We start from the raw sequence: 45247 nt of genomic DNA, 5'->3' as shown, positions 1-45247 counted from the left end.
CTTCTGGTTTTTCTTGGCCAAATTGTACATGAACAACCTTTTCGGTCGGTTTTGGAGTTTGTGTCTCCATGCGCGATACAAAATCAGAACCAACATTTCGCCAAACCGGTTCGCTCAGACGGTAAATTTCCGTGTAGTTGAGTCGGTACGCTGCGACGCGGCCTCTAACCCCAGGCCTAAGCTGGAGAAGTATACTTGAATCCGTCAATCGCTTAATTTCTCTCTTGACGGTTCGTTCGTCCACAGACCAGAGGCGGGCCATTTCTTTTTGTCCGACCGTCAGCTCATCAGTGCGCCAGTTGTATCGGGCCGTTATCAACGCAATGAGCCGCATCATCGAACATTGAAAACCGGGTGTGCCATTCAATCCCGCAACAGAGATTGCAGTCAAAAGATCGTACTTCTGAGAACCGGCCTGAAATCCTGTAAATCGTTTTATTTCCATTTTGATACTGCCACTGTGCCTCGAGCGGATCGGTTTCGCTGACCGATTCCATCAATTGGGTTCAGTGTGATGAAATCCCGTAGTTTGTCAACGGGCTTTGAAAAACAGGATGACCGCCTCTTTCTTCAAAATCAAAAGAAAATTCGGTTAATAGGTTATAGGTGACACTATGCTGTCACCATATTGGGGGTCGAGTGTCACCATATATCTGGTAATTGGTCGCTGCCTGTCACCAAAACATAGCTTCGCTTTCGAAATACCTCCCGTTTTTACCGAGTCGGAGGCGAAAAAGCGGAAATTCCATTCTTTACGTTTTGCAGTTTTCCAAAATCGCGTTATTAGAAGACATCCGTGATATAACAAGAGCAGCACCATGCGTGACCACACCGACCTTCAAGCTATGAACGAACGAAGCCTGGCCCAACAGGCTGCCGTCCGCCGCGCTACTTTCTCGCCCGCTGACGAGAAAGTGCTTCGACCATTCTCGATCTGGGAAATTAGCCAGTTCATGTTTGATGTCCCGGCGGACACCTTGAGAAAGAAGTTGGCCGAAGATCCGTCTCTTCCGCAAGGGGCGACTGAAGATGATGGGCGGCAAAGATGGTTTTCTCTGGCTGAGATAAATGAGTTGAGACGGCGCCTGAGATTTAGAGGTAAAAGCCTTCTGCCTCAAAGGCCGGCAGGCCGGGCTATGAGAGTAGCGGTTTCGAACTTTAAGGGTGGTGTCGGCAAAACTGTCGTTGCCCAGCACTTGGCGAATGCGGCCGCGCTTGATGGTTACCGTGTTCTGGTGGTGGATTTCGACCCCCAGGCGACACTCACGCATTCGATGGGTCTGGCTGAAGTTAGAGAGTGGAATACTGTCTGGGGCATTATGTGCCGCGATCTCTGCCGTGAGGCGAACCGGATCGCGGACGAATATGATGATCCCGCAGATTGCCCCTACCCTACTGCCGACGAATTGCCTGAAGATGTTCAGTCGATTGGCGCGCAACGTGTACAAGACTTCATTCAAAGAACTTCTTGGTCGACGATCGACATCATCCCGAGCTGTGCGAACGCGGCCTTCGTTGAATTTGCGTCCGCTCAGTACAGGTCCATTCATAAGGCATGGAGTTTTTTTGGATGCGTAGCAAGATATCTCGATGAGTTGCCTGACGACCAATATGATTTGATTGTTTTCGATTGCCCGCCGGCAATTGGATACCAGTCTTTGAATGCGGCCTTTGCTGCTGACATCCTCTATATTCCGTCTGGTCCTGGTTATTGGGAGTATGACAGCACAACGAGTTATCTTGGTCAGCTTGGCGATGCCTTGGAAGACATAACCAGCGGGTTCGAACGTATTGCACAGGATGCTGGTATCACGCTTCCTAAAAGGTTCGATGACATACGTGTTCTCATGACTCGCTTCGAGGCTAGCAACTCTTTGCACGTCGCGATGATGGATGCTTTCAAAAATGTCTTCGGCGCCGATGTCTGTCAAAATCCCATCGAAATGACACGTGCGGTCGAGCAATCTGGTAGGTTCCAGATGTCTGTTTACGAGCAGGACTACAGACAGATGACTCGGGACACATGGAAACGGGCGCGTCAGTCATTTGATAATGCATACAGCGAATTTAGGGATGTCGTCCTAAGGGCTTGGGAGGCACGTACTAAAATTGAGGAGCGGGTAGAATGAGCGGGAATAAATTTGGCTTCACTCCAATTGATGAAGATGACCTCAAGAAAACACGCCGCCGCGAAGTGGGGCCGATGGGGGCTGCGGTTCGCGAGACAGCAAACAGCCTAAATGAAAGCACTGAGAACCGTGTCGAACAGCGACGGCAAAATGCCTCCGATGCTAAGGAGTATCGTAAAGCTCGTGATGAGGGGCGAGTCTTGGTTGCGGTTGGCATCAATGAAATTCATACGACAGATCTGCCACGAGATCGCTTGGATCTTTCGGCTGTCGCAAGTTCCGACGAGATGGATGAACTCAAGGCTTCAATTCAGGAACGCGGCCAGAAGGAGCCCATAGAGCTTTATAAGGATTCAGATGGACGCTTCCAACTCAAAAAAGGTTGGAGACGAGTAACTGCTCTTAAGCAGCTTTATGAAGAGACCGGTGATGAACGCTTTTCCAGTGTTACGGCGCGAGTTGCCAAATCCCAGAGTGATCGCATCGACCTCTATATTGACATGGTTGAAGAGAACGTTGTTCGGGAAGACTTGACGTTTGCTGAGATGGCGCAAGTGGCAATTCTTGCTTCTAAAGATTCAGAGTTGGGGGCAGGGGATGCAGAAGCTTTGGTCGGAAGGCTGTACTCATCCCTGCACAAGATGAAACGCTCCTATATTCGTAGCTTTGTTTACCTGCTCAGTGAACTTGAGGGTGCGTTGCCGTTTCCAAAGAGTGTTTCCAGAAACCTTGGCGTTGAGGTTGCGCGGAAACTTCGAGCGTCATCGGCTTCAGCTGCTGCATTAAGAGATGTGTTAGTGCGCGCATCCACAGCCGGTGAGCAAAACGAAATACTTGATGCTTTCGTGGCAAGTTCTGATGCTGAACCAGCTAGCGGCAAGCGGCGTGAGAAGGTTGAGAGCGTGAAGTATGAGTTCCACGTGGGCGCTTCAAAAATCACTGCGCGCAAGGGAGAGTGCAGGATATTGTCTGGTCAGGACTTTAGTTCGATTGACCGGTCAAAGCTCCAGAGAGCGGTTGAGGCTTTCGAAGCTGTTTTGAACGAGTAGTAACCCGCGGGTTACCCATGCTCAGATTTCTTAATTTTAATGGCGGTAACCCACGGGTTACCGCTTTCTTCGTTTAGCACCAGCTTACCCCAACAGGTCTGCGGCCGGGTTTTCGGCGATATCGACGTCATCGTAGTATTTCTGCGCCTGTGCCATGGAGCGGTGTAGGGACAGGCGCATGGCGGCCTGGATCGGGGCACCGTCCAGTGCGGCCTGGGTCAGAAAACCCGAGCGCAGCCCGTGGGGCGAGGCGAAGCCTTCGGGCAGCCTCGCCAGTTTCAACCGGTGCCGAACAATCTGGTAGATCGCATCCGGGCTGAGGCGGCGCTTGAGCACCCGGTCAGCCTTGGAGATGGGTCGGAAGAGCGGCCCATCCCTGATCTGGCCCACCTCGATCCAATGCACCAGCGCCTGTGCCGCGCGGGTCTTGAGCACCAGCCGCGGGGTTTCCCTCTTTTGGGTGGTCTTGGTTTCCAGCAGCGAGATCCACACCAGACCCTTGGCCTCGAACTCTTTCAAGGACACATCTTCCCGCATCAATCCGGTGATCTCGGACCTTCGCCGCCCGCCCGAAGCCCAACCCAGCATCAGGATCGCCCGGTCGCGGCAATCGCGCCGCGACCCCCGGCAGGTGGTCAGCAACTGCTCGAGAACATCGCGGGTAATCGGGTGCTGCGATTTTGGGGCAGGGGGCCGGGCTGTAGCCCGGCGCGCCTTGGCACGGGCCTGCTTCACCTGCGGCGCACCGAAAGGACTGGTCAGGTTCTTCATTCGATGAAAGGCAAGCCAGGAGGCGATGCGCCGGTCCAGCGTCGAAGGGGCAGGACAGGCGAGGGACTTCCGCAGCCCCTGAGTAATCAGCGCTTCTGCGGTTTCGCGCGCCACATCCGTTTCTGGTGCGTCATTCAGATCGCGAGCGTGATCGAGAATGAAGGTGAGAGCGGTGGCCTCAGATTCCGGCCAGTCCAGCGTCGCTGCGAACCGCGCGGACTTCCAGGCGGTGATATAGAGCAGGTCGCGCTCATAAGCGCGCAGCGTATTGGCTGGCGTGCCGCGCACATAAAGATCGGTGAGCGCCTCCTGATCTTCTGCGGAGAGGGCTGGGGAGGGGCTGGGGAGGTAAGGCGCAAGGGGCTTCATGAGGCACATTCTGCGCGCATTTTCCGGCGAAATCAATCAGTCATGATAAGGGATACTTATCGAGTGTAACTTGAAACTGATAGCGCAACAAAAGTAACGAGCAAAAGTAACAGATTTTGCGCGTAAAGTAGGTAGAGGGCTTGCGGAATAATAAAATCGGAGGTTCTGTCGCAGGTCTGTAAACCAATTGGCATCGACATTGCGCTGGAACCGTTGGCAAACTAAATGAAATGAACAGATATTTTGCCACTGAATTGCCTTTCTGGAAGTTTGCCAGAAACACGCTGATCGTCAGTTGCCTTGCGTTGTTTCCGCTGTTGGCCATCTTCGTTTTGCGCACGCCGGGCTTTGCGACGCACCTCCTGAACAGTGGTCCCGCGTTTGTTCGGTTTTTGCGTCAGGTGGTGACGAATGGGTTGCCGGTCGTTTTCCTTTTAAATTATCTCAGCTTTTTTCTTTTCGCCGTTGGGGTAAGGGCGCGGGGCAGGGGGGCCATCCCGGCCCGGTATCTGCTAATTGACCTGCTGCTACGGGCCGTCCTGTTCATCGCGCTGCACGCGCTGATCTACGCGCTTTCGGCAGACTGGTTCGGGTCTTTCGGCGGTGATCCCGTAGTGGCGTTGCGGGTAGTCGGTCCGACGCTGGTACGCTCCGCCTACTTCGAGAACATCTCAGGCGTTTACCTGTACGCCACGCTGGTCGGAGCGCTGCCGCTATACCTATCCGTCGTTCAGAGCCAGATCGCCCACGGTACTGGATTTGCAGCCCAACTGGCACGTCGCGTACCTGGGCGCGGCGGACCTGTGACATTGGCCCTGCTACTGATGGCGGTGTCAGTGGTCGTTCTGACCACCGCGGCGGCGCTGATTGTCCGTTTACAGTCGGTTTGGGGCTGAAGGGTCAGAACGCCCTGCGTATCGCGAAGGAGACTGCGTAATCGCGTTCAAGCTGGGGCCCATCCAGATCTTGATACACAGGGATCACGCCCTCGATACCCAGGCGCGTGCCCGCCAAAACGCCCGACCCCGGCACAAGGTAATTCACTCCGATTCCGATACTCAGAAACTGGCCGCCGCGCAGGGTCGGATCAGCGGTGGGCACCATGCCTGGGTTCAGGCGCGCATCCGACCCGTCAATGTTTTCCACGATGTCGCCGACCACCCGCAACGAGGAGCTGAACTGGTCATTCCAGCGCCGTGCACCCCAAACTGTTGCTGAATAGACGTCACCCAAGGTGTAACCGGCATCATTCTCACCCATCCGGATCACGGCGGCCAGCTGGGCGCCCCAAGACCAATCCGCGTTCTGGCCCGTATAGGTGACGCCCGGCAGCAGGTCGTAGGTGCCTGAACCCAGTTGCATGGGGTAGGGCAGCAGCTGGTCCGGCCCAGCTGGCGTGGTGTCGGTCTCGTCTATCGAGCCAGTCGGCAGACTGAGGCCAAGAGATAGTTCCAGCACCTGCCCGTCGGATTTGTAGATATCATATCCGCCGATGATCTTCAGATCGCCAAACCCCTGTGCCCTGGTCTTAAAGGTCTGGCCCATGCGGGTCTGGTGCTTCATCGTCTTGCGGGTATAGGGCAGCATCGCCATCACCGAGATCTCGTCGGTCACACCGTACATCAGGCCGACCATCGCCATGTTCATGCTCATGCTGAGCGGCGCGATCGGATACTGCGACAGAACGTTCGAGGTAGACAGCGACTGCGTTCCGGTACGATTTCCGTCCATCTCCATGTTCATGTAAGAGAACACAGGCATCAAAACACCCTCGGGTGGATGCATACCGCCAACGACACCCGTTGGCGGCACCGCGTCGGGGCGCATCATCCTGGACATGCTTCCCATACCTGACATGTTGCTGGAGGCTTGCGGGTTCATCGCCACGTTGTCAGCCGGACGGGTTTCCGGTTGGGCCATGGCAGTTGACCCAAGGCTCAGCCCCCCAGCCAGTATTACAGCCTGGAGGCGTTGCCAGACGCACGTAATCTTGCTGTTGCTCCGTGTCATGATGCCCTCGTGTTCGTTTGTTTCCTGAGTCCCTGCCCTGAAAACAAAGTGTTCGGTACGTCCATCGGTGAAGTCGAAATGGTGGGGGTCTCCAGCGCTGGAAGGTCAAGGCCGCCGGCCAGATTTGCGCTCGTCAAGCATGCATCAGCCGAAGGGGGTGCGGCAATAATGCGCTTGACCCTCCAGCGCTGGATTGTCGGACAAGGCCGCAAAACCGGAAATCCGGAGGGATTGGAATGATACCGGAAATCGGGCAGTTCGCCCTGGCGCTTGCCCTGGCCGTGTCCTTGGTGCAAAGCGTATTTCCCTTGATTGGAGCAGCACGGAACAATGTCATGTGGATGCGATCGGCATCTGCGACCTCGGTCCTACTGACAGCGCTGGTTGCTATCGCCTTCGCCGCTCTGATGTGGTCCTTCGTGGTCAGCGATTTCACTGTGCTAAATGTGGCCAGCAATTCTCATTCGCTGAAACCGATGCTTTTCAAGGTGGCTGCGACCTGGGGTAGCCACGAAGGGTCGCTGCTGTTGTGGATTCTGATATTGGTGATTTTCGGGCTGGGTGTGTCTCTGTTGGCTCGGAACATCCCACTGAAACTCAAGGCGCGCACTCTGGCAGTGCAGGCCTGGATCAGCGCGGGGTTCCTGTCATTCATGCTGTTCACCTCGAACCCGTTTGACCGGGTGTTTCCGGCACCGCTGGATGGTCAGGATTTAAATCCGCTGTTGCAGGATGTCGGCCTGGCTATGCACCCGCCGTTCCTATACCTGGGTTACGTCGGCTTCTCTATCGTATTTTCTTTCGCCGTGGCTGCCCTGATTGAGGGGCGGGTCGATCCGGCATGGGCGCGGTGGGTCCGACCCTGGACATTGGCGGCCTGGGTGTTTCTGACACTTGGTATCGTTCTGGGCAGCTGGTGGGCCTATTACGAACTGGGTTGGGGCGGCTGGTGGTTCTGGGATCCGGTCGAGAATGTCTCGTTTATGCCCTGGCTTGCTGGCACAGCGCTGTTCCATTCGGCCATTGTGACCGAAAAGCGCGGCAGCTTCAAAAGTTGGACGATCCTACTGGCCGTTTTGACCTTCTCGTTGTCCTTGTTGGGGACATTCATTGTCCGCTCAGGCTTGCTTACATCGGTCCATGCGTTTTCGGTCGATCCCGAACGCGGCATTTACATCTTGGCGCTGTTGGCTGTCGCGATCGGTGGTTCATTGACGCTGTTTGCCATACGCGCACCGGAGATGGAGGGCGGCGGTCTTTTTGCCCCGATCAGCCGCGAGGCCGGTTTGCTTATTAACAACCTGCTGCTGGCCACCGCAACGGCGACGGTTCTATTCGGTACGCTTTATCCGCTTTTGCTTGAGGCTGTGACAGGTGAAAAGATTTCGGTTGGACCACCTTATTACAACGCCAGTTTCGTGCCGATCATGCTGGTTCTAGTCGTTGTAATGGGGATTGGGCCGCTGTTGTCATGGAAGCGGGCGGATTTGCGCGGTGTTCTGTCCCGGCTCAAATGGGTGGCCGGGGTTAGCCTGCTCGTAGCGTTGCTTGTGTGGTATCTGGATACCGGCGGCCCAGCCTTGGCGGTAGTGTCGATCGGCCTTGCGGTTTGGTTGCTGGGCGCTGTGCTGACAGAGTGGGCCAGCCGAATTAAGCTGGGTGAGGCACCGTTGGCCGAGTCCCTGCGTCGGGCCCGCAGCCTACCGCGTTCTCATTACGGCATGGTCGTGGCCCATGCGGGGTTGGCTGTCTGTATGATCGGCTTTATCGGGTCCAGCGCTTGGAAATCCGAGGTCGTGACTTTTGCCGAGCCCGGAACACAGATTGAGATAGCAGGGTTCGACGTGCGTTTTGACGGTGTGGAACAGCTTCGCGGTCCGAACTATCTGTCTCGCGCGGCCACACTGACGGTATTTCGCGATGGCGCTTATGTCACCACGCTTCAACCCGAGCGCAGGGCCTATCTCGTGGCGGGTACCAGTACGACCGAGTCAGCAATTCGAACGACGTTGGCAGGGGACCTTTACGCCTCAATATCGGAACCGGCGGCGGAATCAGAACAGAGCAAATGGACCCTGCGTATCTTGTATGAGCCATTGGTGGTCTGGATCTGGATAGGTTCAGGATTGTTAGCATTTGGTGGTGTCTTGTCACTCTCCGATCGGCGTCTACGCGTCGGTGCACCACGAAAACGGACTGGGCAGAGCTCCGTTGCGGTGGCGGCGGAGTAGGGCAATGAAACGTCTATTTGCACTGTTCCCAATTACGATTGCCGGCATCCTGGGTGCCTTCCTGCTATGGGGACTGAATCCCGATCGCGATCCAAACGAAATCCCGTCTGTTTTGATCTCGCAGCCGGTGCCTGAGTTCGACTTGCCGCCGGTCGAAGGGCTGGATACCCACGGGCTGTCCAGTACCGATCTGGTGGAAAATGACGGGTCAGCTCCGATCGTGGTCAACGTGTTTGCGTCCTGGTGCGTGCCCTGCCGGGCCGAACATGCGGTGCTGACGCGTATGGTACGCGATGAGGGCATTCGCCTGATGGGCATTAACTACAAAGACAAGCCGCAGGACGCGCGGAAATGGCTCGACGATCTGGGCAACCCTTATGAGCGCATCGGTTCCGACCTGGACGGCCGAGCCGGGATCGAATGGGGGATTTCCGGCGTGCCGGAGACCTTTGTGATTGATGGCGCGGGCAAGGTCGTATTCCGTTTTGTCGGCCCGGTGCTGGGCGACGAGGCAATTTCAAAGATGCGCACCGCGCTGGATCAGGCGCGGGCGGCCGGAGGAGAGGCGTCATGATACGTCGCATTGTAATTACCGCGGTCACTCTGGCGATGCTGGTGTCGCAGCCGGCATTCGCGGTTGAGCCCGACGAGATACTTGCAGATCCGGTATTGGAAGAGCGGGCCCGGGCGATTTCGAAACAGGTGCGATGCGTGGTGTGCCAGAACCAAGACATCGACAGTTCTAACGCTGGCGTGGCGCGCGACCTTCGTCTGCTTGTGCGCGAACGGCTGGTGGCAGGCGACACGGACCAGCAGGTTATGGACTTTCTGGTTGCGCGTTATGGCGACTATGTTCTGTTCAACCCGCCATGGAAGCCATCAACTTACATTCTGTGGGTTGCGCCTATCGTCATCCTGGGGCTGGGTGGTATCGCGACTGCAGCGGTATTGACCCAAAATGCGCGCCGATATCGGAAGTCGCGAAAACAAGAGACGGAACGCGGCGCGAGCGAAGAACGGAATCCCGAAAACCATTCACTCACGGAGCCGCACGCATGATCTGGATTATCTTTTCATTCATGGCCGTGGCGGTGTTTCTGACGCTCGCCCTCTCCGGCCTGGGGCGCAAGACCTCGGACTTGTCGAGACGCGAAAGCGCCTCTGCCATCTTTTCCGACCAGATCGGCGAAGTGGAGAAGGACCTGGAACGAGGAATTATCTCAGCCGAAGAGGCCAAGGCCGCCAGAGCCGAGATAGAACGTCGCCTGAAGGCGATTGACCGGCAATCGGACGACAAAGCGATAATGGGCCATTCCGGGCGTGCGCTGATTTTACTTGCCGCGCTGGTAGTTCCAGCGCTCGGAGCCGGTCTTTATTGGCAACTGGGTAGTCCCTACATCCCCAGCCAGCCATTTGCCCAACGCGAGGGGGAGCAGGCCGAAGCCCGTGAAATCGCCGACCTTGCCGTGCGCCTGAAGTCGCGGCTTGAGGCGGATGAAACCGGCGGGCCAACCGAGGGATGGGTGTTGTTGGCTCAGACCTATATGCGTATGGGACGCTTTGGAGATGCCGCAGACGCGTTCGAGGGGTTGCTGGACCGACCCAATGCGAATTCAGCGCTGGTGTCGCAATATGGCGAGGCGTTGGTCTATGCCGATGACGGTGTCGTTACGCCCAAGGCCGATCGGGCGTTTGAACGAGCCTTGGAACTGGACCCATCGAACCCAGCAGCGACATTCTACAAAGCCATTGGTCTGGAGCAGGCTGGATCGCCTGATAAGGCCTATGACCTACTGAAGACGCGGATGGACGCCGAAGAGGAGTTCCGGCCATGGATGGAGAGTTTTGTGGCCCAGCTTAACCGCATCGCCCCGTCGATCGGACGGGCTCCGGTGAATCTGGCGGCTTTTGCCCCTTCCATGCCCGGCCCAACTGCCGATCAGGTGGCGGCGGCCGAGGAGATGTCAGACGAAGACCGGCAGGCCTTCATCCGCTCGATGGTCGAACGGCTTGCGAGCCGGATGCAGGAAAACCCAGGCGATCTGGACGGCTGGATGCGGCTGGGCAACGCCTATTCGGTGCTGGGCGAGACCGACGGCGCCCGGAACGCCTATGGCAGGGCAAGGGATCTGGCGGATGACCTGCCGCAGGGGGATCCGCGCAAGGTGGCAATCGACCGGGCATTGCTGGAACTGGGGGGTTGATTCCCGCAGCCCGGCGTGGATCGGGCCGGCGCCGACTTCGCGCTGATGCCCAGTGAGCCATCTGGAAAATTCCGGTTTAGGCTATCGCATGCCGATCTTTAGGAGGTTGAGACCATGAAAGTTGAAACGTTTTCTGATCTAATTGTCTGGACGCGGGAAATGCATCATTGGCTCGCCGAATGTTTGGCCCACTGTTCGACACAGTCAGAGCAGGAGCTGGCCAGGATGTTGCTTACCTACCTCGCCGATCATGAGGCTGCTCTGGAGAAAATCGTCGATGGTTTCGTGAAACGAGCCGATCCCAAAGCGCTCAACACCTGGGTATATGACTATTTGGGCAATGAGCCGATCGACCCACATCGCGCCTGCGACAGGCCGTTCGCACAGATGAGCGTCGATGAGATCTGCGAAGCGGTCTTCGATCTTCACAATCAGGTGATCGACTTATATCGGTATTTGCACGGGCGTGCCGAGATACCCGAGGCACGCGAACTCTTTCAGGCGATACTGGATATGGAAGAGCACGAGACCATGCGTTTAGCGCAGCAGAGCAACCGCGTCCGGGATATGTGAACTCCGGGGTCAGGATCCGCTTTCCACGGCTCCGCCCGCAATCGGCGCGGCCTGTTCCATCGCGTCGAGAATGGCGTTCGTGGTCAAGATCTCTGGCAGGGCGATGCCTTCGGGGGCCGACGGGCCGTAGACGATGTTGAAGGGGATCCCGAACCGTCCATTGTCCTCAAGGAAACGGGCGATCACATCGTCGGGGCGGGTCCAGTCGGCCTGCATCGGAATTGCTTTGTCCGATTGCAGTGTTGCCAGAACCTCGCCGCGTTCCAGCACCAGCGCTTTGTTGGCCTTGCAGGTCAGACACCAGTCGGCTGTGACATCGACGAAAACCACCTCGCCGCGCGACACAAGGCGGGCGATTTCGGGGCGGCTGAAGGTAATCCAAGGGATCTCTCCGGCTGGTTCAAGCAGCCTGGACCGGTCTTTGCCGGCAATCGCAACCGGTGCGGCAAACGCTGCGGTCAGCGTCAGCAACAGGGCTGTCCAGCGCAAAACGGGTGGCATCATCGTACTTTTCCAGATCAACAGGACCAGAACAGTTGCAGCCAGCACGGTAGCAGTTGCAGCAGTGTCTCCGGCCACCCCGACCATCACCCAGACCAACCAGCCGATCGTGGTCAGCAGTGCCGCCGACAGGGCCCATTTTAATCCCACCATCCAACGCCCCGGTTTAGGCAGAGCGGCGGTAAGTTTCGGGTGCACTGCAACCAGCAGGTAAGGAATGGCCAGCCCGACCCCCATTGCGGTGAAGATCGCCACGATATCCACCGGTCGGCCGGTCAGGGCAAAGGCCACCGCCGTGCCGAGGAAGGGGGCCGAGCAGGGCGTCGCCAGAACTGCTGAGAAGGCTCCGGTCAGGAAATCCCCGACCAGCGACACGCGGCCCTTTTCGACATGGGCAAGCCGGGTGTTCAGCGACTGCGGCAGCGTGATCTCGAACAAGCCCGCGAGGCTGGTTGCAAAAACCGCCAGCACCACGATCATCACCGCAAGGAAAAGCGGATTCTGGAACTGGATGCCCCAGCCGACGGAATAGCCCAGCGACCGCGCCGCAATGGTGATAGCCGCCAACAGCCACATGAATGTCAGGATTCCGGCTGCCGAAGCCAGGAACCCGGCGCGAATCTGAGCCGCAGAGCGGTCGCGAGCCTTTACCGCCGAGGAAAGCTTGATCGAAAGCACTGGCAGTACGCAGGGCATGACATTCAGAATCAACCCGCCGCCCACCGCCAGCAAAATGATCCAGACCAGCGCGCTGGCTGAAGTTTCGGCGGCCGCGATCTCATATGGTGGCGGGGTAGGGGGAGCGTCGGTACGGGGCGAAAACTCGGCCACGCGGTTGGTGTCGGTAACCGTGACGGACAAGGCGGGGGGGTCCTGTGCCAGAGCGAGGACCGGGAACTGCACCCATAGCTGACGCCTGTCGCCAGCGAGCCGGATGTCGGGTGCACCAAACGCGGTGTCACGTCCCATGTCGGGAAAGACATCAGGCGCATCAAAGGGCAGGTCGCTGGTGAAATTCAGCGTCAGCATCTCGGACTCGGTATCCAGGGTCGCGGCGTCGGACTTCATTCCGCTTGTGTTTCCCGTGGTTGGCACCCGCGACAGAAAGGCATTTATAAGCCGGGCCGAGTCCTGATCCCGACCCGTTCCCTGAGTCAGCGACAAGTCCAGCGAAAACTCGACCGGCACACAGATATCGGAACAGATCAGCGTTGTCACAGCGGCCTTCAAGTCAACTGGCGCTCCGGGGTTCTCGAGTGTGACGGTCAGCGGAAAGACCACTTCGTCCTTGTACCCGAAATTCTCGATCCCGAAGGCGCGAAAACGGATCGGCGCGGGCCAGTGAAACTGTACGTCGCTGACGTTTTGCGAGCCGTTCCAAGTGATCTTGGGCGGAATTCCCACCTCACCAGGCGACTTCCAGTAGGTTTTCCAATCTTCGCCCAGTTTCAGATGCAGTCCTGCAGTGATCGTCTTGACGTCAGGCGCGATCCCGTCCTGCGCGGTAATTATGTGTGCGACCAGGGGCTCTGATTCATACGCTTGGGATGTAGCTGCAAGGCTTGTCCCGGCGGAAGTCTGGCCAAAGATTAACCCCAAGATCATAATACATAAATTTAGGAGTGTTCTTGCCATTGCGCGTTGCCATCGGTTGTTTTGCACCCGTCTCTGCCAGATTCCAGCGCTGGAGGGTCAACGAGCCGGAATGTCACATCCCCACGATCAGCTCACGAAACCTTCGCGCCCGTCTTCGCAGATGAAATAGGCCCCGCCATCCGCGCCCTCCCATTGAACCCGGCAACCTTGGGGCAGGGCGTATTCAGGCTGCGGCGGTTGCAGCGGGCATAGTTTAGGGCGTGGTGCGCAAGCCGCCAGCGAAAGAGCGGCCAGCGACATGGCGGCCAACCTTGAGCACCAAAGCTTCATGATTGAAGATTATTGCCGGTGTACTGGGTTCGGTCCGACCGCGGCGTCTGTTGCCTTTGGTCTTTCCGATTCAGATTTGTTCGAATGACAGGATTTTTCCATCGCCTTGTGCATAAAGAAATGGGCTCCGAGGCACAGGATCAACGGTGCGAAAAGACCCAAGGAGTCAGAAAGCCCACCAACCGTCCCGCCGGCGATCAAGTAGAGAGCGATCGGCGTTATCATGGCAATGCAACATACCATCATGCCCCATTTCATTATCTTGCCGCCGCTAACCGGTACTGACGCCTGCGGCGCGTTTGCAGTCTGTTTTTCTTTCACATTCAACTCCAAAATTTGGATTGGAGACCTCTGCTAACGCCTTCCCACGATGGAAGGTCAAGCTGTTTTGGCGCGAAGCGAATTTGACGCTGTCAAACCAGTCCAGCATTTGCTTGGGCCTTACTTGGTGCATAGACACGGCCGGAACAGGGAAGTTTTTAGGGGTATGAACAGCAGGCATTGTCGTCCCGACGCCTGGTGAAGTTTCAGGTTAAACACGAAGCTGCCTAGGTCACTTTAAGCCTTGAAAACTCGCGGGTGGGTCGAAGCGATATCGAACGAATAATTGAATGGACAAATCTTCCCCCGTCGCGGATTGTCTAATCCCCTGGGTACTAACTCCAGACACCAACCAGCCAATAGGAGCGCTATCAATGCTGACCAGACGACATTTTGTTGCAGCCTCGCTCGCCATTTTCTCTCAGCCGGTTTTTGGAGTGACGTCGGCGGCGGCCTCGCAATGGTCGGAGTGGGATGCGCAAGTAACTCCAGCCAATTTTGATCCCGCAACATCCAATCCCTGGGGTTTACACCCACGTTTCCTGCCTCAGCGTGTGCAAACCAATCGACCACTTACTCCGGGTGACATTCATGTCGACGCGGTGGCACGATATCTGTATTTCATCGAAGACGGTGGCACAGCAATGCGTTACGGCGTAGCCATTGCCCGAGGCAATCTTTACGAGCCCGGAGTCTACACGATCAAGCGAAAGGCCAAATGGCCGCGTTGGACTCCTACAGCCGAAATGATTGAGCGCGACCCTGATGAATATGCGCAATTCGCAGATGGTGTGCCCGGTGGGCCGACAAACCCATTGGGATCAAGGGCGTTTTATCTGTTCGAAGGTGGTCGCGACACATACCTGCGAATTCACGGAACGCCTTATCCAAGATCTATCGGAGGTCGCGCAAGTTCTGGCTGCGTAAGGATGGCGATGCCACATATCATCGGGCTTTATGATCGTGTCAGGCCAGGGTCCACGGCTCATCTCTACCCTCCCGAGCGGCTTCTGACCGCGACCAGCTGACAGGCGCTTGTCAGGCGCGCGTACAGATTGGGCGCCCTTCAATAGTCCTAAGTGGTAGGTAGGTTGTTTCAACTGGCCCAACATAGCGATACCAATAGCAACCGTCCTCAGGCATGATTTTCACTGCGTTCAGGTCCTGGCCCGGAGCAGCAATCTGGGCTACGGCGTCAGGAACTTGGGAAAGCGTTCCGGGCTCGCTATCTGCAGATATTGACGTTGTTTCGGTACAAGCGCCGATGAACAAAAGTGCGGCCAGTGCTTGGAAAGCTTTCCTGAAGGACATGGTGTTTAGTCCACTGTGATTGTCATTTGTAGTGCCTGCTACCCTCGCATCGACGGGTGATCACATCAATTCACCAAGAACTAAGCAATTGTTAGCGTTGCTTTTTTGTGTTCGGTTGATTCAAGAAAGTCAGGTTTTGCTTAAAGCAGCCTGGAGTTACGTCCAAGAAAAATTGCTTTTCCACAATGACTTGATGATTTGGGTCCGCCTTCTAAGGAAATATCCCTGCGCCAACGGCAACGACAATTCAGACGAGACATCCCATATGAAATGTCATTTGCGTGTTGACCTTCCAGCGCAGGAACCGGGCATACGAGTTATTTGAGTCGGAAAAAAAGAATAAACTTTGGGATGGCAGGCATGAAACGGAGCAAAGAAGGAAAGGTTGTTACGCGACGTGGAGTGATTGCCGCGTTTGCTGCGACGACGCTTTTTCCAGCACCGGCCGTTTGGGCCCAATCAACGGCAACTGAGGGGACGCGCCGCAATGTTTCCTCATTCCGCGTTGCTAAATGGCAGGACCACTTTGATACGCTTAAGAATGGTGTGATCCTGTCCGATACACAGTCCAAGGTCCTGCAATATTGGTCGGAAGACGAAAGCGTCTACCGAATGTATCCAACCAGCGTACCGCTGACGGAAGACCTTACAAGGCTGGGCTACACCACAGTTACTCGCAAGGTCGAAGGGCCGTCTTGGCGACCGACACCAGCAATGAAAAAGCGCAACCCCGCTTGGCCCGATTATGTGGGCCCGGGTCCGGAGAATCCTCTGGGGACACATGCACTTTATTTGAGCTGGCAATACTACCGGATCCACGGCACCAACGACACGCGCAAGATCGGGAGAAGATCCTCCAACGGCTGCATTGGCTTGTACAACGAGCAGATTGCGGAATTGTTCGAACTGGCCACTGTGGGCACTCAGGTAAAACTGATCTGACCTTGGTCAGGCCGATTTTTTTTGCGCGCGTTGAACCTAAGAACTGACAATCATGTGAAGAACAGAGATGGATAAACTTACACTCTTGATCGGCGGAGTAGTGATCGCAGGCGCCGCCGCGTTCGTCTACAACTTAAATCAGCAACCAACAGGTCACTCGATGACGCCGCCCGATACGTCAGCACTGGAGCAAGGAGACCCAATCGAAAACGTCACTCTGCCGGACCAGCTAAGCGAATTTGCGGCCGTCGGCAAAGTGGCATTCGACGCCAAATGCTCGGCGTGCCATGGCGCGAATGCAACAGGTCTGGAAGGCCTTGCACCACCTTTGGTGCATAAAATCTATGAACCAAGCCACCATTCGGACGAGTCATTTTATGTGGCAGTCCAGAATGGAGTTCGGGCACACCATTGGAAGTTCGGCAATATGCCGCCGGTCGATGGCTTGACCCGTGCGGATGTGAAGGGCATCGTGGCGTATATCAGAGAGCTGCAGCAGGAAAACGGGATTTTCTGAAGGTGACGAGCCGAATGGGCAGTGCAATTCGTTACATCATACTGTCAATGGTGCTGACCATTGGCGGGCTGCTTGTGACGGCCGATTCTGCTCATGCACATGGCAGTGGTTCTCAGCACGTGATTGACCAAACGGACTCCGCGGACGTTGAGCATGTCAAGCAGGGTCATCCCGGACATTGTCATGGCGGAACGATTTGCAACGCTGTTGGTCTATTTTCGATGGGTCCACCACCGCCTGGCCCCCAAGATACTGAACAAAGATACTCGATCCCTCGAGCCCAATACCGGGTTCTCGGTATCGCGGCGTTTGACCCACCACCGCCGCGTGTCCTGATCTGACCAGTCGAATTGCGCTCAACCTGGGCGCGTCGAAGCAGACGACAAGGACAAAACAATGAACATTCTGAAAATGACCACAGGCGTTGCCCTGGTTTCTCTGTTTGCAGCCGCCGCCCTGGCGCATGGTGGCGCAACCGGCATCGTCAAAGAACGCATGGATGGTATGTCCGCGATGAAGGACAGCATGAAGATCCTTACGCCGATGATGCAGGGGAAAACGCCCTACAATGCGCAAACGGTACGAAGCGAGGCCAAGAAAATCGGGCGTCACGCTGGCGAGAGCATGACAAAGCTGTTTCCAGAGGGATCTGATGGCAAACCCTCGGAGGCCAAATCGGAGATCTGGCAGGATTGGGGTTCATTTGCAGAGTTAGCCAGGCAGTTGGAATCCTACTCTGAAGGCCTTGTGCTTGCGGCGGACAACGGGTTGATGATGTCCGGGTCGGGCCATGGTTCGGGCATGATGGGCGGCGCATCCATGATGGGTGGCGGTTCTATGATGGGTGCCGGAATGATGGGCGGCAGTCCAAACCAGGCACAACTTTCTGAAATGCCGGCAGATGGTGTGTTCATGATGCTGAGCCAGACATGCTCGGCGTGTCACACGCAATTTCGGTCGGAATAGGAATGCGTCATGAGACCGATATTCCGATTGGGCCTTGCTGCCGCCGTAGCGGCGTCAGCGGGACTTGTTGCTGTGATGGCTTGGCCGATTGGCCAGCCCTTACAAGCTCTCGACATTCAGGGTGACGTTAACCGCGGGGCGTATCTGGCAAGGGCAAGTGGTTGTATCGCTTGCCACACAGATTTTGCCAAAGGGGGCGCGGCCTTGGCCGGTGGGGTGGAGTTGGATACCCCGTTCGGCACGCTCTTTTCGCCGAACCTGACCACAGATCCCGATCACGGGATCGGTGATTGGACAATCGAGGAGTTCGCCCGCGCGGTGCGTCAAGGCGTATCACCCGGCGGACAACCCTATTACCCGGCCTTTCCTTATCCATTCTATGCCAATTTCACGGATCAGGACATCGCCGATCTCTGGGCCGCATGGCAAACAGTTCCACCGGTAGCGGAACCGTCAAAAGAACAGGAAATGGCGTTCCCCTTCAATCAGAGATGGGGCCTGAAGCTGTGGCGCGCGGCTTTTCTGGAACCACCCCGCACTGATCCCGTGCCGGGCAATGACGAAGTGTGGAACCGGGGCCGGCTACTGGTCGAAGGTGCCACACATTGTGCGGCCTGCCACACCGGGAGGAACCTGGCTGGCGCAAGAAATTCGGACACGGAACACTTCAAGGGAAGTGACTCTCTGCCGGGCGGTGACAAGGCACCGGCCATCGACTTTGAGACCCTGCAAAAGCGTGGTTGGACGGTAGATGATTTGGCCTACGCGTTGCGCACCGGCGTCATGCCTGATGGCGATGTCTTCGGCGGCGCCATGGGAGAGGTCGTAAACTATGGCACCAGCTTTCTGACAGACGAAGACCGGAAGGCAATGGCGACCTATCTGCTGGATGTGCACGACGGGGGGTAATCGAGTGAGAGATCAAATTTTCTTTGGAGGGAAGTCCTCATGAAGCTCAATCGCAGGCAATTCGTTGCAGGCACGTCGGCACTAATCGCAGTGCCGACTATCGGGAGGGCGGCTACCGCCCCCCGAATAATCGAGGCGCGTTCAGGATTGGCACGTGTTGCCCCCGACAGCTATCCTGAAACCGAGATATGGGGATATGATGGCGGTGTTCCGGGCCCCGAAATTCGTGCCCGGCAGGGCGAAACGGTTCGCCGGACACTCCTGAACTCACTGCCTCAGCCTACGGCAATCCATTGGCATGGACTGCGGGTTCCAAACAACATGGATGGGGTGCCGGGTCTTACACAGGAGGCTGTACCAACAAGCGGCGAGTTTCAGTATGACTTGCCTCTGAAGGATGCAGGAACCTTCTGGTACCACTCTCATAACCAGTCAACGGAACAAGTGGCCAGGGGCCTTTACGGCGCGTTCATCGTCGACGAAATGGACCCGCCGGACACGGATCATGACATTACGATCCTGCTGGATGACTGGAGGTTGGGTCAGGACGCCCAAATCGTCGATGATTTCGGCGCGATGCATGACTGGACGCATGCAGGCCGAATGGGAAACTACGTTCACGCACACATATCGCCCATGACAGAAGTTCTGACAAACCAGCGTTTGCGACTTCGAATGGTCAACGTGGCAACTGATCGGATCATGTATGTCTCAGTAGGTGGCGCAAACGGGAAACTGGTCGCTTATGATGGCATGCCTGTAAGGCAGCCAGAGGATTTTGAAACCCTTGTTTTTGGGCCTGCACAGCGAGCAGACTTAATTGTTGATGTCACAGCGGAATCGAACGAAGCCGTTCAAATAACTCTTCACGAACGCGATGAATCGTTTGTCATTGCTGAAATCCCGGTTTCGGGAAGCGGTGCATCCGCAAACCGCGGTGCAATAGAAGCCCTGCCACCCAACCCTGTTTCCTTTCTCGAAGATGTTTCTGACGCTTTGACAATCCCATTAGTGATGGAAGGCGGGGCGATGGGCGGACTGCGTCAAGGCACTTTTAACGGCCAGGTCATGAGCACCAATGAATTGGTTCAGGAAGGGCAGATCTGGACATTCAACGGTGTCGCCGGGTTACCTGAAAACCCCCTTGCTGCCGTTTCGCGTGGCGACATAGTCCGGATTCAGATGCAGAACGACACCGTCTTTCCGCACGCTATGCACTTGCACGGGACGCACTTTCAGGAAGTTCTGCCAAACGGCAACCTAGGGCCGCTGCGGGACACAATCCTGGTTGACCGGATAGAAAAGCGGGAGATTGCGTTCGTTGCGGATAACCCGGGGGATTGGCTGTTTCATTGCCATATGCTGTCGCATCAGGCCGCTGGTATGAAGACCTGGCTGAGCGTGGCATGATGAACAAGAGTTCGGCGAAATGGGTGTCACTGGCTGCTGTAGTGATCATTGTCGCGGTCGCTGGCTGGGGCCTGAGTGGGCGTGCGCAGAACAGTGCATCAGCGGATTCGGCACGTGGTGCAGTTTTGTACGCCGAAAACTGCGCGTCATGCCACGGGGCAAATTTGGAGGGTCAGCAGGATTGGCAAACACCTGATCCGGATGGCGTCTTGCGGGCGCCCCCGCATGACCGAACCGGGCATACCTGGCATCACGGCGACAAGCTGTTGTTCGACTATACAAAGTTTGGCGGGGACCAAACTTTGAAACAGATGGGTGTCGCTGACGTCAAAAGCGGCATGCCAGGCTTCGGGGACACTCTGTCGGATCAGGATATCTGGGACATCCTCGCCTTCATCAAGGAGAGTTGGCCGGATCGGGAACGCAAGCTGCAAGAGCAACGCACCGAAGCAGAACAAACGGAAGGAAACTGATGTGAAACGAATACTTGCAGGCTTAGTCGCTATCGCCATGTCGATTGGCATTCCTATGGCACGCGCCGACGAGCTGTCTGACTCCGATGTAAAACGGCTGGCTCTCGAAGCCATTTTGGAAAACCCTGAGATCATCATGCAGGCGATTCAATTGCTTCAACAGCGCGAGGATCAGGCAAAAGCCGAAGCAATTGGAAGCGTCTTGGAAAATCAGCGTGAATTGCTGGAACAGGATCCGAATGCGCCTGTAATCGGAAACCCGGAAGGCGATGTAACCGTGGTCGAGTTTTTCGACTATAACTGCCCATATTGCAAACGCGCTGCCCCGGTCGTGAAGAACGTAATCGCGGGCGATTCCGATGTGCGAATTGTTTATCGAGAATGGCCCATACTTGGAGAAGGTTCCGACTTCGCGGCACGCGCTGCGCTGGCCTCACGAAACCAGGGAAAATACGAAGAATTTCATTGGGCGCTTATGGCTCTGAACGGTCGTGCCACTGAGGCCAGTGTACTGAAAGTTGTTCGGGAACTTGGCCTGGACGAGGATCAATTGCGCGCAGATATGGAAGCGCCGGAAGTCGACGCGCATATTCAGATTTCCATGGAATTGGCCCGACAGCTTGGCTTCAGTGGCACTCCTTCGTTTGTGATTGGAGATGCGCTTGCCCCGGGTCTGATCACCGAAGATGAAATGACCCGGTTAATCGTGGCAGTCAGAGACGCAAGATAGAACCAAGGGGGCGACAGCATGTGCGCTCCTAAGTTTATCATGCGATCGTGGCTTCGTATCCCTCGGACTTCAGCGCTGCAAGGATATGATCAAGTGAATTGGTGCTTAAGACACGTACCCTGCGGTTTTCCATGTCAAAGTCCAACTGTGCGGAGGAATCCACCGTGGCAACGGCTTTTTCGATAGCTGACTTGCAGTGCCCGCAGCTCATATCCGGGATATTTAGGGTCGTCATGGATGTTTGCTCCTGTGTTCCGTCGTCCCGGCTAAAGTATTCCAGCACAGGAAGGTCAAGTCGTGATTATTGGATCGTCAAAATTAGTGGCAAAGAAAGTCAGCCCCATCCCTTGACCTTCCACTTGCTGGAACCCTTATGTTTCCCGTCAGCAGAACATTGGTGGTGACAATATGACTGAAATTTCACATGCAAGGTTTCAAGTTCAGGGTATGAGCTGTGCGTCCTGCGTAGGGCGGGTTGAGCGCGCGTTGAAAGATGTGCCAGGGGTAGATGCCGCTTCGGTTAATCTCGCCAGCGAAAGCGTTCAGGTCGATTTCCGCGATCCAGCCGATAAAGCGGCCATTGCTGATGCGTTAAACAGCGCCGGATATCTGGCACGGACGGAAGAGGTAACGCTGGATATTCAGAACATGTCCTGCGCATCGTGCGTGGGGCGCGTTGAACGGGCATTGCAAGCAGATGATGGCGTCTTGTCCGCGTCGGTCAATCTGGCCACCGAAAGTGCAACTGTACGTTATGCTGAGGGAGTCACAACACCCGAAGCCATCGCGGCGCTTGCGGCATCTGCTGGCTATCCGGCGAGCCTGCGATCCGCGACGCAGACCGAACCACAAGACCGCAAAGCCAAAGAGATTCGCCAATTGGCCCGGCGAACAAGCTTTGCCGCCTTGCTCGCTTTGCCGGTCTTTATCCTTGAAATGGGCTCGCATGTTATTCCGGGCATGCACCACCTGATAGCGAGCACGATCGGCATCCAGAACAGCTATTACCTGCAATTCCTTCTAACCACGATCGTTCTTTTTGGGCCAGGTTTGCAGTTCTATACTAAGGGATTCCCTTCCTTGTTCAAAGGCGCGCCGGACATGAATTCTCTGGTGGCTCTGGGCACTTCGGCGGCTTATGGGTTCTCGCTTGTTTCCACCTTTGCGCCGGGTGTTCTTCCCGCCGGAACCGCAAACGTCTACTACGAGGCCGCAGCGGTGATCGTGGTTCTCATATTGCTGGGGAGGTTCCTCGAGGCGCGCGCCAAGGGGCGAACTGGTGAAGCGATCCGAAAACTGGTCGGTCTGCAGGCAAAAACAGCGCGCGTTGAGCGCGACGGATCGGTTGTCGAGCTACCGATCGAGCAGATCGTTGTAGGGGATATTGTGCACGTTCGACCGGGCGAAAAAATCGCGGTGGATGGTGCCGTAGTGACCGGCGCGTCATATGTCGATGAAAGCATGATCACCGGCGAGCCGGTTCCTGCCGAAAAGACCGAGGGCGCAACTGTGGTCGGCGGAACAGTTAATGGCGCGGGCGCATTGACGTACCGGGCTGAAAAGATCGGCGCAGACACTATGTTGGCCCAGATCATTCAAATGGTCGAACAAGCACAGGGTGCCAAGCTTCCGATTCAAGGCTTGGTTGACCGCATCACGCTGTGGTTCGTGCCGGTAGTGATCGCTGTGGCCGTAATGACTGTGCTGGTTTGGATGTTGTTCGGACCCGATCCTGCGCTCAGCTTGGCGTTGGTAGCCGGGGTTGCGGTACTGATCATTGCTTGCCCCTGCGCCATGGGGTTGGCCACACCCACCTCAATCATGGTCGGCACCGGCCGCGCGGCCGAGATGGGTGTCCTGTTTCGAAAGGGCGACGCCTTGCAAATGCTGCAGGAAACCACCGTTGTTGCGGTGGACAAGACGGGGACCTTGACCGAAGGGCGTCCGGAGCTGACCGACCTGATTGTGGCCGAAGGATTGGCCGAGGATGAGGTTCTGCGCCTTGTTGCTGCCGTTGAGGTCACATCCGAACATCCGATCGCCACGGCCATCGTGCGCGCGGCTGAAACCCGTGGTCTGGAGCTTTCGAAGCCAGAAGACTTCACGTCGATCACCGGTTACGGGGTAAGCGCCTCAGTCGAAGGCCATACAATCCTGATCGGGGCCGACCGCCTGATGAGTCGCGAAGGGGTTGAAATGGGCGCGTTGTCTGATCGGGGCGCTGAACTCGCAATCAACGGAAAGACTCCACTTTATGCCTCCGTAGACGGAGTTATCGCAGCCGTCATCGCCGTGGCGGACCCAATCAAGACCACCACGCCAGACGCAATTGAAGCTTTGCACGGACTGGGGCTGAAAGTAGCGATGATTACCGGCGACAATACCGCTACAGCCAAATCCATCGCGGCGCAGCTTGGCATCGATCATGTCGTGGCCGAGGTTCTGCCAGAGGGTAAAGTATCCGCGTTGCAAGATCTGCGCTCAAATGGCGGAAAACTGGCCTTTGTGGGTGATGGCATCAATGATGCCCCCGCTCTGGCGGCGGCTGACGTAGGAATTGCGATCGGGACAGGCACTGACATCGCCATCGAGGCGGCTGACGTCGTTCTGATGTCAGGCGACCTGACAGGCGTGGTCAACGCCTTCGATATTAGTCAGCGCACCATGCGTAACATCCGCCAAAACCTGTTCTGGGCTTTCAGCTACAACACGCTGCTCATACCGGTTGCAGCGGGGGTGCTCTATCCGTTTGGCGGCCCGTTGCTGTCGCCGGTTTTGGCTGCAGGTGCCATGGCGCTGTCCAGTGTATTTGTCCTGACCAACGCGCTGCGGTTGCGCTGGGTTAAGCCGATCAAAGTTGGGCGAGAACAGATCTCGCAGAATGAAGAGCAGGCGCTGCGATCAGCGCCTGCTGAATAGAATAGGAGAACCGCTGTGAATATCGGAGATGTAGCAGAACGTTCGGGTCTGCCTGCCAAAACCATCCGTTATTACGAGGATATCGGATTCATCAAACCCAGGCGCAGTCTGAACGGGTATCGACATTTCGACGAAAAGGAACTGCACAAACTGGCCTTCATCGGGCGGGCCCGCTCATTGGGCTTTACCATTGAGGATTGCCGTTCACTACTGGCGTTGTACGAGGACAAAGAACGCGCAAGCGCGGACGTGAAGGATATCGCCAAACAGAACCTAAAAGAAATAGATGCCAAGATCGCGGACCTGAAGGCCATGCATGCTACACTGTCTCATTTAATCGATGAATGTGCCGGAGACCACCGTCCCGACTGCCCGATCCTGAAGAACCTCGGCCAAACTTAGATGCGCTCATCGTATGAACTGCCTCCTATTTTGGCAGTTTGTTACGTGTATTCGCGGGAATCCGCTTCATTTCGATACAGCGCACCAACTCACCTGTTTTTTCCTCCGACTGGCTTGAACACTCGTTACGTTCGTCCTAACTGCACGGGATGAAGTGGAAGTTTTTCTCAGTGTTGCGAATGACGTTTCTGACATGCGTCTGCTTGGCGATGACCTTCGTCGGCACTGTTGTGGTCGCGAGCAGTGACGTCAAAAACAGTAGCACCTCTGAGCCTCACGGCGTTTCAATGGCTGCAAAGTCATCAGACTTCAAACACGACCATAGCGGTTTGCATCCGACGACTGGCCAAATCCACACGGATAGCCACGTAAATCACAGCGGAGAATGTCATTCCGGTATCTGTTGTGTTGGCGAATATCCGACCCACGTAGGACTTGCGGTTTTGGCTGAAGCTTTTGGCCAGAAAAACCGTAACATGGATTCCGACATCCACAACTCTCAAGCGCCTCTGACGCCCGATCGTCCTCCACAAATCTCCTAACATCCACAGGCCCGTCAGCGCGGGTTTTCATGTTGTTTCGGTTCGAGCATGCACTGCGACCGTCAGGAGATTATTATGCGTGGAAGATATGCGGCACTATCAGTACTTGCCTTGGCGATTGGCCTGGGTGGAGGTGTCTTTCTTGAAAGACTGTACCTGAATCCAATTGATCAGGGCCAGTCGAACGAACCAGAGGTCCTTTATTGGGTAGCACCGATGGATCCGAATTTTCGGCAGCCTGGACCTGGAAAATCGCCGATGGGTATGGACTTGATCCCGGTTTATTCTGGGCAGGAACCTACCGGCGACCCTGAAGAAGTCACCCTGAGCGCTGCGGAAATCAACGCAATTGGTGTGCGAACTGCGGTTGCACGCATGACTGATATCGAACCTCGCATCGAAACGGTGGGTTTCGTCGGCTTTGACGAACACCTGACCAATCACGTTCATACGCGTGTTGAAGGTTGGATTGAGCAACTGAAAGTTCGAGCGGTCGGTGATCGCGTTGAGAAGGGGCAAGTTTTATTTGAACTCTTTTCACCACTGATCGCAGCTGCGACCGGCGATCTTGTACGCGCAGTCGAAGCTGGTGACCCGCGGATTTTGGACGCGGCGCGCAATAAGTTGATCAGCCACGGTATGTCCGCTCGTCAGGTTGCTGAGATTGAGGCGGGCGGTGAGTTGGTTCGAAATGTGGAAATTGAGGCACCTCAAAACGGTGTCGTCATAGCTCTGAATGCCGCCGATGGCATGTACCTGCAGCCAGGCACGCTTGCTTTTTCGGTAACCGATCTTTCTGAAGTATGGCTGATCGTTGATGTATTTGAACGAGATATTGCACGTTTGTCGGAAGATATGCGCGCGATAGCAAGGTTCGAGCACCTACCCGGTCGCACCTTCGAAGGCGACATCGACTATGTTTACCCTGAGCTTGATCCGCAAACCCGAACTCTTCCCGTAAGGCTTAGTTTCGATAACACCGACGGCGTGCTGCGGCCGGGCATGTTTGGCAGTGTTAGCCTTATACCGGATGAAAGCCGAAATGTTCTCACTGTTCCATCAGAGGCGTTAATTCGTACCGGTTCGGCGGAACGCGTCATCTTAAAAACAGGCGATGGTACTTTTCGCCCGAGACTGGTGACTACAGGTCTTCGAGACAGTTTCGGCGAGGGGGGTCGAACAGAAGTTCTGCAAGGGCTTGAACCTGGTGAGGAAGTTGTCGCATCCGCACAGTTTCTAATCGACAGTGAAAGTGCTTTGAGCGCCGGTTTCACCCGAATGGCACCAACGGATACCGAACCAGCACGCGGGGCAGGCACCCTGGTTTCACTCGATGCCCAAAATCGTATGGCAACTGTTCGTCACGATGTTCTCGAAAGCCTCGATTGGCCCGCAATGACTTCGCAGTTTCCGGTGAGGTCTGGTGTTTCGCTCGACAGCTTGAGTGCAGGCGACGCAGTCGCTTTCGTGATCGCACGGGGTGCGGATGGGCTTCTGAGCCTGATGGAGCTTGCACCAGACGATGGTATTGCCGGAACTGGTGCCGGAATCGCGCGCGCCGTCACTTCAGACGGCAAATTGACGCTTGAGCACGGACCGATCCCCGAGCTCGGTTGGGCCGCCATGACAATGGATTTGCCTGTTGTAGGAGTAGATCTCACTACCGTGCCAATCGACATGCCAATTGAGTTTGATCTGGCTGAGGGAGAAGGGGGGATGTTCTCGATTGTGGCAATTCGCGAAGAGGGCTCGCCGCCGACGGATTCCGTTGAACCCGAAGAAACCGACACGCCTTCTGCTCCACCGATTGTAGTCACCGGCACGATCAACCTCGTTAATGCTGAGGCGGGAACGGCAACCATCACTCACGGGCCGATGACTGAGATTGGCATGCCCGGAATGACCATGGATTTCCCATTAGAACCTACATTGGACACAAGCATGCTCGAAGTCGGTTCTGAAATGACTCTGACTTTCGCGCGTGCAGATGGCATGACAATGGTGTTGGCTGCGGCAACGCCTATTGCACCGCCACTTCAGGTTTCTGGCCGGATTAACAGTATCGACCCGAACGCGCGTACCGCGAACGTAACACACGGTCCGATGACTGAGATCGGCATGCCGGGCATGACCATGGATTTCCCGGTTGCGGAGGGGATTGAGGTTTCTAACTTGCCTGTAGGGATTGATGTTTCTTTGATCCTTCGCCGCAATCCCGACTTTTCGATGACGCTGTTAGAGGTCGCGCTTGATGGGAGTGTTACGCAGTGATCACGGCCATCATTCGTTCTTCGCTCGCCAACAGGTTCGTCATCTTGGCCCTCGCATTCATGATAGGAGTTGCGGGTATTTGGGCCATTCGTGAGACGCCGGTTGATGCAATCCCGGATCTGTCGGATGTCCAGGTAATTGTTCGCACGCCATATCCCGGGCAAGCGCCTCAAGTTGTCGAAAACCAAATCACATATCCACTTGCGACAGCCCTATTGGCCGTACCCGGTGCAAAAGACGTTCGCGGGTTCTCGTTCTTTGGAGACAGCTTTGTATATGTTGTCTTTGAGGACGGGACGGACCTCTACTGGGCTCGGTCGCGTGTGCTCGAATACTTGGGCCAGATTACCGGCAGCTTACCTGAGGGCGTGTCACCACAACTTGGCCCTGATGCGACTGGGGTCGGGTGGATTTATCAGTATGCGCTGGTTGACAGAACCGGAAATCATGATCTGGCTCAGCTCAGGACTCTGCAGGATTGGTTTCTGAAATACGAATTACAAGCCGTGGAAGGCGTCTCAGAAGTCGCCACCATCGGCGGAATGGTCAAACAGTACCAGGTCGTCGTCGACCCAAACAAACTACGTGCCTATGACATAACACTTGCACAATTGAGGACGGCTATTCAGGCGGCCAACCGCGAGACGGGCGGCAGCGTCATTGAGATGGGGGAAGCCGAATTCATGGTCAGGTCCTCGGGCTACATTGACGAATTGTCAGACCTTGCAAGCGCGCCGTTGATGGTCAACGACCGTGGCGCCGCTCTGACGCTTGGAGACGTCGCTGAAATCCGTCTGGGGCCGGAAATGCGGCGCGGTGTCGGAGAACTCGACGGGCAAGGAGACGCGGTTGGTGGAGTAGTCATTCTGCGATGGGGTGGGAATGCGTTGGCAACGATCAAAGCGGTGGAGGCGCGCATCGAAGAGTTGCGCTCAAACCTGCCGGAGGGGGTCGAAATCATAACGACCTACGACCGATCTGGTGTGATCGAGCGTGCTATCGATAACCTCCAGAAGAAACTGACGCAGGAATTCATTGTCGTTGTTCTTGTGTGCGCGGCTTTTCTACTTCATCTGCGGTCATCCCTCGTAATTCTTCTGTCGCTCCCTCTGGGAATCTTTGCCGCATTTATTCTGATGAAGGCGCAAGGAGTAAACGCAAACATCATGTCGCTCGGCGGCATAGCCATCGCTATTGGTGCGATGGTCGACGCATCGATTGTGATGATCGAGGCGATGCACAGGCGGTTGGAAAAAGAAAAGCTCACAGCAGAGAACCGATGGCGGATTGTGCAAGAGTGCGCTTCTGAGGTGGGACCAGCCCTTTTTTATTCTCTGGCGATTATCACGGTTAGTTTTTTGCCTGTTTTCGTTCTGGAAAATCAGGAAGGTAGGCTCTTCTCGCCACTCGCTTATACCAAAACCTACGCCATGGCTGCAGCCGCCATCCTTTCGATAACGCTGGTTCCGGTCTTGATGGGTTACTTTGTAAGGGGGCGTATTCTACCGGAGCGAAAAAATCCGCTAAATCGCTTGGTTGTGTTCGTGTACCGCCCATTTCTGGACGCGGCAATTGCCTGGCCATGGGCAACAACACTGTTGGCCGGCGTTCTGGTGACGTCCATGTGGTACCCGTACCAGAGAATTGGCTCTGAATTCATGCCCGAGTTGAACGAAGGTGATTTTCTCTACATGCCGAGCTTCTACCCCGGGATCTCGACGGGAAAAGCCCGTGAGGTACTGCAGCAGACCAACCGCCTGATCGCGACCGTGCCAGAAGTCGAAACTGTTCACGGTAAAGTTGGGCGTGCGGAGACTGCAACCGATCCAGCACCTCTAACGATGGTGGAGACCACAATCCAACTCAAGCCGGAAGAAGAATGGCGCCCCGGCATGACAATGGAGAAAATCCGGAATGAGCTCGATCGTATCGTTCAGGTTCCGGGCGTTACAAATGTTTGGATCCAACCTATCAAGAACCGCATCGATATGCTTGCGACAGGTATCCGTACTCCTGTCGGTGTCAAAATATCCGGCACCGACTTGGAGGTCATTACAGATATAGGGATCGAAGTAGAGCGTGCGGTCGCTGATATTGATGGAACGGCTTCCGCCTACGCAGAGCGACCTGTTGGCGGGCGTTTCATCGAAATCGACGTCAAACGAGATGCCGCCTCCCGATACATGATGAGTGTTCGAGAAGTTCAGGACGTAGTGCAGACCGCAATTGGCGGTATGCAAGTGTCGGAATCTGTGGAGGGGCTGGAGAGGTTTCCTATAAACCTTCGGTACCCTCAGGCATGGCGAGACAGCCCGGAACGGCTCGAAAATCTTCCTGTCGTCACGCCGTCGGGTGCTCATGTGCCACTGTCCGCTCTCGCCGATATTCGAATAGTTGACGGGCCGGGAATGATACGATCAGAGAACGCTCGACGAACTGGGTTCGTGTTCATCGACATCGCGGGGCGCGACCTGGGCGGCTATGTGGCCGAAGCACAAGAGGTGGTTACAGAAAAGGTCGACCTGCCTCCAGGTTACTCGCTGACTTGGTCAGGGCAGTATGAGTACATAGAGAGAATGCAGGACAGGTTGACGATCGTTGCTCCTGCAACCCTGCTAATTATCACGCTCATGCTTTTCTTGGCGTTCAATCGGGTGATTGAGGTCGGGATAATTCTTGCGGCGCTCCCGGTCGCATTGGCAGGTGGGGTTTGGTTCTTATGGTATCTTAACTTCGATATCTCAATTGCTGTGCTCGTGGGCTTCATCGCGCTGGCGGGAGTTGCCGTGGAAACAGCGATTGTCATGTTGTTGTACCTCAATCTTGCTTGGGAGAAACGTCGAGGGCTGGCGCAATCGGAACAGCGAAAGCTGACACGTGACGATATCGAAGACGCGGTGTTCGAAGGAGCCGTTCTTCGGGTTCGGCCGAAGGTAATGACTGTAGCCACGATCTTTGCAGCACTGATACCCATCATGTACGGCACCGGTACAGGCTCTGAAATCATGCAGCGGATCGCTGCGCCGATGATTGGGGGCATGGTGACAGCGACCCTTCTTACGCTTTTTGTCATTCCCGCAATATTCGTGATTTGGAAACGGCTCGCGCTCAATCGCGTGAACCGAGAGATCTCCCACACGATCCAGGAAGTGCCCCCTGCGCTTCCGGCAGAATAATACCCACAACCTTGAAACAGGAGCATCTGATGAAAACTTTGACTGCAATTTTGGCCCTATTGGCCGTGTCTACAACATCCGGCATCGCGCAAACGAACCACGGCATGGACCATTCCAACATGCCCATGTCTTCCGAACAGATGGAAGGTGCGGTCCACGCAAAGGCTTTGGTGAACTCAATTGGCGACGAAACCGCTAACGTCAGCCATGATCCGATCCCCGAGATCGGGTGGCCCGCGATGACGATGGATTTGCAGCTTCTTGAGAATGCCCAGATGATGGGTGAGATCAGCGCAGGTGACGAAGTCACACTGATGTTGGTCAAAAGCGATGATGGTATGTATGCGATCGGCGCGATCATGAAAAACTGAGTCTGTTGATGCGGCAGCTATTCACCAATGATGTGATTGTTCGCCGTTTCAACGACTGTAGGAAATTCTATGAACTAAGAGAAATGGAGTAGGAGCCACTCAAGAACCAAATCGTATTTCAACGATCTGTGGCTCTGCTCATAAGTTATCAGTCCATTGTCGGTTAAAGGCGCTTTAAGCAATTCGTTGACTGATTGAAGCTCCAAAGCTCAGAAAATCTTCCGGCTATACTGATTGAACAGAGCAATCCAGGCAAGCAGTACACAAACTGCCAACGCTTCGGTATCTCCGGCCCGCGCCACTGCAGTTAAACTGCGCAAAATTCTGGAGCTACTTGCGCAGCCCAGTGGAAATCTGACCGACAAGCAAATCCCACCTAAAACATTTCACAATTGGAATGTGTGTACTACATTGTCGCCGAGATGACTTCACGCGGCCATTCAACGGACCAGCGTCGAATTGTCTGGGGCGTTGCCTTGTTGGTTTTTGCTTCAGTCGAAAACGCAGCGCGGAGCGGTCAAAATGAGGATATCTCCAGGGCGACGACTTGGGAAAACGATACGACATGACAGCTAACACAAGAGAGCACTGGGACGATGTCTATGGCGAGAAGTTTGACACCCAATTGAGTTGGCACGAGGATGATCCAGAGATATCGCTTGAACTCATCGAGTTGATCAGAGTGTCTAAGCCTTCATCCGTCATCGACATTGGTGGAGGTACATCTCGTCTTGCTGGAGCGTTGCTTGCGAAGGGGCTCCATGACGTGACAGTTCTCGATCTATCGCAGGTCGCGTTGGACACGGCCCGGGAAAGGTTGGGGCGCGCCGCTGAAACAGTCACTTGGATTTCTGCAGATATAACTTCTTGGGTCCCCGATCGCAGATATGACGTCTGGCATGATAGGGCGGTTTTTCACTTTCTCGTGGATACATCGCAACGCGCGGCCTATCTGGAAAGCGTGAAGAAAGGGGTAAAAATTGGCGGCCATGTGATCATTGCTACGTTTGCACTTGATGGGCCGGAGACTTGCAGTGGTCTCCCTGTCGCCCGCTATAGTCCGAGCGATATCGCCGTGCTTTTTGAGGAACACTTTGAACTCGTCGCGCATCGCCATCACCTGCACCAAACCTCTTGGGGGGAAAGTCAGTCTTTCCAGTTCAGTGTTCTCCGCCGCTGCGTTTGAGCCCACACCTGAAACTGGCCCAAAGCGGTACGCTTCCAATAAGCTTTCGGGGCATGCCGATTGTGTTCACAAGTTACGTTTGGCCCTCAAAAACTGGCAGAACCACCTTAGCGCACAAGCCGCCAGTTTCCCCGTTTAGCAATTCTATCGTGCCACCGTGCGACTGGATGATCGTACGTGCGATCGACAGCCCCAAGCCGGTTCCGCCAGTCTCTCGCGAGCGGGATGTTTCAAGCCGCACGAATGGGTCGAATACCGCATCGAGCATATGCTCGGGGATGCCGGGCCCCTGATCCTGGATCAATATTTTTGCCTCATTCCCCTCTTGCATGACTGAGACGTTGGCCCGGGCACCATACCGGCAGGCGTTTTCAATGATATTGCGCAGAGCTCGCTTCATCAGCATCGGCCGAAGCGTGACGGCCGGATTGTCTGCGACCGATACTTCAACCGTGTCACCGGCTTGCACAATGTCTTCGGTCGTTTTGGTTACGAATTCACCAATTGGGACGGTACTGGAAGGTTCGCGCGTGGCCACGCCCTTGGCAAATGACAGGGTGGAGTCCACCATCTCCTGCATTTCCTCGATGGTCTCGATCAGATGGTCACGGGTCTCCTCTTCCTCCACCAGTTCGGCGCGAACCCGCAATCCCGTCAGTGGCGACCGCAAATCGTGACCCAGCGCCCCCAATAGTCTGGTCCGATCGGCAACATAGCGAGTCAGCCTATCACGCATATGGTTGAACGCCTGCGTCAAATCTCGCACCTCGGTCGGACCAGAAACCGTCAGTTCCTGGACGTCTTCACCGCGACCAAACTGGTCTGCAGCCAGTGACAGGCGGCGCAACGGGCCGGTCAGCCGTGTCAGTAGAAACCAAATGGCTGCTCCAAGAATTAAAGTTGCAGTGAAACCGAAGCTGACGAAGGACTGCAAAGGCCATTGCAGAGGAGGGTTATGGAACCGGGTATCCACGTTGAGCCATTGATCGGTCGTCAGAGCGATCGACAGCTGCATTTCAATTGCGGAAACGTGATCACGCATCATTGCCATGTGCATTTCAGCCATTGTAGACGGAACACCTTCAACCGGCAGCATATCGGGAGAGAACTCATGCAACTCTACCCGGATGGGACGGTTTTCATAGCCTGGCAGAATTCTGCGGATTGTGTTTTCGACCGTCCCACCAGCGCTATGTCCGGTGTGATCGACTGCGGGCGTATCTGTAAGGCTGAAACGCACCAGTGGAGAACTTGCCGCCCGCAGGATCGCGTCGTGCATCTCGGGTGGAGCTTCTTCAATCAGCCGCGCGATGTTTGCGGCGCGTCCGGCGGTTTCCAGGCCAAGGGCCATGTGCACTGCCATTGAGCGTTCGTCGACGAACAGCCACAGGCTGACCAGTTGCGCGGCAGCCAGCGCGGCGATGATCAAAAGGATAAGCTGACCGCGCAGACTTTGGGCAAAGGCTTTCATCCCGTAAGCTCGCTCACGTCGGTCGACAGGCAATAACCGCCACCTCTTATCGTGGTGATGAGCTTCGGCCGCGTTGGGTCAGCTTCGATCTTGCGACGCAAGCGGCTGACCTGGTTGTCGATCGTACGGTCGAACAAGTGCGGGCTGCGGCCGGCGGTCAAATCCAGCAGTTCGTCTCGCGACAGGAGTTTGCGGGGCCGCTGCAGGAATACGGCCAGCAGCCGGACATCGGCGGTGGTCAGACTTTCTTCGGCCCCTTCGGCGGATATCAAGGTGCGACTGTCGGCATCCAGAACCCAGCTTCCAAAGGCGATCCGTTTGCCGCTCAGATCGCCAGCCGGGGGGACGGTGGTTTCGGAACGCCGCAGGATCGCCTTGATCCGGGCCAGCAATTCACGTGGGTTGAATGGTTTGGGCAGGTAGTCATCGGCGCCGATCTCTAAACCCACGATACGGTCGGTGTCATCGCTGAGGGCTGTCAGCATCAGGATCGGCGGGCCACCGGCCGCGGACAGGCGGCGACAGACCGACAATCCGTTTTCGCCCGGCATCATGATGTCGAGTACGATAAGATCAATCCGACCGGCCGCCAGTCGTGCGTCCATCTCGGTTGCGTCGCGCGCGGTACTGGCGCGCAACCCATTCTTTTCCAGATAGCGGCTGACAGCATCACGGATTTCGCGGTGGTCGTCGACAATCAAGATATGTGGTGCTTCAGTCATGGCGCAATCATAAGCCCCGGCGCGGTACAAATCCCGGCTTTTTTGTATCCCTTTGTATCAGTTGGGCGGGCTGCGACACAACGATACAAACCGGGTTGAGCAGGGGGGTGGTGGCGCGACCGAGGGCGGCCATATGCTTTGTGTAGAAACAAAAACCCGAGAGGTGAAAGTCATGAAACGTACCTTCACGCTGGCCGCTGGAGCCATTGCCGCGACTTTGATGGCGCTGCCCGCGCTTGCCGCCGGTCAGCATGGCAGCAGCGCGCAGATGCAGGGCCATGAGGGCGGCATGATGCAGGGTGCGCCCGGCGGCATGATGGGCGATCACGCAGGCATGATGCAAATGATGGTGAAAATGCATGGCCAGATGATGGGCGGCAACTGGCTGGCGGTTCTGGACATGGACGAGGACGGTCGCCCGAGCGAATCTGAGATCGCCGAAGGTCTGAAGGCCCGGATGCAGGCGCATGACGTCAATGGAGATGGCAACCTGTCGATTGATGAGTTCGAAGCGCTGCATTCCGGGATGATCCGCGAAACCATGGTGGACCGATTTCAGCATCTTGATGCCAATGGCGATGGCGTTGTGACCACAGGGGAAATCGAGAAAGGCGCAAAGACGATGTCGCCGAAACACGGCATGAAGGCCTCGAAACCTGTGACAAAGGCTTCTGAAACCAACAACTGAAACGCAACCGTGTAGCCGGGTCATCGCACTCGGCACAAACCACTGAGGAACAAAGCGATGATGGGCTATGGCGCTGGAATGGGGTTTGGAATGATCTGGATGTTGCTGATCGCAGTGTTGATCGTTCTGGCGATCGTAGCGCTGATCAAATACATCGCTAAGTGACCTCGGAATCCGTCACTCCCGTTTAGGGGTGGAGGGCTATGTCATAGGAGGAACGAAAGCTGGAGGGCCTGCACAGCAATAGCCGTTTGGTTTTCATCGCGGTTTTGATCGCGTTGCTGATCGCCACCATCTGGTTGTGGCTGTCTGGCGCGTTGGACGCAGGACTATCGCGCGAAGTCATTACTGCGTGGGTGGATTGGGCCGGCCCGTTCGGACCCGTTGTCATCATCGGCTTCATGACAGCCGCAGTGGTTGCCAGCCCAATCCCCAGCGCTCCGATCGCTGTCGCTGCCGGGGTGGCATATGGGCATGGGCTGGGAACCGCATTGGTTGCTATCGGAGCGGAGTTGGGGGCGCTGCTGGCGTTCCTGATAGCCCGTTGGTTGGGGCGCGACGCGCTGCGCCAGTGGTTCGGCGACAAGCTGGACTTGGGGTTGCTTGGATCGCAGAATGCCCTGATGTTGACCGTGTTCACCAGCCGCCTGATGCCTTTCGTTTCTTTCGACATGGTCAGCTATGCCGCCGGTCTGACCCGACTTCAATTTTGGCGGTTCGCACTGGCCACCTTGGCTGGACTCCTGCCGGCCAGTTTCGTTCTGGCCCATCTGGGCAGCCAGATTACCGAAACCGCGACAGGCGGCACCAGCCTTGCGGTTATCGGGCTTGGGCTGTTGACGGGGGCGCCACTTATCTGGTTGGCTTGGAAACGCAAGATGCCTGTTGGCTCTTCAGACCACGAATTGAGCCAGATCAATGCGACCGGTCCAAGCGGCCCTAAACTGTTGGAGAATGGAGGAAACCCTAAGTGATCCGCGCACAATGGATATCAACTGCGACACGGACGGCCCGAGCCATGGGCCGGCTGCAGGTCCTGTTGATCTGTGCGTTGGTGGTTTCGATGCTGATCTCTGTTGTGCCGTCCCATGCCGGGCATGACATCGCGAAGGCCGCCACCCAGGCCGAGCTTGTGATCGATGACAGCGGTGGGTATCCCGCGTCTCATCCATCAGAAGAATTAGACTGCTCAGTGCACCCGGGCTGCTATGCGATGGCAGTTATGGCGGCACCTGAATTGCTCTCGATGCGTATTGCTACGCCCGTGGCGCCAGAACGGTTCCGGCCACGCGCAAGCCTGCCGGTCGCACCACTACCACATCCGCCAAACCTGTCCTGAACGTGACCGGCAATGGCTCCGGAATCGCTCCGGGGTCTTGCCCAAGCCGTTGATTGCGGCCCAACTCAGTTCAGGACACTTACCATGCTTACCATTCTGTACTTTTTCGTCACGGGCGTGGTGCTATTCGCACTGTTGCGCCTGACCTGTGGCCCCTGTGTGATGGGGACACAAGAACATCATCCCGGTGTTCCGGTGACAACCCTTGGCTGGGCGCTCAGCCTGTTTCTGGCCGCAACCTACCTGCTGTGCGTGGCCTTTGACCTGATCTTTCCAAGTTTTGCCATGTACCGGGCTTGGATCGGCCTGATGCCCGGAATGACTTGGCTCAGCCTGCCCTCATTCCTGTTGGGACTGTTATGGGCGTTTCTCTACGGCTGGTACGCCGCGTTGCTGTTCGGCGGACTGTTCAATGTCTTTGCGGCTCGCACAAAACTCAACTGATTGAAAGGACAAAGCCATGAAGGCCATCGCTCTGACCCTGCTTTTGACGCCCTTCCTGATGGCCGTCATCTACCGGATTTTTCTGCACGTGCCCGCCAATGCGCGCGTTTCAGTTGACGAAAGGAAACCTAAATGACCCTGTTCAATCTGGCCGCAGGCCTGTCCGTCGCAGCTTTGACTGCGCCTTCGCTCACGCTGGCGGCAACCGTGTTCATTCCCGAAGGCAGCGCGGACTCGGTTCTGGTGATCGACTCCGAAACCGGCAAGACCGTCGAGCGGCTGCCGAGGCTCGTGGCGGTCCATGGGCTGGCCGGCGCGCCCGGCTTTAAGTACCTGGTCGCGGGCAGCTACGCAGAAACCGAGGCCACAACGCCACCAAAACCCGAAGGTATGTCCAAGGATGAACACGCTGCGCACCACGCCAAGCGCGATGTCACTGCGTTGCCCAAAGACAAGGGGCGGAGCCTGCTGACGATCCTTGATGCGGAAACACGCGAGGTCGTCCGCCAGATCGAGGTTCCAGGTGCGGTGCATCACACTGCGGTGTCGCCCGACGGGCGGTTCGCGGTGGCGACCCATCCGGGCGGTGACGGTATTTCGATCGTCGATCTCGATAAGCTCAGCTTCCTTGGTTTCGTAGCAACCGGGCCAATGCCCAACTATGCGGTATTCGCGCCTGACGGCGACAGGGTCTATGTCACCAATACCGGCAATGGTACACTTAGCGAAGTGGATGTCGTCAAAGGCTTCGTCGTACGCAACATGCCCGTCGGCGAAGGCCCTGAGCATCTTGTACTTAACGCCACCGGCAGCGCCGCCTTCGTAGCCGACAGTGATGGTGGCAAGGCCTTCCGCGTAGATCTTGCCAGCGGTTCTGTCACCGAAACCTATGACATTGGAGGCGAGTTGCACGGGATCGGCCTGTCCGACCGCGAGGGCGTACTGTTCGTGGCCGCCAAAGGCACCGACCGGTTGTTGTCGATTGATCTTGCTACGGGCAAACAGCGCTCGACCAACCTGTCACCGGCACCTTATCACCTGACGACCATACCGAACTCAGGCAAAGTGATGGTATCAAGCCGAACCGAACCGAAGGTCTGGATCGTCGATCAAGTCAGCCTGACGGCTATTACCGAAATGCCGATACTGGGTGAGGGCCACCAGATGGTTGTTCTGCCCTGAAGGACTGTGCCCGGCATTGCGTAATTAAACGGCTCTACGACCAAAGCTTAAACCAGGGAGCAGAACATGACAGAAGACCACGACATCAGAATCCACGCGAACGGCCCGACCGAGGTCGCTTACGTCTGCCCCATGCATTCTGACGTGCGTCAATCTGGGCCCGGCGACTGTCCCAAATGCGGGATGCACCTTGTGCCCGAGGGCGAGGTGGATGCGCATGCGCATCACCACCATTCCGCGCATCATGGCGCGACGGACGAGAACGGTGAATATGACATCGTTCCGACAGGCTATGACGGACCCGTATATACCTGCCCGATGCATCCGCAGGTGCGGCAAACCCATCCCGGGTCCTGTCCACTCTGCGGCATGGGGTTGGAGCTGGAAAGCGCGGCGATGGTGGACGAGGGGCCGAACCCGGAACTGGTGGATTTCACTCGGCGCCTATGGGTAGGTGCGATTCTGACGCTTCCACTTTTGGTTTTCACGATGGGCCCCTACGTTGGGCTGTCTGGTGTGCGAGAGATTTTTGGTGAGCGAACAACCCTATGGATTGAACTGATACTTGGCACTCCGGTTGTTCTTTGGTGCGGTTGGCCATTTCTGGAACGAGGGTGGAATTCGTTTCGCACCATGAACCTGAACATGTTCTCGTTGATTGCCATGGGGGTTTCGGCCGCGTGGCTGTTCAGCGTTGTCGCCGTATTGATGCCCCACATATTTCCGGACGGTTTTCGAGATTCAGAAGGCCATGTTGGGGTCTATTTCGAAGCGGCCGCAGTTATCGTTACACTTGTTCTGCTCGGGCAGGTGATGGAACTGCGGGCACGCGAAGGCACAGGAAAGGCAATCCGCGCTTTGCTGGACATGGCCGCAAAGACCGCCCGCATTATCCGCCCTGACAGCAGTGAAGAGGAAATTCCGCTTGAAGAAGTACAGGTAGGTGACCGCCTTCGCGTACGCCCCGGCGACAAGGTGCCAGTAGACGGCATTGTACTCGAAGGGCGCTCATCTGTTGACGAAAGCATGATCTCTGGCGAACCGGTTCCGGTCGAAAAGGTACAAGGCGAGCCGGTCACAGGGGCCACAATCAACGGCACCGGTAGCCTTGTGATCGAAGCAACCCGAGTGGGCTCTGACACAATGCTGTCCCAGATTGTCGAAATGGTGGCCAACGCGCAACGCTCGCGCGCACCAATTCAGAAATACGCTGACAAAGTGGCGGGCTGGTTTGTACCGGCGGTCATAAGTATAGCTGCGCTGGCCTTTATTGCATGGGCAATTTGGGGACCGGCTCCGGCGCTCTCCTACGCCTTGATCGCAGCGGTGTCGGTACTGATCATAGCTTGCCCGTGCGCGCTTGGCCTGGCCACTCCGATGTCGATCATGACGGCCACGGGGCGCGGGGCGCAGGCCGGAGTGCTGATCAAAAATGCCGAAGCGCTGGAGCGGTTCGAGAAGATCGATACTTTGATCGTCGACAAAACTGGCACGCTGACCATGGGCAAGCCAAAGCTTGTGGCTGTATTACCCGAACCTGGCCATGACGAGGTCGAGGTGCTGCGGCTGGCCGCAACGCTGGAGAAGGGCTCGGAGCACCCGTTAGCTGAGGCAATCGTCACAGGAGCCGAGGAACGTGGCGTAGCCCTGTCCGACGCCAGTGACTTCGAGGCGGTGACTGGTAAAGGCGTGAAAGGCACGGTGGATGGCCGCCCCGTCGCGCTCGGCAATCTGAAACTGGTCACCGATCTCGGACTCGAGGCGGCCGAACTGACGGCCAAGGCCAATGCGCGTCGGGATGACGGCGAAACGGTGATGTTCGTGATGCTTGATGGTTCAGTGGCGGGGTTGGTCTGCGTCGCCGACCCGGTCAAGGAAACAACACCAGCCGCACTCAAGGCGCTGCACGAACTGGGTTTCCGGATCATCATGGCGACTGGCGACAACGAACGCACTGCAAAGGCGGTGGCCGAACGTCTGGGTATCGATGAGATTCGAGCCGACGTACTGCCCGAGGACAAGGCCCGCATAATTCGCGAACTGCAGGAGAAAGGCGCAAAGGTCGCCATGGCGGGTGACGGAGTGAACGACGCACCCGCGTTAGCGCAGTCCGATGTGGGCATCGCCATGGGGACCGGTGCCGACGTGGCGATCGAAAGTGCAGGCTTCACGCTGGTCAACGGAAGCCTTGATGGCATCGTGCGCGCCCGTAGGCTGGCCCGCGCTACCATGCGCAATATCCGGCAAAACCTATTCTTTGCCCTGATCTACAACGCCTCGGGCGTTCCGGTGGCGGCGGGTCTTCTGTTCCCGCTTTTCGGCATCCTGATCAGCCCGATGTTTGCGGCCTTCGCTATGAGTGCTTCATCGATTTCAGTGGTGTTGAATGCGCTGCGATTGCGGGGGGCGAAGATTTGAGCACGCACGAGCATAGTACCCACGGCGCCAGTGGCGCGCTGAAGCCCGGATCAATCTCGCTGACCGGAGCCGTCGCCATGGGGACCGGCGTGATGATTGGCGCTGGGATCTTTGCACTTACCGGACAGATCGCCGGGCTGGCGGGGCCATGGTTTCCGCTGTCCTTCGTGGTCGGGGCCGTGGTGACGGTTTTCAGCGCCTATACCTATATCGCCATGTCCAACGCCTGGCCCTCATCAGGCGGCATCGCCATGATCCTGACCAAGGCATATGGGCCCGGGGCGGTTGCGGCGGCGGCCTCGCTGCTGATGGCACTGTCGATGGTGATCAACGAAAGCCTCGTCGCGCGTACTTTCGCGACCTATGCGCTCCGCCCGTTCAACATCGAGAGCGGACCGCTGGTGTCTTTGGTCGCTGTTGCGCTGATCGTCTTTGCCTATGCGGTGAACCGGTCGGGCAACCGGTCGGTGGGGTTGTGGTCGATCATCATGTCGGCGCTCAAGATAGGCGGGATCGCAATATTCGGCATCGCCGCACTTTGGGCTGCGGGCGGAACCTGGCAGGTTCAGGGCTCGGAACCGGCCGCGCCGCTGGGGTTCGTCGCCTCGGTAGCCCTGTCGATCCTCGCCTTCAAGGGCTTTACCACCATCACCAACAGCGGGGCCGAGATCGTCGACCCGCACCGCAATGTCGGGCGCACCATCATGATCTCGATCGCGATCTGCGCGGTGGTCTACCTGCTGGTCGCCCTTGCCGTCGGTGTCAGCCTGCCGCCCGAGCAAATCCGCGCGGCGCAGGACTATGCCCTGGCCGAGGCTGCCAGGCCGGTGCTGGGGCAGGGCGGGTTCTACCTGACCGTGGCGCTGGCGATGGTGGCGACGGCCTCGGGGCTGATCGCCAGCGTTTTCGCTGTGTCCCGGATGCTGGCGATGCTGACCGACATGAAGATGATCCCGCACAGCCATTTCGGCATGACGGGCAGCATCCAGTCTCACACGCTGATCTACACGGTCGTGATTGCGGGCCTGCTTGCGGTGTTGTTCGACCTGTCTCGCATCGCCTCGTTGGGGGCGTTCTTTTACCTGGTGATGGACATGGCGGTGCATTGGGGTGTCTGGCGACGCTTGCGCGGTCAGATCAAAGCCCGTGGATGGGTCTTGCTGACCGCCCTGGCGCTGGACTGCGTAGTCCTGACCGCGTTCACAATACTCAAGCTGCGCTCCGACCCGATGATCGTAGTATATGCCGTTGCTGGCATCGGCTTGGTCTTCGTCTATGAGCGCATCTTTCTCAAACAATGGATCATCGAAAAGGAGACAAATCAGCTATGACCCAATCAAATTTCGACGAAACCCGCGCCACACAGGAGACGACCGAAAGGGTCAGCTCTGACGTAACGGCCGAAGCGCCCAAAACCGAAGATCAGACGGCCAACGGTGCCAAGCGTAATTGGCTCCCGGTTGTCATTGCGATCGCGTTGGGCGCCGCTGTTCTGGGCTGGGAATACCGCGAGACACTCTATCCTTTGCTCAGTTCTCCGTTGCTGTTCTTGCTGGTCTGCGTGGGCATGCATTTCTTAATGCATCGCGGCCACGGCAAACACTGAGAACGGCGCCCTGTATGGCTGGCGGCTTTGCGGCAAGAACACTGCGCAACAAGGAGCAGCAACGGCCAACTGATCAGAACAAATTTGTAACCCAATAAGGAAGGGAAATTGCCATGTTAGCAAATCCAATTCGGAGAGCAGCAACTGAACTGCACCTGACGGCCGGTGCACTAACTGTAAAGGCATTGCACGGTGACACCGACGAAGATCACTCTGATGAATAGGGAATGGGGCATCGCGGTGAAGAAGAGGACCAAGGCGACTGATCCACCTCGTCCGAGTCCTATAATTCGATGAACCCGTCCTGACGCACAGGAGGAACAATATGTCTGAATTTTCTGAAAGACAGGCACCTTCAGAGCCTGAAACTCGGCGCGATTTCTTATACTTCGTCACCGGCGGTGCCGCCATCGTGGCCACGGGCGCGGCGGTCTGGCCACTTGTTAACAGCATGAACCCCAGTGCAGACATCTCCGCCCAAGCCGTTGTCGACATAGATCTTGAAGGTGTCGGACCAGGAACGAGGATCACTGTTAAATGGAAAGGCAAGCCGATCTTTATCGACCACCGGACTAAAGAGCGGATCGCGCTGGCGATAGCAGAAGACGATGCACCAATGATCGACCCGCAACCTGACGCCGAGCGCGTACAGCGACCGGAATGGCTGGTAGTTATTGGCGTTTGCACCCATCTGGGATGCATACCACTCGGGCAGGGCGGCAGCGAACCCACCGGAGACTGGGACGGTTGGTTCTGTCCGTGTCACGGTTCACATTACGACACGTCTGGCAGAATTCGGAAAGGCCCCGCGCCCCGCAACCTCGATCTGCCCCCTTACGAGTTCGTCACCGACACACGGGTCAAAATTGGGTGACGGCGCGGTGAACTTTGTTCAGAGGCGCGTGCCTCACCAAGTTCGTTTGTCAGTCCTCGAATATCCCTCGATCAGCGCCGCGATGCTATGTGGCGGAATTCGACATGTACCCCGCTTTCTGGAGTTTTCGAGAAGAGACCTCGCCGTCATGTTCTGAACGGAACAATTCTAATCGCTGCGCTCAACGTTTTCTGCTTCGCCCATGTTTAGACATGCCATCTTGCCTTTTGACAGGATCGCATCTGAATTGCGGGTTGAGAGGAAACGCTTTGGTCCTGAACAAGGTGCTATTTCAACCCCGTGTCAGCCGCGCGGCGATCGCGACCTGTCCCAGCGCGGCCAGGATCGCAGCGATGAACACGGCTTCGATGGCGATCATGCTGACCACCACACCGCCCACAAGCGGCGCCAGCGCCGCCGGGGCCGCAAAGCTGTTGAACCACGCGGAATAGGCCGGGCGGCGGTCGTCGGGCGAGATCTCCAGCAAATAGCCGAGATAGCCGATGGTCACCCCGTTCATCATCGCGCCGATCAGGAAGAACAGCACCGCGAAACCGGTCAGCCCCGAACCCGTGACCACAAGCAGCAAAACCAGCACCGGAGGTCCGAGACGCACCAGTGCCACTATCCCCAGCAGGCGCAATTTGCCCGCCTGGTCTCCGATGTGGCCCCAGAGCGGATTCGAGGCCAGCGCGCCGACAGTCTGCGCCGCCAACAGCGTTCCGACATCCGCCGCCCCGAGGCCGCTGCGGCTGGCGGCAACGACATAGAACGGCAACGCCATCAGCGTCGCTGCACCAAGCCATTGGAAGATCAGGAACAGCCGGAACCGGTGGTCCTGCCGCAGCGTCGAGAAACCTTCGCGCAGAAATCCAGACAGATTGGCAGGACGGTCCCGTGGCGCCCTTGCAGCGGTAGCGGGCTCACCCGCGGAGACAAAAAGCGTCGCAGAGACGATCATCAGCACCGCGCCGAGCCAGAAGATCAGCGCATAGGCCCTGAGCGGCGGCATCACGTCGAGCGCGTGTCGCAGAAAGCCCGCCACCAGAACCGCCAGAACACCGCCGCCGAAAAAGCGCCAGGCCAACATCCGGCTGCGGCGCTCGGACGGGATCGCCCGGCCGACGATGTCGTTGTAGGGCACCGCGACCACGCCGCTGACAAAGGCATAGACCGTCCACAATCCCAGCATCCCGAGCGCCAGCGGAACCGGAGGCCAATCGACCTGAGGCCAGTCGGCCCCCCACCACAGAAGAATACCGATCATCGCGACCGTGATCGCCCGCCCATAGGCACCAAGGGCGTAGAACGGCATCCGCCGATCGGTGCGCTCGGCGAGGTAGCCCACCGCGAACTGGGGCAGCAGCCAGCCAAGACGCAGGACCGTGCTGGCATAGCCCACGGCCAGCGCGCTACCGGTCAGCATATGCACCAGACTGGCCACCACCGTCGCGCTGTCCACCGCCGCCGACCCGCCCTGAAACACCGCACCAGCACCGGCGATGCGCCAAAATCTCGTGTCTTCGGGATTACGCCTTGCCATTCGCCGCCTCTGCCTCCGCCCGGGCGCGGCGGATGTCGATGCCGCTCTGCCACAACACCGTCAGGCCGATCCCGACCACCAGAAGGATCGTCAGCACATAGTTGAACAGGATCATCAGAAGGGCGGTTTCGTCCGGAACGCCAAGCACCTTGAGCGCGAACCCCGCCCCAAAGACAAAGCTCGCCGGGATGCGCACGAAACGACCCAGAACCATGGCGAACCCGGCAAACACCATCAGGAACAGGTAATCCCACGCGCTCAGCACCACGCCAACCGCCAGCCCGGCCCACAGGAAATGGGTTGTCGCCACCAGCTTACCCGCAATGGCTGCGGCAATGGCGGCGACGCGGCGGGCCCGTGCCTGTGGCCAGACGATCCCTTCACCGAGCGCGGTGCGCAGATACGCGCCATCGGCCCCGATGCGGGCGGCAGCCCAGTCGAAGAGTCGGCAGACCAGAGGGTCCTCGCTCAGAAGTGACGCGCGGAACCGGAACAGAACCCAAAGCAGGCTGCCGAAAAGCATCAGGTTCAACAGGCCCGCAACGCTCAATCCCAGCCGCAGGTCACCCTCGATCTGTGGAATCTGGCCGGCGGCGGCCACCGCTCCGGCAAAAAGGGCGAAAACGACGCCGTCGAGGAACCGGGCGATGATCGCGGTTGCAAGCACGGTCGCCATCTTCAAGCGGTCGAGCCGGGCAACCAGCCAGGCCCGGACCAGCGGGCTGATGCCGAGCGGGACAAGGACATTTGC

At 56.9% G+C, this 45247-nt stretch carries 43 protein-coding genes and 1 pseudogene (1 of these 44 running past the window's edge); 32 read left to right on the top strand and 12 right to left on the bottom strand.

Features of this window, described 5'->3' with window-relative positions; translation table 11 throughout:
• Window positions 1–445 (bottom strand): annotated as a pseudogene (locus ACR0KG_RS20240) (DnaA N-terminal domain-containing protein); the annotation flags it as partial.
• Between the two features lie 373 nt (window positions 446–818).
• Between ACR0KG_RS20240 and ACR0KG_RS20235 the strand changes: the two are divergent.
• Window positions 819–2129 (top strand): AAA family ATPase, encoded by a 1311-nt coding sequence (locus ACR0KG_RS20235; RefSeq protein WP_170702626.1) that lies wholly within the window; start codon window positions 819–821, stop codon window positions 2127–2129.
• Window positions 2126–3178 carry a ParB N-terminal domain-containing protein gene (locus ACR0KG_RS20230; RefSeq protein WP_170702625.1) on the top strand — a complete coding sequence of 351 codons (1053 nt, stop codon included), beginning with the start codon at window positions 2126–2128 and terminating at the stop codon, window positions 3176–3178. The genes ACR0KG_RS20235 and ACR0KG_RS20230 overlap by 4 nt, the downstream gene beginning before the upstream one ends.
• Before the next feature lie 84 nt (window positions 3179–3262).
• On the opposite strand, the gene ACR0KG_RS20225 is transcribed toward ACR0KG_RS20230, so the two are convergent.
• On the bottom strand, window positions 3263–4318 hold the full coding sequence (locus ACR0KG_RS20225; RefSeq protein WP_170702624.1) for a tyrosine-type recombinase/integrase: 1056 nt from the start codon (window positions 4316–4318) through the stop codon (window positions 3263–3265).
• Window positions 4319–4548: 230 nt separating this feature from the next.
• On the opposite strand from ACR0KG_RS20225, the gene ACR0KG_RS20220 reads away from it, so the two are divergent.
• The gene (locus ACR0KG_RS20220; protein WP_050605729.1) at window positions 4549–5214 is read left to right on the top strand and encodes a hypothetical protein; all 666 of its coding nucleotides are present in this window, start codon (window positions 4549–4551) and stop codon (window positions 5212–5214) included.
• 4 nt (window positions 5215–5218) lie between these two features.
• Here ACR0KG_RS20220 and ACR0KG_RS20215 read toward each other — a convergent pair whose 3' ends face one another.
• The gene (locus ACR0KG_RS20215) at window positions 5219–6328 is read right to left on the bottom strand and encodes a transporter (RefSeq protein WP_170417865.1); all 1110 of its coding nucleotides are present in this window, start codon (window positions 6326–6328) and stop codon (window positions 5219–5221) included.
• Between the two features lie 236 nt (window positions 6329–6564).
• Between ACR0KG_RS20215 and ACR0KG_RS20210 the strand changes: the two genes are divergently transcribed.
• The 5 genes from ACR0KG_RS20210 to ACR0KG_RS20190 all read left to right on the top strand — a co-directional run bounded on the left by ACR0KG_RS20210 (window position 6565) and on the right by ACR0KG_RS20190 (window position 11336).
• Window positions 6565–8559 carry a heme lyase CcmF/NrfE family subunit gene (locus tag ACR0KG_RS20210; RefSeq protein WP_170417870.1) on the top strand — a complete coding sequence of 665 codons (1995 nt, stop codon included), beginning with the start codon at window positions 6565–6567 and terminating at the stop codon, window positions 8557–8559.
• Between the two features lie 4 nt (window positions 8560–8563).
• Window positions 8564–9133: a DsbE family thiol:disulfide interchange protein gene (locus ACR0KG_RS20205; protein WP_170417873.1), complete on the top strand. Its 570-nt coding sequence runs from the start codon at window positions 8564–8566 to the stop codon at window positions 9131–9133.
• Window positions 9130–9618 carry a cytochrome c-type biogenesis protein gene (locus ACR0KG_RS20200; RefSeq protein ID WP_170417876.1) on the top strand — a complete coding sequence of 163 codons (489 nt, stop codon included), beginning with the start codon at window positions 9130–9132 and terminating at the stop codon, window positions 9616–9618. Before ACR0KG_RS20205 ends, ACR0KG_RS20200 begins: the two co-directional genes overlap by 4 nt.
• Window positions 9615–10763 (top strand): c-type cytochrome biogenesis protein CcmI, encoded by a 1149-nt coding sequence (ccmI, locus tag ACR0KG_RS20195; RefSeq protein ID WP_170417878.1) that lies wholly within the window; start codon window positions 9615–9617, stop codon window positions 10761–10763. The genes ACR0KG_RS20200 and ccmI overlap by 4 nt, the downstream gene beginning before the upstream one ends.
• 114 nt (window positions 10764–10877) lie before the next feature.
• Complete coding sequence (locus tag ACR0KG_RS20190; protein WP_170417881.1) at window positions 10878–11336, top strand: ATPase; 459 nt, start codon at window positions 10878–10880, stop codon at window positions 11334–11336.
• Between the two features lie 9 nt (window positions 11337–11345).
• Here the strand turns inward: ACR0KG_RS20190 and ACR0KG_RS20185 are convergent, their stop codons facing one another.
• The 3 genes from ACR0KG_RS20185 to ACR0KG_RS20175 form a co-directional block, all read right to left on the bottom strand.
• Complete coding sequence (locus ACR0KG_RS20185) at window positions 11346–13472, bottom strand: protein-disulfide reductase DsbD family protein (RefSeq protein WP_253285959.1); 2127 nt, start codon at window positions 13470–13472, stop codon at window positions 11346–11348.
• A gap of 87 nt (window positions 13473–13559) precedes the next feature.
• Window positions 13560–13733 carry a hypothetical protein gene (locus ACR0KG_RS20180; protein WP_170417885.1) on the bottom strand — a complete coding sequence of 58 codons (174 nt, stop codon included), beginning with the start codon at window positions 13731–13733 and terminating at the stop codon, window positions 13560–13562.
• 39 nt (window positions 13734–13772) lie between these two features.
• Complete coding sequence (locus tag ACR0KG_RS20175) at window positions 13773–14084, bottom strand: DUF2933 domain-containing protein (protein WP_255612174.1); 312 nt, start codon at window positions 14082–14084, stop codon at window positions 13773–13775.
• Window positions 14085–14458: 374 nt separating this feature from the next.
• Here ACR0KG_RS20175 and ACR0KG_RS20170 point away from each other — a divergent pair, with 374 nt between their 5' ends.
• The 9 genes from ACR0KG_RS20170 (at window position 14459) to ACR0KG_RS20130 (ending at window position 21342) form a co-directional block, all read left to right on the top strand.
• Window positions 14459–15112, top strand: a complete 654-nt coding sequence (locus tag ACR0KG_RS20170) for a L,D-transpeptidase (RefSeq protein ID WP_050605720.1) — start codon at window positions 14459–14461, stop codon at window positions 15110–15112.
• 634 nt (window positions 15113–15746) lie between these two features.
• Window positions 15747–16337, top strand: coding sequence for a L,D-transpeptidase (locus ACR0KG_RS20165; protein ID WP_170417888.1), 591 nt, complete (start codon window positions 15747–15749; stop codon window positions 16335–16337).
• Window positions 16338–16404: 67 nt separating this feature from the next.
• Window positions 16405–16854, top strand: coding sequence for a c-type cytochrome (locus tag ACR0KG_RS20160; protein WP_170417891.1), 450 nt, complete (start codon window positions 16405–16407; stop codon window positions 16852–16854).
• Between the two features lie 183 nt (window positions 16855–17037).
• Window positions 17038–17190: a hypothetical protein gene (locus ACR0KG_RS20155; protein WP_170746572.1), complete on the top strand. Its 153-nt coding sequence runs from the start codon at window positions 17038–17040 to the stop codon at window positions 17188–17190.
• 60 nt (window positions 17191–17250) lie between these two features.
• Window positions 17251–17820, top strand: a complete 570-nt coding sequence (locus ACR0KG_RS20150) for a c-type cytochrome (RefSeq protein ID WP_170417895.1) — start codon at window positions 17251–17253, stop codon at window positions 17818–17820.
• Between the two features lie 9 nt (window positions 17821–17829).
• Complete coding sequence (locus tag ACR0KG_RS20145; protein ID WP_170417899.1) at window positions 17830–18729, top strand: c-type cytochrome; 900 nt, start codon at window positions 17830–17832, stop codon at window positions 18727–18729.
• A 39-nt stretch (window positions 18730–18768) separates the two neighbouring features.
• Window positions 18769–20139, top strand: a complete 1371-nt coding sequence (locus tag ACR0KG_RS20140) for a multicopper oxidase family protein (RefSeq protein WP_170417903.1) — start codon at window positions 18769–18771, stop codon at window positions 20137–20139.
• Window positions 20139–20612, top strand: a complete 474-nt coding sequence (locus ACR0KG_RS20135; RefSeq protein ID WP_170418019.1) for a c-type cytochrome — start codon at window positions 20139–20141, stop codon at window positions 20610–20612. Before ACR0KG_RS20140 ends, ACR0KG_RS20135 begins: the two co-directional genes overlap by 1 nt.
• 1 nt (window position 20613) lies before the next feature.
• Entirely contained in the window at window positions 20614–21342 is a 729-nt protein-coding gene (locus ACR0KG_RS20130; protein WP_414478956.1) for a DsbA family protein, read from the top strand.
• A 37-nt stretch (window positions 21343–21379) separates the two neighbouring features.
• On the opposite strand, the gene ACR0KG_RS20125 is transcribed toward ACR0KG_RS20130, so the two are convergent.
• Window positions 21380–21577, bottom strand: coding sequence for a heavy-metal-associated domain-containing protein (locus tag ACR0KG_RS20125; RefSeq protein WP_170417905.1), 198 nt, complete (start codon window positions 21575–21577; stop codon window positions 21380–21382).
• Window positions 21578–21750: 173 nt separating this feature from the next.
• On the opposite strand from ACR0KG_RS20125, the gene ACR0KG_RS20120 reads away from it, so the two are divergent.
• The gene (locus ACR0KG_RS20120) at window positions 21751–24261 is read left to right on the top strand and encodes a heavy metal translocating P-type ATPase (protein ID WP_170417908.1); all 2511 of its coding nucleotides are present in this window, start codon (window positions 21751–21753) and stop codon (window positions 24259–24261) included.
• Window positions 24262–24276: 15 nt separating this feature from the next.
• Entirely contained in the window at window positions 24277–24663 is a 387-nt protein-coding gene (gene cueR / locus ACR0KG_RS20115; protein WP_152460772.1) for a Cu(I)-responsive transcriptional regulator, read from the top strand.
• A 302-nt stretch (window positions 24664–24965) separates the two neighbouring features.
• On the opposite strand, the gene ACR0KG_RS20110 is transcribed toward cueR, so the two are convergent.
• The gene (locus ACR0KG_RS20110; protein ID WP_170608328.1) at window positions 24966–25157 is read right to left on the bottom strand and encodes a hypothetical protein; all 192 of its coding nucleotides are present in this window, start codon (window positions 25155–25157) and stop codon (window positions 24966–24968) included.
• A gap of 123 nt (window positions 25158–25280) precedes the next feature.
• Here ACR0KG_RS20110 and ACR0KG_RS20105 point away from each other — a divergent pair, with 123 nt between their 5' ends.
• From ACR0KG_RS20105 to ACR0KG_RS20090, 4 genes are all read left to right on the top strand, one after another.
• Window positions 25281–27476 (top strand): efflux RND transporter periplasmic adaptor subunit, encoded by a 2196-nt coding sequence (locus ACR0KG_RS20105; protein WP_170417912.1) that lies wholly within the window; start codon window positions 25281–25283, stop codon window positions 27474–27476.
• Complete coding sequence (locus tag ACR0KG_RS20100; RefSeq protein ID WP_170417917.1) at window positions 27473–30652, top strand: efflux RND transporter permease subunit; 3180 nt, start codon at window positions 27473–27475, stop codon at window positions 30650–30652. The genes ACR0KG_RS20105 and ACR0KG_RS20100 overlap by 4 nt, the downstream gene beginning before the upstream one ends.
• Window positions 30653–30681: 29 nt before the next feature.
• Window positions 30682–31023: a copper-binding protein gene (locus ACR0KG_RS20095; RefSeq protein WP_170417920.1), complete on the top strand. Its 342-nt coding sequence runs from the start codon at window positions 30682–30684 to the stop codon at window positions 31021–31023.
• Window positions 31024–31588: 565 nt separating this feature from the next.
• Window positions 31589–32209 carry a class I SAM-dependent methyltransferase gene (locus ACR0KG_RS20090; protein ID WP_170417923.1) on the top strand — a complete coding sequence of 207 codons (621 nt, stop codon included), beginning with the start codon at window positions 31589–31591 and terminating at the stop codon, window positions 32207–32209.
• Window positions 32210–32282: 73 nt separating this feature from the next.
• On the opposite strand, the gene ACR0KG_RS20085 is transcribed toward ACR0KG_RS20090, so the two are convergent.
• Window positions 32283–33713: an ATP-binding protein gene (locus ACR0KG_RS20085; protein ID WP_237217564.1), complete on the bottom strand. Its 1431-nt coding sequence runs from the start codon at window positions 33711–33713 to the stop codon at window positions 32283–32285.
• Window positions 33677–34402 (bottom strand): response regulator, encoded by a 726-nt coding sequence (locus ACR0KG_RS20080; RefSeq protein ID WP_170417925.1) that lies wholly within the window; start codon window positions 34400–34402, stop codon window positions 33677–33679. Before ACR0KG_RS20080 ends, ACR0KG_RS20085 begins: the two co-directional genes overlap by 37 nt.
• Window positions 34403–34574: 172 nt before the next feature.
• On the opposite strand from ACR0KG_RS20080, the gene ACR0KG_RS20075 reads away from it, so the two are divergent.
• The 9 genes from ACR0KG_RS20075 to petA all read left to right on the top strand — a co-directional run bounded on the left by ACR0KG_RS20075 (window position 34575) and on the right by petA (window position 42953).
• On the top strand, window positions 34575–35090 hold the full coding sequence (locus ACR0KG_RS20075) for an EF-hand domain-containing protein (RefSeq protein WP_170417928.1): 516 nt from the start codon (window positions 34575–34577) through the stop codon (window positions 35088–35090).
• A 251-nt stretch (window positions 35091–35341) separates the two neighbouring features.
• Window positions 35342–36064 (top strand): TVP38/TMEM64 family protein, encoded by a 723-nt coding sequence (locus tag ACR0KG_RS20070; protein ID WP_331252139.1) that lies wholly within the window; start codon window positions 35342–35344, stop codon window positions 36062–36064.
• Window positions 36061–36429, top strand: coding sequence for a hypothetical protein (locus ACR0KG_RS20065; RefSeq protein ID WP_157054266.1), 369 nt, complete (start codon window positions 36061–36063; stop codon window positions 36427–36429). The genes ACR0KG_RS20070 and ACR0KG_RS20065 overlap by 4 nt, the downstream gene beginning before the upstream one ends.
• Window positions 36430–36513: 84 nt before the next feature.
• The gene (locus tag ACR0KG_RS20060) at window positions 36514–36873 is read left to right on the top strand and encodes a hypothetical protein (protein WP_152460765.1); all 360 of its coding nucleotides are present in this window, start codon (window positions 36514–36516) and stop codon (window positions 36871–36873) included.
• Between the two features lie 132 nt (window positions 36874–37005).
• Complete coding sequence (locus ACR0KG_RS20055) at window positions 37006–38055, top strand: YncE family protein (protein ID WP_170417931.1); 1050 nt, start codon at window positions 37006–37008, stop codon at window positions 38053–38055.
• A gap of 132 nt (window positions 38056–38187) precedes the next feature.
• Entirely contained in the window at window positions 38188–40473 is a 2286-nt protein-coding gene (locus ACR0KG_RS20050; protein ID WP_170418025.1) for a copper-transporting P-type ATPase, read from the top strand.
• The gene (locus ACR0KG_RS20045) at window positions 40470–41804 is read left to right on the top strand and encodes an APC family permease (protein WP_255612171.1); all 1335 of its coding nucleotides are present in this window, start codon (window positions 40470–40472) and stop codon (window positions 41802–41804) included. Before ACR0KG_RS20050 ends, ACR0KG_RS20045 begins: the two co-directional genes overlap by 4 nt.
• Window positions 41801–42079, top strand: a complete 279-nt coding sequence (locus ACR0KG_RS20040; RefSeq protein ID WP_170417934.1) for a DUF2933 domain-containing protein — start codon at window positions 41801–41803, stop codon at window positions 42077–42079. The genes ACR0KG_RS20045 and ACR0KG_RS20040 overlap by 4 nt, the downstream gene beginning before the upstream one ends.
• 325 nt (window positions 42080–42404) lie before the next feature.
• The gene (petA, locus tag ACR0KG_RS20035; protein WP_050605700.1) at window positions 42405–42953 is read left to right on the top strand and encodes a ubiquinol-cytochrome c reductase iron-sulfur subunit; all 549 of its coding nucleotides are present in this window, start codon (window positions 42405–42407) and stop codon (window positions 42951–42953) included.
• A gap of 292 nt (window positions 42954–43245) precedes the next feature.
• On the opposite strand, the gene ACR0KG_RS20030 is transcribed toward petA, so the two are convergent.
• Together ACR0KG_RS20030 and ACR0KG_RS20025 are read right to left on the bottom strand one after the other, a co-directional pair.
• Complete coding sequence (locus ACR0KG_RS20030; RefSeq protein WP_170417937.1) at window positions 43246–44496, bottom strand: MFS transporter; 1251 nt, start codon at window positions 44494–44496, stop codon at window positions 43246–43248.
• A protein-coding gene (locus tag ACR0KG_RS20025) for a lysylphosphatidylglycerol synthase domain-containing protein (protein WP_170417940.1) crosses the window boundary here: on the bottom strand, window positions 44483–45247 show its 3' portion. The gene runs 264 nt beyond the window's last position; 765 of the gene's 1029 nt are visible here — the last part of the coding sequence; its start codon lies beyond the right edge, outside the window; it ends in the stop codon at window positions 44483–44485. Before ACR0KG_RS20025 ends, ACR0KG_RS20030 begins: the two co-directional genes overlap by 14 nt.

The sequence above is a fragment of the Ruegeria sp. H4 genome, from assembly GCF_056533065.1.
The sequence above is the reverse complement of the archived record's forward strand: the minus strand, read 5'-3'. Positions and strand labels throughout refer to the sequence as shown.

Coding starts and splice junctions, on each gene's coding strand:
- ACR0KG_RS20105 (WP_170417912.1), top strand. CDS start 25,281: ATGCGTGGAAGATATGCGGCACTATCAGTACTTGCCTTGGCGATTGGC.
- ACR0KG_RS20215 (WP_170417865.1), bottom strand. CDS start 6,328: ATGACACGGAGCAACAGCAAGATTACGTGCGTCTGGCAACGCCTCCAG.
- ACR0KG_RS20225 (WP_170702624.1), bottom strand. CDS start 4,318: ATGAAGCCCCTTGCGCCTTACCTCCCCAGCCCCTCCCCAGCCCTCTCC.
- ACR0KG_RS20140 (WP_170417903.1), top strand. CDS start 18,769: ATGAAGCTCAATCGCAGGCAATTCGTTGCAGGCACGTCGGCACTAATC.
- ACR0KG_RS20075 (WP_170417928.1), top strand. CDS start 34,575: ATGAAACGTACCTTCACGCTGGCCGCTGGAGCCATTGCCGCGACTTTG.
- ACR0KG_RS20150 (WP_170417895.1), top strand. CDS start 17,251: ATGAACATTCTGAAAATGACCACAGGCGTTGCCCTGGTTTCTCTGTTT.
- ACR0KG_RS20220 (WP_050605729.1), top strand. CDS start 4,549: ATGAACAGATATTTTGCCACTGAATTGCCTTTCTGGAAGTTTGCCAGA.
- ACR0KG_RS20165 (WP_170417888.1), top strand. CDS start 15,747: ATGGCAGGCATGAAACGGAGCAAAGAAGGAAAGGTTGTTACGCGACGT.
- ccmI (WP_170417878.1), top strand. CDS start 9,615: ATGATCTGGATTATCTTTTCATTCATGGCCGTGGCGGTGTTTCTGACG.
- ACR0KG_RS20120 (WP_170417908.1), top strand. CDS start 21,751: ATGACTGAAATTTCACATGCAAGGTTTCAAGTTCAGGGTATGAGCTGT.
- ACR0KG_RS20050 (WP_170418025.1), top strand. CDS start 38,188: ATGCATTCTGACGTGCGTCAATCTGGGCCCGGCGACTGTCCCAAATGC.
- ACR0KG_RS20095 (WP_170417920.1), top strand. CDS start 30,682: ATGAAAACTTTGACTGCAATTTTGGCCCTATTGGCCGTGTCTACAACA.
- ACR0KG_RS20135 (WP_170418019.1), top strand. CDS start 20,139: ATGAACAAGAGTTCGGCGAAATGGGTGTCACTGGCTGCTGTAGTGATC.
- ACR0KG_RS20210 (WP_170417870.1), top strand. CDS start 6,565: ATGATACCGGAAATCGGGCAGTTCGCCCTGGCGCTTGCCCTGGCCGTG.
- ACR0KG_RS20125 (WP_170417905.1), bottom strand. CDS start 21,577: ATGACGACCCTAAATATCCCGGATATGAGCTGCGGGCACTGCAAGTCA.
- ACR0KG_RS20230 (WP_170702625.1), top strand. CDS start 2,126: ATGAGCGGGAATAAATTTGGCTTCACTCCAATTGATGAAGATGACCTC.
- ACR0KG_RS20200 (WP_170417876.1), top strand. CDS start 9,130: ATGATACGTCGCATTGTAATTACCGCGGTCACTCTGGCGATGCTGGTG.
- ACR0KG_RS20170 (WP_050605720.1), top strand. CDS start 14,459: ATGCTGACCAGACGACATTTTGTTGCAGCCTCGCTCGCCATTTTCTCT.
- ACR0KG_RS20185 (WP_253285959.1), bottom strand. CDS start 13,472: ATGGCAAGAACACTCCTAAATTTATGTATTATGATCTTGGGGTTAATC.
- ACR0KG_RS20160 (WP_170417891.1), top strand. CDS start 16,405: ATGGATAAACTTACACTCTTGATCGGCGGAGTAGTGATCGCAGGCGCC.
- ACR0KG_RS20030 (WP_170417937.1), bottom strand. CDS start 44,496: ATGGCAAGGCGTAATCCCGAAGACACGAGATTTTGGCGCATCGCCGGT.
- ACR0KG_RS20235 (WP_170702626.1), top strand. CDS start 819: ATGCGTGACCACACCGACCTTCAAGCTATGAACGAACGAAGCCTGGCC.
- ACR0KG_RS20040 (WP_170417934.1), top strand. CDS start 41,801: ATGACCCAATCAAATTTCGACGAAACCCGCGCCACACAGGAGACGACC.
- ACR0KG_RS20155 (WP_170746572.1), top strand. CDS start 17,038: ATGGCGGAACGATTTGCAACGCTGTTGGTCTATTTTCGATGGGTCCAC.
- ACR0KG_RS20060 (WP_152460765.1), top strand. CDS start 36,514: ATGCTTACCATTCTGTACTTTTTCGTCACGGGCGTGGTGCTATTCGCA.
- ACR0KG_RS20055 (WP_170417931.1), top strand. CDS start 37,006: ATGACCCTGTTCAATCTGGCCGCAGGCCTGTCCGTCGCAGCTTTGACT.
- ACR0KG_RS20090 (WP_170417923.1), top strand. CDS start 31,589: ATGACAGCTAACACAAGAGAGCACTGGGACGATGTCTATGGCGAGAAG.
- ACR0KG_RS20190 (WP_170417881.1), top strand. CDS start 10,878: ATGAAAGTTGAAACGTTTTCTGATCTAATTGTCTGGACGCGGGAAATG.
- ACR0KG_RS20205 (WP_170417873.1), top strand. CDS start 8,564: ATGAAACGTCTATTTGCACTGTTCCCAATTACGATTGCCGGCATCCTG.
- ACR0KG_RS20080 (WP_170417925.1), bottom strand. CDS start 34,402: ATGACTGAAGCACCACATATCTTGATTGTCGACGACCACCGCGAAATC.
- petA (WP_050605700.1), top strand. CDS start 42,405: ATGTCTGAATTTTCTGAAAGACAGGCACCTTCAGAGCCTGAAACTCGG.
- ACR0KG_RS20145 (WP_170417899.1), top strand. CDS start 17,830: ATGAGACCGATATTCCGATTGGGCCTTGCTGCCGCCGTAGCGGCGTCA.
- ACR0KG_RS20180 (WP_170417885.1), bottom strand. CDS start 13,733: ATGTCGCTGGCCGCTCTTTCGCTGGCGGCTTGCGCACCACGCCCTAAA.